The following is a 56,827-nucleotide window of genomic DNA, read 5'->3' on the forward strand; positions in this document are numbered from 1 at the left end:
CCGGCGATGGGCTGCAAGGCAGCCCCATGACCCGACCGACGGGGTCAGAAGTCGTCTTCGACCTGCCCGTCCTTGACCTTGAACTCACGGTTCTGCAGGTAGGCGTTACGCAGGAAGATGTACTTGTCGCCCTGCACCAGTTTCTCCGCCGACAGCAGGCTGGCGCGGGTGTCGATCACGTCCAGGGCGAAGATCGAGTTGCGCGTCGGCACGTGGTCGATGTAGCGGTAGGGTTCGGTGTAGGTGTCCGGGTACTTGGCCAGGCCGTCACGCACGGTGCTGGGGCCCAGGAGCGGGATGACCACGTACGGCCCGCTGGGCACCCCCCAGTAGCCGAGGGTCTGGCCGAAATCTTCGTCATTGCGCTGCAGGCCCATCTTGGTGCCGACATCGAAGAAGCCGCCCAGGCCGAAGGTGGTGTTGACGATCAACCGCGCGGTGTCGACGCCCGCCGCGTGCGGTTTGAGCTGCAGCACATTGTTGGCCAGGTTGGTGACATCGCCGAGGTTGCGGAAGATGTTGTGGATGCCGTCCTCGAGAAACTGCGGGGTGATCGCCTGGTAACCCTGGGCCAGCGGCTTGAGGGCATAGGTGTCGAGGGTATCGTTGAACTTGAAGATCGGTCGATTGACCGACTCCCAGGGGTCTTCCTCGCTGGCCGCCTGGGTGGCCGCCACGGGCGCCAGCAACAAGCTGGCGCAGACACAGGCCTGGGTGACTCGCTCGAGCACTCCGGCACCGAACCTACGCATAGATGTTTCTCCATCGGATTTCACGGTGCAACGGCCGTTGGCGCGTTGCTGAATTGGGCGCAAGTATAATGGCTTACTGGCTGGAGCGTAGTTTTACATATCTAGGTCAAGATTATGTGAACAAGTGTTGCGGTCATCTGCCGGTAACAATCGCCGGCTAGCGTGGAAGCTATTTCAGGGACGCTGCCATGCAAGAAGCACCCGCCTTCACCGCCGTGCTGTTCGGCCTGCGCGGCTGCCTGGTCCAGGCCGCGAACGGCACGGCCCTGCCCACACCGGGCGCCCTCGACTTACTGGCGCGCCTGCGCACCCGGCAAATTCCGTGCATCTGGCTCGACGACCTGAATGCCGCCCAGGGCAAGCGTTTGACCCGTGTGCTGCCCGATTGGCTGCCGGGGCATCCGCTCAATGGCAGCAAAGGGCCTGCGCCCGATGCCTGCTGGCAGGCGCTGATGAGCCTGCAAAGCCAGCGCCTGGATGGCTGCGTGCTGGTTAGCGGCGAACCCCTGCTGCTGCAATCGGCCTTGAACGCCGGCTTGTGGACCGTGGGCCTGGCGGCCTGCGAGCAGGCTTCGCCGCACTGGCAGGCACTGAACCAACAGGAACGGGAGCGAGCCCGCGGCAAGGCGACCTTGGCGTTGTTCGGGCTGGGCGTGCACTCGGTGATCGATCACCTCGAAGCTCTCGACGCCTGCCTGGCGGACATCGCCCAGCGCCGGTACAAGGGCGAGAAACCCTGATACATCCAGCTTGATGCGGATCATGCAAAGCGCCGACAGGTGGATTACGCTTGAAGGCAGGCCAGAACCTTTGCCGTTTCGCTGAGGTCCATGGTTTGCCAAGCCATTGATGGAGTACGAACAATGCCTGCCCGCGAACTGCAAGAGCGCCTGAATAGCCTGCGCGAGCAACTGGATCGCAATGTGCCGCTGTCGGAAGAGGAGCTGGCCAGCCTGCATGAAGAAGCCCGGCAGATCGAAGCCCAGCTCAAGCTCGAGGAAGCCACCCCGGACAACAACCTGGTCGATGGCGTGAACCTGGCCATCGAACGCTTCGAGGCCGAGCACCCCGACCTCACCGCCACCCTGCGCAGCATCGCCAACTCGCTGCACAGCATGGGGATCTGAACCCGACGGGGCTGTGTTGCAGCCCCGTTACATTACTGCCGCACCAACCGCAGGTTCTGCGGGCTGATCGCCCCGGTGCTGCGATACGGGTTGATATCCAACCCACCCCGGCGCACATACCGTGCATACACCGTCAGGTGCTCAGGCTTAAGCAGGTTCTTCAGGTCCAGGTAGATCCGCTCCACGCATTGCTCGTGGAAGTCGGCATGCTGGCGGAAGCTGATCAGATAGGTCAGCAGGCTGGCAGGGTCCAGCGCCGGCCCCTTGTAGGCAACCACCACGCTACCCCAGTCTGGCTGGCCGGTGACCGGGCAGTTGGATTTGAGCAGGTGGCTATGCAGCGTCTCTTCTACCACGCGCTCCGAGGAGCAACGCAGCAGCTCCGGTTGCGGCTGCTCGTAGTTGCTGATGGTCACATCCAGCGCGTCGATGCACTGGCCCGGCAAGGCGGTCACGCCTTGGCCTTCGACCTCGGCCAGGGTGCTGACCTTGACCGCGACTGCCTTACCCGCGGCGGCGGACAGGTCTTTTACCAGGCACGCCTGCAACTCGGCCAGCGAGGCGAACACGGTCTGGTTCAGCGAGTTGAGGTACAGCTTGAAGGACTTGGACTCGATGATGTTCGGCGAGTCGCAAGGGATGGCGAACTCGCCGATGGCCACCACCGGCTTGCCTGAAGGCAGCAGCCACGACAGCTCGAAGCAGTTCCAGAAATCCACGCCCTGCCACGGCAGCGCCTCGCCACTGACGCCCAGCTCGGCCCACTTGGCCAGGCGTGGGATGGGGAACAACAGCGCGGGGGTGTAGGTGGCAATGTATTCGCTGGACTTGCCCAGCGGGGAGTGTTCGGCGGCGGGATGCATGGAAACTGACCTGAAGGTTCGAAATTGCCCCTAGTCTACCGGTTTTGCACCCCGCCTTGGAGCCGATGTCACTCGATGGTCAACGGCCCGACCATGCCGGCCTGGTAATGGCCCGGCACGTTGCAGGCGAACTCGATGGGTGCTGACTTGCGGAAGGTCCAGGTCAGCTCCGCGCGCTGGCCAGGCTGCACCAGCACGGTGTTGCCGGTATCGTGGCCATGGCCGCCGTCCATCATCTGGCTGTGGTCCATCTGGCCATGGTCCATGCCTTCGTGATTCATGCCGGCGGTGAAGATCTTGCCTTGCATGGCGACCATTTCCTTTTGATGCTCGGCGTGCATGGCTTTGTCGCCCAGGTTGAACTCGTGGGGTAGATTGCCTTCATTGACCAGCACGAAACGTACGGTTTCGCCGGCCTTGACCTTGATGCTCTTGGGTTCGAAGGCAATGTCCTTGAGCACCACCTCGACGGTGCGGGTGGCCTTGGCTGCCGGCGCCGGTTCGCCAAAAGCGAAGGGTTTGGCTTCGCCAGCGAAGGCGGGCAGGCTGGTCAGGGCAAGCGCGGCGGTGAGGAACAGGTGTTTCATGGGTGACTCCAGATCAATACAGCGAAGATGGCGCCATTGTCGAAAAGGCAGGCTGGCAGCTGGCTGACGGGAAGATTACAACTTTGTCAGCTTGGGCAGGCCGCCAGATCGTCACGTATCATTTCCTCGACGTATGGGGGCAGGCTTTGGGAGAGCGGGCTTGCCCCGCGATTGCACTCGCCCAGGCGACCCTCTCGCGGGGCATGCCCGCTCCCACGAAAACCGTTCCACAGCGCACGCCACAAGCCACATCACTACAAGGACTGTCATGAAACTGCTGATCGTCGAAGACCAGGCCAAGACCGGCCAGTACCTGAGCCAGGGCCTGAGCGAGGCCGGCTTCGCCACCGAGCTGGCCAGCGACGGCGACAGCGGCCAGCACCTGGCGCTGACCGGCGACCACGACCTGCTGATCCTCGACGTGATGCTGCCCGGGCGCAACGGCTGGCAGATCCTCCAGGCGGTGCGCCAGGCCGGGCTGGACACACCGGTGCTGTTCCTCACCGCCCGCGACGCCGTCGAGGACCGCGTGCACGGCCTGGAGTTGGGCGCCGACGACTACCTGGTCAAGCCCTTCGCCTTCTCCGAGCTGCTGGCCCGAGTGCGCAGCCTGCTGCGCCGGGGTGCCAGCGCCAGCCAGGACACCAGCCTGGGCTTGGCCGACCTGCGCCTGGACCTGATCCGTCGCCGCGCCGAACGCGGCGGGGCACGCATCGACCTGACCGCCAAGGAGTTCGCCCTGCTCGAACTGCTGCTGCGCCGCCAGGGCGAGGTGTTGCCCAAGTCGCTGATCGCCTCGCAGGTGTGGGACATGAACTTCGACAGCGACACCAACGTCATCGAGGTGGCGATCCGCCGCCTGCGCCTGAAGATCGACGACAGCCACCCGGCCAAGCTGATCCATACCGTGCGCGGCATGGGTTACGTGCTTGAAGAGCGCCAGGACTGATGCGCCGTCTGTCCCTTGGCAGTCGCCTGGCCCTGCTGTTCGCCGCCTGCACCGCCGCCGTGTCGCTGGGCGCCGGCTTGCTGTTCAGCCGCGCCAGCGAGCAGCATTTCGTCGAGCTCGACCAGCAACTGCTCAGCGGTCGGCTGTCGCTGATGCGCAGCCTGCTCGACGGCGTAGACAGCCAGGCGCAGCTGGCCACGCGCCTGCCGGCGCTGCTCAACGAATTGAGCCACCAGTCCGACCTGGCCTTGCGCGTGCGCGGCGCCGACGGCACGCCCTGGTTCGCCAGCCGTGGCGAGTTGCCGCAGACATCAGGACACGGCGCACTGGCCACGTTGCATAGCCAGGGCGTGGATTACCGCAGCCTGAGCACCCCGCTGGCCGACAATCAACCCACCTCGCCACAGCTGACGCTGTTTCTCGATATCACCCACCACCAGCACTTTCTGCAAGGCATGCAGCGCCTGATCTGGTTCACCGTCGGGTTGTCGGCGCTGGTCACCGCGCTGCTTGGCGCCTGGGCCGCGCGCCGCGGCCTGCAACCGTTGCGACAGATGGGCAAGATCGCCGCCAGCGTCAACGCCCGTTCGCTGACCACCCGTCTACCGGCCGCCGAAATGCCCGAGGAGCTAGCCGAGCTGGCCGCCACGGTCAACGCCATGCTGCAACGCTTGGACGATGCCTTCCAGCGTCTGTCGGCATTCTCCGCCGATATCGCCCACGAATTGCGCACGCCGTTGTCCAACCTGCTCACCCACACCCAGGTCACCCTCACCCGCCCGCGCAGCCTGGAGGAGTACCGCGAAGCCCTGCACGGCAATCTCGAAGAGCTGCAATGGATGGCCCAGCTGGTCAACGACATGCTCTACCTGGCCAAGGCCGATCACGGCCTGCTGATGCCCAGCCGCCAGTCGCTGGACCTGGCCACGGAGGCCGATGCGTTGCTGGAGTACTACGCGCCGCTGGCCGAGGACGCCGAGGTGCGCTTGCTGCGTGAGGGCCAGGCCCATACCGAAGGCGACCGACACATGCTGCGCCGGGCGCTATCCAACTTGCTGGACAACGCCCTGCGCTTCACCCCCGCCGGGGGTGAGATTAGGATAAGCCTGGAGCCTGGGCTGCGCATCGTGGTGGCCAACACCGGGCCGGCGATTGCGCCGCAACTGCTTGAGCGATTGTTCGACCGCTTCTACCGGGCGGATCCGGCGCGCCAGGAAGGCAGCAGCGAGCATGCGGGGCTGGGGCTGGCGATCACCCGCTCGATCGTGCAGGCACACGGTGGGAAAATTCGGGCGGAGCGTGAAGATGGCTGGACGCGGTTCGTGATCGAGTTGCCCGCGTAGGGGCGCAAAGCGCCCCCCCGGTGTTGCAATGTCTTACTCGTAACGCAAGGCCATCGCCGGTTCGATCTGCGAAGCGCGGTAGGCCGGGTAGATCGTCGCCAGGAAGCTCATCACCAGCCCCGCCACACAGATGATCGCCACGTCGCCCCACTGCAGCTCCGACGGCAGGCTGCTGATGAAGTAGATGTCGGAGGTGAAGATGTGCTGCCCGCTGACCCGCTCGAGCCAGCCGACCACCGCGCTCACGTTCAGCGCCAGAACCACACCCAGCACACCGCCAAGCAAGGTGCCGACGATGCCGATCAGGCTGCCCTGGACCATGAACGTGCCCATGATCTGCGCCGGCGTGGCGCCGATGGTGCGCAGGATGGCGATGTCGGCGCCCTTGTCGTTCACCACCATCACCAGGGTGGCGATGATGTTGAAGGCCGCTACCGCGATGATCATCATCAGCAGCAGGCCGATCATGGTCTTTTCCATCTTCATGGCGCTGAACAGGCTGCCCTGGGTGTGCGACCAGTCATCGGCGCGGTAGCCCTGGCCAAGGCCCGCGGCGATCGCCTTGGATACCTGCGGCGCGGCGTACAGGTCGTGCAGCTTCAGGCGCACGCCCTGTACCTGGCCTGGCGCCCAGCGCTGCATCTGGCCAGCGTCGGCGACATGGATATAGGCCTGTGAGCCATCCAGCTCGGCACCGACCTTGAAGATACCGACCACCGTCAGGCGCTGCATGCGCGGGGTAATGCCCCCCGGCTCCTTGCTGATTTCCGGCACGATCAGGGTCAGCTTGTCGCCGGTGTTCAGGCGAAAACGCCGGGCCGTCAGCTCGCCGATGACCACGCCGAACTCGCCCGGCACCAGTGCTTGCAGACTGCCCTGAACGATGTGCTGGGTAACGATGGAGACCTTGCCCTCCTCGACCGGATCGATGCCGGCGACCTGGATCGGCTGCATCGCCCCCTTGTACGAGAGCATGCCTTCCATTTCGGTGAGCGGCGCGGCGGCGATCACCGCCGGGTTGCCCTCGGCGGCGCTGGCGACCTGGCGCCAGTCGCCCAGCGGCTGCTCGCCGAGGATCGCGGCATGCGGCACCAGGCCGAGCACGCGCGAGCTCATCTCGCGCTGGAAGCCGTTCATCACCGACAACACCGTGATCATCGCCAGCACGCCCAGCGACAGGCCGATCATCGAGGTCATGGAGATGAACGAGATGAAGTGATTGCGGCGCTTGGCACGGGTGTAGCGAGCACCGATGAACAAGGGCAAGGGTCTGAACATGTACAGGTACACCCAACAGAGAAGTGAACCGGGGCGCCCTCACGGCGCCCCGCGCAGGCGATTCAGATCGCCACCAGATGCCCGTCTTCCAGGCGCAGCACACGGTCCATCTGCCGCGCCAGGTTGAGGTCGTGGGTCACCACCAGGAACGCCGTCTGCGAGTGGCTGGACAGCTCCTGCATCAGCTCCTGGATACCCTGGGCAGTGTGGTGGTCGAGGTTGCCGGTGGGCTCGTCGAGCATCACCAGGCCCGGGCGGTTGACCAGGGCGCGGGCAATCGCCACGCGCTGGCGCTCACCACCGGACAGCTCGGCCGGCTTGTGATTGAGGCGATGGCCCAGGCCGACGCGCTTGAGCAGCGCCTCGGCGCGCTCGCGGGCTTCGCTGATCGGCGTCTTGCCGATCAGCAGCGGCATGCAGGCGTTCTCCAGGGCGGTGAACTCCGCCAGCAGGTGGTGGAACTGGTAGACGAAGCCCAGCGCGCGGTTGCGCAGCAGGCCGCGAGCCCGCTCGCCCAGCGCCGACAACTCTTCGCCGGCCAGCCAGACGCTGCCCTCGGTGGGCGTGTCCAGGCCGCCGAGCAGGTTGAGCAAGGTACTCTTGCCCGAGCCGGAACTGCCGACGATGGCCACCCGCTCGCCTGGCTGCAGTTCGAGGTTCAACCCCGCCAGCACCTGCACCGACTCCGGGCCTTCCTCGTAGCTCTTGCCCAGGTTGCGGCAACTCAACACGGCTTTATCACTCATGCGCGACTCACTCATAACGTAGCGCCTCTGCCGGCTGGGTGCGCGAGGCGCGCCAGGCCGGGTACAGGGTGGCGAAGAAACTCAGGACCAGCGCCGCGCCACAGACCATGTAGACGTCCTGGGCCTGCAGCTGCGAGGGCAGATAATCGATGAAATACACGTCGGCATTGAGGAACTTGTGCCCGATCAGGGTCTCGATGCCGGCGATCGCCGCGCTCACGTTGAGCGCGCCGAGAATACCCAGCGCGGCGCCGATCAGGGTGCCGACCACGCCGATCACCGTGCCCTGGACCATGAAGATGGCCATGATCTGCGCCGGCGTGGCGCCCAGGGTACGGAGGATGGCAATGTCGCCGCGCTTGTCGTTGACCACCATCACCAAGGTGGAAATGATGTTGAACGCCGCCACCGCCACGATCAGCAGCAGCAGCAGGCCGATCATGGATTTCTCCATGCGGATGGCCTGGTACAGGTTGCCGTGGGTGCGGGTCCAGTCTCGTGGATAGAACTCCTGCTCGCCCAGCTGCTGGGCGATGTCCCAGGCGGCGCGCGGGGCCTGGAACAGGTCGTCGAACTTGAGACGGATGCCTTGTACCTGGTCGGCCTTCCAGCGGTGCAGGCGCGACAGATCGGCGATGTTGGTGATGCCCAGGTAGCCGTCGATCTCGCCAGCGCCAACGTGGAAGGTGCCGACCACGGTGAAGCGCTTCATGCGCGGGAACATGCCTGCCGGGGTGACGCTCACCTCGGGGGCGACGAAGGTCAGCTTGTCGCCGATAGCGACGCCGAGCTTGGTCGCCGCCTTGTCGCCGATCATGATGCCCCACTCGCCCGGCGCCAGCTTGTCGAGGCTGCCCTGCTGGACGAAGTGGTCGATGATCGACACCTCGCGCTCGCGCGCCGGGTCGACGCCGTTGAGCAGCACCTTCTGCACCTTGCCATCGTGGGTCAGCAAGCCCTGCATCTGGGTGAAAGGCGCAACCGCCAGTACCTGCGGATTCTGCTTTACTTTAGAGGCAAGGGCCTGCCAGTCGTCGATCGGCTGGCCGGTCTCGAGCGTGGCGTGGGGGATCATCCCCAGCACACGGGTGCGCATCTCGTGGTCGAAACCGTTCATCACCGAGAGCACCACGATCATCACCACCACGCCCAGGGCGAGGCCGATCATCGAGGTGAGCGAAATGAACGATACGAAGTGATTGCGACGCTTGGCACGGGTGTAACGCGTACCAATGAATACGAATAGAGGTCTGAACATGTCGGGGCTTGTTCGGATGAAAGGGAACGTCCTTGTGGCGAGGCGCCTACGGCGGCTTTACACTCGGACCACCGCCGTAACCTTGGGTTCGCCATGACGACATTAGACGAAGAAGATCGCCGCGAATACTACCGCATCGAAGATCGGATCGCACTCCAAATCAGCCCCCTCAGCGCGGCCGAAGCCCTTGAAACAGAACTGTTGCAGGATGATTCCGAGCTGTTCAACCTGCTCAGCGAACTGCACCTGTCCGACTTCGAGTCACAACACCTGTTGCGCCAGCTGAGCGAGAAAGACCGCACCCTCGCCGCCTTTTTACGCGCACAGAACAAACGCCTCGACCTGCTCAGCGCGGTGGTCGCGCAGACGCTGATCGGCGAGATCGGCCAGCCGCAACCGGTAATCATCTCCGAAGGCGGCATCGAGTTCGCCCAGCACCAGCAGATCGCCCCGGGCACCCGGGTGAAAGTGAAGATGGTGCTGATGCCTCGCGCCCACGGCCTGCTGCTGCGCGGCCGGGTCACCCACTGCGATCCGCGCCCCGACGGCAGCTTCGAGGTGGGCACCGAGTTCACCGAGATGACCGACGCCCAGCGCCAGCTGCTGGCGCGCTATATCCTGCAGCGCCAGCAACAGCAGCGGCGCCAGGCACTGGAACAGAACGACCCCGCGCCTTGAGCCCTTTTCACCTGAATCTGAAGGAACGAATGTGACCCTTATCTACGGCCACCGCGGCGCCAAGGGCGAAGCGCCCGAGAATACCCTGCAGAGCTTCCGCCAGTGCCTGGCGCACGGCGTCAACCGCTGCGAACTCGACCTGCACCTGTCGGCCGACAACGAGCTGATGGTGATCCACGACCCGACCCTCAAGCGCACCACCGGCCGACGTGGCAAGGTGGTCGAGCACAGCGCCGCCGACCTGGTCACCTACGACGCGCGCAAGGGCGGCCCAGGCCATGTGCAGCCCTGCCCCATCCCGCGGCTGGAGGAACTGTTCCAGAAGTGCCCGTTCGAGCATTGGCAACTGGAGGTCAAGAGCGCCTCGCGCACCCGCGCCGCCAGCACCGTGCTGGCGATCCGCGAACTGGCCCAGCAATACGCCCTGCTGGACAAGGTGACCATCACCTCGAGCTCACGGGAAGTGCTCGGCGCCGCCCAGGAGCTGGTGCCGGACGTCAAGCGCGGACTGGTAGCCGAATACGCCTGGCTCGACCCACTGAAGGTCGCGCAGAACTACGGCTGCGAAATGCTGGCGTTGAACTGGACGCTGTGCACCCCCGAGCGCCTGATCAAGGCGCAGCGCCAGGGCTTGCACGTGTCGGTGTGGACGGTCAACGAACCGGCGCTGATGCGCCGGCTCGCCGACTTTGGCGTGGACAGCCTGATTACAGACTTTCCCGGTTTGGCCAAGACCACCCTCGGGTAGGGCTGAAATCGGTCTCCCCGACCGGCTCAGGCCACCGGCCGGAGCCGCTCAAAAAAGCCGGTTCAGGCCGTCGTAGGCAGCTACCCGATAGGCTTCGGCCATGGTCGGGTAGTTGAAGGTGGTGTTGACGAAGTACTTGAGGTTGTTCTGCTCGCCCGGCTGGTTCATCACCGCCTGGCCGATATGCACGATCTCCGAGGCCTGGTAGCCGAAGCAGTGCACGCCGAGGACCTCGAGGGTCTCGCGGTGGAACAGGATCTTCAGCATGCCTTGCGGCTCGCCGGCGATCTGCGCGCGAGCCATGCTCTTGAAGAACGCCTTGCCCACTTCGTACGGCACCTTGGCCTGGGTCAGCTCCTGCTCGTTCTTGCCGATCGAGCTGATCTCCGGGATGGTGTAGATGCCGGTCGGCACGTCGTTGACGAAGCGCCAGCTGCCGTTGTCGACGATGCTGCCGGCCGCCGAACGGCCCTGGTCGTGGGCGGCACTGGCCAGGCTCGGCCAGCCGATCACGTCACCGGCGCCATAGATGTTCGCCACACTGGTGCGGTAGGTCTCGTCGACCTCGATCTGGCCACGGCTGTTGACCTTGATGCCAATGTTCTCCAGACCCAGCTTGTCGGTGTTGCCGGTACGACCGTTGCACCACAGCAAGGCGTCGGCCTTGATCTTCTTGCCCGATTTCAGGTGCAGGATCACCCCGTTGTCCAGGCCTTCGACGCGGTCGTAGTCCTCGTTGTGGCGCACGGTGATGTTGTTGTTGCTGAAGTGATAGCTCAGCGCCTGGGAGATTTCCGAATCCAGGAAGCTCAACAGTTGGCCACGGTTGTCGACCAGCTCCACCAGCACGCCCAGGCCGCTGAAGATCGAGGCATATTCGCAACCGATCACTCCGGCACCGTAGACGATCAGCTTGCGCGGGGTGTGGCTGAGGCTGAGGATGGTGTCGCTGTCGTAGACGCGCGGGTGGTTGAAGTCGATGTCGGCCGGGCGGTACGGGCGCGAGCCGGTGGCGATGATGATGTGCTTGGCGTTGAGCTTCTCGACCACGCCATTGGGGCAGACCACTTCGATGGTCTGCTCGTCGGCGAAGCTGCCGGTGCCGACGAACACGTCGACGCGGTTGCGCGCGTAGTAGCCGGTACGCGAGGCGACTTGCTTGCTGATGACCTTTTCGGCGCTCTTGAGCACGTCGGGGAAGGAGAACCAGCGCGGCTCGCCGATGGCGCGGAACATCGGGTTGGTATTGAACTGCATGATCTGCCGCACGGAGTGACGCAGCGCCTTGGACGGGATGGTGCCCAGGTGGGTGCAGTTGCCTCCGACCTGACGACGGCTGTCGACCATCGCCACCTTGCGCCCTGCTTTGGCGGCGTTCATTGCCGCGCCCTCACCGGCCGGGCCGGAACCCAGCACCACTACGTCGTAGTTGTAGACAGCCATGCGTACTCCTTCAGAACTGGCCCGCCGGCCGGGTGGCCGCGGGGCGCGATCATGCCGCCTGAGCGCCATGAGAAAATTCGGGTGCAGTCTAATCAAGCGGGAACGCCGCGCACATTAACCCTTGGTCGCGTCGTAGGCCACTGTTGCTTGCACTACATGTGGTTCCACCGGGTCCCTGGCGGCGATCATCCGTGGCTTGCCTTTCACTCGCCTTTCAGCGCCCGCTCGAACGCAGGCGTGCCACGGGAGACGAATCCACCCCCACTGCGGGTCACCAGCACGGCGGCAATCCCATGGGCCATGGCGAAGTCCCAGCCCTGTTGCGGCCCGAGGATCAACAACAGGGTCGAATAACCATCGGCCCGCAGCGCGCTGGCGTCGAGCACCGTCACTGCCGCCAGGTCATGCGCGACCGGGCGCCCGAGGCGGGCATCGAAGGTGTGCGAATAGCGCCGGCCATTGTCCTCGAAATAATGCCGATAGTCACCCGAGGTCGACACGGCCAGGTCCTGCACGTCGATGACCTGGCGGGCGATCTGGCGATCCTCGCGCGGCAGTTCCAGCGCTACCCGCCAGGCACTGCCGTCGGGCTTGCGGCCCACGGCCTTGAGCTCACCGGTGGCCTCGGCAAGGAAGTTGTCGATACCCAGGGCCTGCAGGCGCGCGGCGATCAGGTCGACGGCATGGCCGGCGGCGATGCTGTTGAAGTCCAGCTCGATGGCCGCGTCCTTGCACAGGGTGTCGCCCTCCAGGCGCAGGTGGCGGTAGCCGACACGCTGACGCACCCGGGCCAGGGCCTGCGGTTCAGGCACGTGCAGTTCGCGGGCCTGTGGACCGAAGCCCCAGAGGTCGAGCAGCGGCTCGACGGTAAGGTCGAAAGCGCCCTGGCTCTGTTCGGCCAACAGCTGACCGAAACTGACCAGCGCGCGCATGTCGCTGTCGATGGCCAGGCACTGGTTGGCTGGCAACTGGTTGAATCGGCTGACGGTGGAGTCGCCGCGGTAGGTGGAATACTGGACATCGACGACCTGGAGGATAGCCTCGACCTCGGCTTGCACCTGCTCCCGCGCCGGGCCACCGGGTTGGTGCACGTACTGGATGCTGTAGCTGCTGCCCATGGTCGGGCCGCCGAAGCGTTCGAGGGTCGAGGTTGGCTCGCAGGCTGAGAGCAACAGCAGGCAAAGCAGAAGAACTGTGCGCACCATGGATTTCTCGGTTGGCCGCTCCCACATCGATAGCAGTGAAGCAGGAAGCAAAAAAAACGGGAACCCGAAGGTTCCCGTTTTTTCAACGCATTACAACTGGATCAGCGTGGAAACGCTGGCGGGTTCACACCGGCCATGTCTTCCATCACGCGCACCACCTGGCAGCTGTAACCGAACTCGTTGTCGTACCAGACGTACAGGACAACGCGATTGTCGTTGCAGATGGTCGCCTCGGCGTCGACCACACCGGCGTGGCGCGAACCGACGAAGTCGGTCGATACCACTTCCTGGGAGCTGACGTAGTCGATCTGCTTGTGCAGCTCGGAGTGCATGGCGGTCTGGCGCAGGTACTCGTTCAGCTCTTCGCGGTTGGTGGCCTTCTCGAGGTTCAGGTTGAGAATGGCCATCGACACGTTCGGCGTCGGAACACGGATCGCGTTACCGGTCAGCTTGCCCTTGAGCACTGGCAGCGCCTTGGCGGCGGCAGTGGCGGCACCGGTCTCGGTGATGACCATGTTCAGCGGCGCGGCGCGACCACGGCGGCTGCCCTTGTGGAAGTTGTCGATCAGGTTCTGGTCGTTGGTGAACGAGTGAACGGTTTCGACGTGACCGTTGACGATGCCGTACTGGTCGTTGATGGCCTTGAGCACCGGCACGATGGCGTTGGTGGTGCAGGACGCCGCCGAGATGATCTTGTCGTCGGCGCTGATGTCGCCGTGGTTGATGCCGTGCACGATGTTCTTCAGCGCGCCCTTGCCCGGCGCGGTGAGGATCACGCGGGCGGCGCCTGGGCAGGCCAGGTGCTGGCCGAGGCCGTCGGCGTCACGCCAGACACCGGTGTTGTCGACGATCAGCGCATCGTTGATGCCGTACTGGGTGTAGTCGACTTCGCTCGGGCTCTTGGCGTAGATCACCTGGATCAGGTTGCCGTTGGCGGTGATGGTGTTGTTGGCTTCATCGATGACGATGGTGCCGTCGAACGGACCGTGCACCGAGTCGCGACGCAGCAGGCTGGCGCGCTTGACCAGGTCGTTCTCGGCGCCCTTGCGCACGACGATGGCGCGCAGGCGCAGGCCGTCGCCGCCACCGGTCTTCTCGATGAGGATGCGCGCCAGCAGGCGGCCGATGCGGCCGAAACCGTACAGGACGACATCAGTGCCCTTGCGTGCGTTGGCGTTCTGCTGCCCCACCACGTCAGCCAGCTCGTCACGGACGAACTGCTCGGCGCTGCGGCCGTTGCCTTCGGCCTTGAACTTGTTGGCCAGCTTGCCCAGGTCGACCGAAGCGGCGCCCAGTTTCAGCTCGCTCATGGCCTTGAGCAGCGGGAATGTCTCGTGGACCGACAGCTCGGTCTCGTCGGTTTGACGGTGACGGGCAAAGCGGTGGGCTTTGAGGATCGAGATAACCGAACGGTTGATCAGGCTACGGCCATAGATCGAGCTCACCACGTTGTTGTTGCGGTAGAGCTGACCGATAAGCGGGATCATCGCTTCAGCCAGGGCTTCACGATCGATCCACTCACCAAGACACTGGTCGGGCTTCTGAGTCACGGTAACCTTCCACATGTAGGGGAACAAAAAAGGGGCTACATTATGACGCCCCGCAGCGTATCGGGCAATGAGCGCCTGTCGCCGGCGCCAGAGGCGACCGCCACGCCCTTCACAAGCCTGACAGCGCGCCCGCTCACCGGTACAATCGATCTCTTTGCCGCAACGCTTGGAGTCCGATCTCCCGTGTCAGTTCTGCGCCTACCGAAACTGTCGGCCACGGCCGGCAAACAAACCTGGGGCAACCTGCCCGGCGCGGCCTTGAGCCTGGCCGTCGCCGAGGCGGCCAGTACCGCTGGTCGCTTCACCCTGTTGCTGACCGCCGACAGCCAGGCCGCCGACCGCCTGGAGCAGGAGCTGCGCTTCTTCGCGCCCGAGCTGCCGGTGCTGCCGTTTCCCGACTGGGAAACCCTGCCCTACGACCTGTTCTCGCCGCACCAGGACATCATCTCGCAGCGCATCGCCAGCCTCTACCGGCTGCCGGAGCTGGACCACGGCATTCTCGTGGTGCCGATCACCACCGCCCTGCACCGCCTGGCGCCGACGCGCTTCTTGCTGGGCAGCAGCCTGGTGCTGGACGTCGGCCAGAAGATCGACGTCGAGCAGATGCGCGGCCGCCTGGAAGCCAGCGGCTATCGCTGCGTCGACACGGTGTACGAGCATGGCGAATTCGCCGTGCGCGGCGCGCTGATCGACCTGTTCCCCATGGGCAGCAAGCAGCCGTACCGTATAGACCTGTTCGACGACGAGATCGAAACCCTGCGCACCTTCGACCCAGAGAGCCAGCGTTCGATCGACAAGGTCGACTCGGTGCGCCTGCTGCCGGCCCGCGAGTTCCCCATGCAGAAGGACGAGGTGACCCGCTTCAAGGCGCGGTTCCGCGAACGCTTCGACGTCGACTTCCGACGCAGCGCGATCTTCCAGGACCTCACCAGCGGCATCATCCCGGCCGGTATCGAGTATTACCTGCCGCTGTTTTTCGAAGAAACCGCGACCCTGTTCGACTACTTGCCGGCAGACACCCAGGTGTTCTCACTGCCTGGCGTGGAACAAGCCGCCGAACATTTCTGGAACGATGTGCGCGGGCGCTATGAAGAGCGCCGCGGCGACCTGACCCGCCCCCTGCTGCCGCCGGCCGAGCTGTTCATGCCGGTGGAGGACTGCTTCGCCCGCCTCAAGCAGTGGCCGCGAGTGGTGGTCAGCAGCGAGGAACTGGAGGCCGGCGCCGGCCGCGAGCGCTTCCCGGCCCGCGCGCTGCCCGACCTGGCGATCGAGGCCAAGGCCAACCAGCCGCTGGCGGCGCTGGCGAACTTCCTCGACCAGTTCGCTGGCCGGGTGCTGTTCACCGCCGAGTCGGCCGGTCGGCGCGAAGTGCTGCTGGAGCTGCTCGAACGCCTCAAGGTACGCCCGCAGACGGTCGAGAACTGGGCCGATTTCGTCACCGGCAAGGCACGCCTGGCGATCACCATCGCGCCGTTGGACGACGGCCTGCTGCTGGACGACCCGGCCATCGCCCTGGTCGCCGAAAGCCCACTGTTCGGCCAGCGCGTGATGCAGCGCCGGCGCCGCGAGAAACGCGGCGAGGCGGCCAACGACGCGGTGATCAAGAACCTCACCGAGCTGCGCGAAGGCGCGCCGGTGGTGCACATCGACCACGGTGTCGGCCGCTACCTGGGCCTGGCCACGCTGGAGATCGACGGCCAGGCCGCCGAATTCCTCACCCTCGAATACGCAGAGAACGCCAAGCTCTATGTGCCGGTGGCCAACCTGCACCTGATCGCCCGCTACACCGGCAGCGACGACGCCCTGGCGCCGCTGCACCGGCTCGGTTCGGAAGCCTGGCAAAAAGCCAAGCGCAAGGCCGCCGAGCAAGTGCGCGACGTCGCCGCCGAGCTGCTCGACATCTACGCTCGCCGCGCCGCGCGCAAGGGCTACGCCTTCGCCGACCCGGCCGCCGACTATGCCACCTTCAGCGCCGGCTTCCCGTTCGAGGAAACCCCGGACCAGCAGGCCGCCATCGAAGCCGTGCGCGCCGACATGCTCGCCGGCCAGCCGATGGACCGCCTGGTCTGCGGCGACGTCGGCTTCGGCAAGACCGAGGTGGCCATGCGCGCCGCCTTCATCGCCGTGCACAGCGGCCGCCAGGTGGCGGTGCTGGTGCCCACCACCCTGCTCGCCCAGCAGCACTACAACAGCTTCCGCGACCGCTTCGCCGACTGGCCGGTGAAGGTCGAGGTGATGAGCCGCTTCAAGTCGGCCAAGGAAGTCGCCAGCGCCGCGGCGGAGCTGGCCGAAGGCAAGATCGACATCCTCATCGGCACCCACAAGCTGCTGCAGGACGATGTGCGCTTCAAGGACCTGGGCCTGGCCATCATCGACGAGGAACACCGCTTCGGCGTGCGCCAGAAGGAGCAGCTCAAGGCCCTGCGTAGCGAGGTGGACATCCTCACCCTGACCGCCACGCCGATTCCGCGCACGCTGAACATGGCGGTGGCGGGCATGCGCGACCTGTCGATCATCGCCACCCCGCCGGCACGGCGTCTGTCGGTGCGCACCTTCGTCATGGAGCAGAACAAGAGCACGGTCAAGGAGGCGCTGCTGCGCGAGCTGCTGCGCGGCGGCCAGGTGTATTACCTGCACAACGATGTCAAGACCATCGAGAAGTGCGCCGCGGACCTTGCCGAGCTGGTACCCGAGGCGCGCATCGGCATCGGCCACGGGCAGATGCGCGAACGCGAACTCGAACAGGTGATGAGCGACTTCTACCACAAGCGCTTCAACGTGCTGATCGCCTCGACCATCATCGAGACCGGCATCGACGTGCCCAGCGCCAACACCATCGTCATCGAGCGCGCCGACAAGTTCGGCCTGGCCCAACTGCACCAACTGCGCGGCCGGGTCGGACGCAGCCACCACCAGGCCTACGCCTACTTGCTGACGCCACCGCGCCAGCAGATCAGCAGCGATGCCGAAAAACGCCTGGAGGCCATCGCCAACACCCAGGACCTGGGCGCAGGCTTCGTGCTGGCCACCAACGACCTGGAGATCCGCGGTGCCGGCGAACTGCTCGGCGAGGGCCAGAGCGGGCAGATCCAGGCCGTCGGTTTCACCCTGTACATGGAAATGCTCGAGCGCGCGGTCAAGGCCATTCGCAAGGGCGCCCAGCCGAACCTCGAGCAGCCGCTGGGCGGCGGCCCGGAGATCAACCTGCGTCTGCCGGCGCTGATCCCCGAGGACTACCTGCCCGACGTGCACGCGCGGCTGATCCTGTACAAGCGCATCGCCTCGGCGGCCGACGAAGAGGGCCTCAAGGACCTGCAGGTCGAGATGATCGACCGCTTCGGCCTGCTGCCGGAGCCGACCAAGAACCTGATGCGCCTGACCCTGCTCAAGCTGCAGGCGGAAAAGCTCGGCATCAAGAAGGTCGACGCCGGCCCCAACGGCGGCAAGCTGGAGTTCGAGGCCGAAACGCCGGTCGACCCGCTGACCCTGATCAAGCTTATCCAGGGCCAGCCCAAACGCTACAAGTTCGAAGGCGCGACCCAGTTCCGCTTCCTGGTGCCGATGGAACGCCCCGAAGAACGCTTCAACACCCTGGAGGCGCTGTTCGAGCGTCTCGCCCCACAACCGAACTAAGGAAGCTCCATGCGTGCCATCCGTTGCCTGCCCCTGCTGCTGGCGTTGCTCACCCCGGCAGCCTTCGCCGCAGGCCCTTATCAGGTGGAAATGCTCCTGGTGCGGCAGAACGCCGTGCCGGCCATCACCAGCCCGTTCGCCCCGGAAAACTGGAGCGCCGGCGCGCCGCGCCTGGAACAGGGCGCCGAGCGCCCGACCGCCCTTGGCGACGAGGCCACCCGCCTGCAGGCCACCGCGGACTACACCGTGCTGTTGCACAAGGCCTGGCAACAGGACGGCGACAGCGTCGCGCTGAGCGCCGGTGAAGAGCAGTTCGGCCATTTTCCCATCGAAGGCAACCTGACCATCAAGGAAAACCGCTTCATCGCCGTCGACGCCAACCTCTGGGTCAATCAGCTCGACAGCAACGGCAGCGTGCTGCGCAGCGAGCAATTCAAGCAGAGCAACAGCAACATGAAGGCCGGCCAGCTGACCTTCCTCGACGGCGGGCACCTGGCCGTGCTGCTCAAGGTGTCGCCGGCCGGCGCGCGCAAGATACCGCTGCCGGACCCGGAAATGATGGAGCCGTGACGCCGTGAACGCCGACGTGCAGAAACTGGCCGCCGAGAATCCAAGCTGGAAGCGCGACTTTTCCGCTGCCACCCTGCAACGGGGCGAGCGCTACGCCGAGCAGGGGCTGGTGAAGATCCAGTCCCACGGCGACTCGCGCATCGTGGCCAGTTGCCTGGGCAGCGACGGCAATGTCTACAGCCAACGGATCATCATGACCGCCGGCCCTTCTGGACAGTGCCATGTGCGCGGCAGCTGCTCCTGCCCGGTCGGCCACAACTGCAAGCATTGCGCCGCCGCGCTCTTCACCGTGGCCAACAGCTACCAGGGCGCCCCACCGGCCAGCGATCAACTGCCCCATCATCTGCAACAGTGGCTGCAGGGCCTGGAGCGTCCAGAGCCGGCACAGCAAGCCGCGCAAGACAAGCGCGGGCGCATGGTCTGCTATCAACTGCAGCTCGACGAGGACCACAACAGTTGCGTGCTGCGCGTGCGCAAGGGCACCCGCGAAGAACACGGCATCCGCTACAGCCGGGTGCAGTCGCTCTACGAACTGCTCTACGAGCCGCCGAAGTTCGTCAAGGAAGAAGATCTGCGCATCCTGCGCCAACTGTCTGCGCAGAACGCCCCCTACGGCCAGGAGCGTGGCTACACCCTCAAGGGACATGAAGGGGGCGAGCTGTTGCAACGGGTGCTGGATACCGGGCGCCTGATGTTCGTCGACGAACTGCCACTGCTGCGCCAGGGCCCTGAGCGCCAGGCGCAGTTCCGCTGGGTGCGCCTGGACAGCGGTGACTACCGGGGCAGGTGGTACAGCGCCGAGCAGCCGCTGGAGTGCATACTGGCGCTGATACCGCTGTTCTATTTCGATATCGAGACCCAACAGATCGGCACCGTCAGCCATGACCTGGACCCGCACACTGCCCTGCAGCTGTCCCTCGCACCCGTTGTACCGGAACACCTCATCGTGCCCCTCAGCCACAAGCTCAACGCCCTGAATCACCAGTTGCCAACACCCACCAGCGTGCAGCAGGAACAGCTCGAGGGCATCGAGCCAGTGCCCCACCTGGCGCTGGGCAGCCTCGAATTCAGCGCCTACACGCCCAAGACCGGGCGCATGCAACGGCAGATGCAACACCGCGCGGCGCTGTCGTTCGACTACGACGGCCTGCGCGCCAGCGGCGCCGACGACAAGGCGCTGAGCCGCCTGGTCGGCACCACCAGCCAACGCATCCGCCGCCAGCCCCAAGCCGAACAGGCGCTGCGCAAGGCGTTGCGCGAGCATGGCTTCAAGCCGGCCACCCGCCAGAGCAAGGCCTTGCCCGACAGCGCCGGCGAGATGTACCAACTGCCCGACGACGAGGCCTGGCTGCGCTTCGCCCGCGAGGGTCTGCCACGCCTGCGCGAGGCCGGCTGGATAATCGACACGCACCGCGACTTCGCCTTCAACCTGCACGAGGTCGACGACTGGTACGCCACCATCGAAGAGGCGCCGGGGCATGAGTGGTTCGACCTGGAGCTGGGCATCGTCGTCGACGGCCAGCGCCACAGCCTGCTGCCGATCGTGCTGCAACTGCTGCGCGCCAGCCCCGAGCTGCTGCGCCCCAGCGAGCTGGCGCGGCGCAGTGACGGCGAGCACCTGCTGATCGACCTCAACCGCGCCCGCCACGACAGCCCGGCGCTGCGCGTGGCCCTGCCCTATGGGCGGATCAAGGCCCTGATGGGCACCCTCGGCGAACTGTACCTGCAAGAAGACGCGGTCGGCCCCAGCGTGCGCCTGGAGCGCGCCGATGCCGCGCGCCTGAATGATATAGACCAACTGCCCCTGCACTGGGAAGGCGGTAGCCATGTACGAGACCTGGGCCGCCGCCTGCGTGACGCCCGCGACCTGCAGGTGGCGCCACCCAAAGGGCTCAACGCCACCCTACGCCCCTACCAGCAGCAGGGTTTGAACTGGCTGCAGGCACTGCGCGAGATGGGCACCGGCGGCATCCTCGGCGACGACATGGGCCTGGGCAAGACCCTGCAGACCCTGGCCCACCTGCTACTGGAAAAGCAAGCCGGGCGCCTGACCCAGCCAGCGCTGGCGGTGATGCCCACCAGCCTGGTGCCCAACTGGCTCGATGAAGCCCAGCGCTTCGCCCCTGACCTGCGCGTGCTGGCCCTGCACGGCCCCGGCCGGGCCAAGCACTTCGCCAAGCTGGCCGACTACGACCTGGTGCTGACCACCTATGCCCTCGCCCCACGCGACCTCGAGCACCTCAAGGCGCAAGCCTGGCACCTGCTGGTGCTGGACGAGGCGCAGAACATCAAGAGCAGCACCAGCAAGGCCGCCCAGGCCGTGCGCGAGTTGCAGGCCAACCAGCGCCTGTGCCTGACCGGCACGCCGATGGAAAACAACCTCGGCGAACTCTGGTCGATCTTCCACTTCCTGTTGCCCGGCTGGCTCGGCGACAGCAAGCGCTTCAGCCACGACTACCGCACGCCGATCGAGCGCCACGGCGACACCGAGCGCATGGCCCACCTGGCCAGCCGTATCCGTCCGTTCCTGCTGCGCCGAACCAAGGAACAGGTGGCCACCGAACTGCCACCCAAGACCGAGATGGTCCACTGGGTCGAGCTCAGCGACGCCCAGCGCGACACCTACGAGGCGGTGCGAGTGGCGATGGACAAGAAGGTCCGTGACGAGATCACCCGCAATGGCGCCGCGCGCAGCCAGATCATCATCCTCGACGCCCTGCTCAAACTGCGCCAGGTGTGCTGCGACCTGCGCCTGGTCAAGGGCAGCGCCGAGGCCAAGGGCAGCTTCGCCGACAAGGGCAAGCTGGGCAGCCTGTTGGAGATGCTCGAGGAGCTGCTCAGCGAAGGGCGCAAGGTCCTGCTGTTCTCACAGTTCACCTCGATGCTCGCGCTGATCGAGCTGGAGCTGGAAAAACGCGGCATCCGCTACAGCCTGCTGACCGGTGACACCCGCGACCGACGCACCCCGGTGCAGCAGTTCCAGAACGGTGACAGCGACGTGTTCCTGATCAGCCTCAAGGCCGGTGGCACCGGGCTGAACCTGACCGCCGCCGATACCGTGATCCACTACGACCCCTGGTGGAACCCTGCGAGCGAGAACCAGGCCACCGACCGTGCCTACCGTATTGGCCAGGACAAGCCGGTGTTCGTCTTCAAGCTGATCACCCGCGGCACCGTGGAGGAGAAGATCCAGTTATTGCAACAGGAAAAGGCCGCGTTGGCCGCGGGCCTGCTCGATGGCGGGGAGGCCGGGCAATGGCGGTTGGGCGACGAGGAAATCGAGGCGCTGTTCGCGCCGTTGCCAAGCAAGCGAAGCAGCAAATAACAGCCCGCCCCCACGAGCCCCAGGACTTCGTGGGAGCGGGCTCGCGATGAAGGCGGCCAGGTCAATCGACCAGTTGCGCTTCCTGCAACGCCCCCAGCGCCTCCAGCCAACGTGGCTGCTGGCGGTAGTCGGTGCGGGCAAAGCCTTGTCCACGCATCCGCGCGATCCGCGGCGACGGCTTGACCTTCAGGCGCTGCGCCGCGCTCAATGCCAGCTCGGCCGCCGCCCGGTCGTTGCACACCAGGCCCATGTCGCAGCCCGCGCTCAGCGCCGCCTCTATACGGCTGGCAGCATCTCCCACCACATGCGCGCCAGCCATCGACAGGTCGTCGCTGAAGATCACCCCGTCGAAACCCAGCTCGCCGCGCAGGATGTCCTGCAGCCAGCGCCGCGAGAAGCCCGCGGGCTGGTTGTCCACCTGCGGGTAGATGACATGCGCCGGCATCACCGCCGCCAACTGCCCGCTGAGGCGGCTGAACGGCACCAGGTCCACGGCGCGCAGCTGCTCCAGGCTGCGCTCGTCCACCGGGATCGCCACGTGCGAGTCGGCCTCGGCCCAGCCATGCCCTGGGAAATGCTTGCCACAAGCGGCCATGCCGGCGGCATTCATGCCGCGAATGAACGCGCCGGCCAGCGCGGTGGCACGCTGCGGATCACCCTCGAAGGCGCGGCTGCCGACCACGGCGCTACGCTGGTGATCGAGGTCCAGCACCGGGGCGAAGCTCAGGTCCAGGCCCACCGCCAGCACTTCGGTCGCCATCAGCCAGCCGCACTGCTCGGCCAGGTACTCGGCGTTGGCGTTGTCGGCGAGCGCGCGCATGGCTGGCAGGCGCACGAAACCCTGGCGCAGGCGCTGGACCCGCCCACCCTCCTGGTCGACCGCCAGGATCAGCTCGGGACGGATGGCGCGGATCGACGCGCACAGCTCGCGCACCTGGCGCGGGCTGTCGATGTTGCGGGCAAAGATGATCAAGCCGGCCACTTCGGGCTGGCGCAGCAGATGGCGATCTTCGGCGGTCAGCCATTTACCGGCGATATCCACCATCAGGGAGCCTTGCAGGCTGGCAGTCATAGGGAGTCCTTCATTGGAAATCCAGGGCGCACACTACCATCGGACCGCTTCGGGCCCGATGGTTCAGTGTGGCGGGAAGCGCGCCGGCAGGTCGCGCGGCGCGAGGCGTTTCAGGCATGGACGCTAGCTTAGCCGAAGCGCCCTGCCCCGCCCAGTGCTCAGACCTTGGCGGGGGCGCTGGACTTGCTGCGCGGGCGCAGCTGCGCCGAGGCCATGGCCTCGTCGGTGACGCCGCTATCGGCGCGCATGCCAGCGGCGAGGAACGGCACCATCAGGCGCATCACCTGCTCGATCGAGGTGTTGATGCCAAAATCGGTCTCGGCGATGGCGCGCAGGGCCTTGATGCCGGACATGCTGAACGCCGCCGCGCCGAGCATGAAATGCACACGCCAGAACAGCTCCAGTGGCGGGATACGCGGGGCGGCCTCGTTGACCAGCAGCATGTAGCGGCGGAACACCTTGCCGTACATGTCTTCGAGGTAACGCCGCAGGTGGCCCTGGCTCTGGCTGAAGGCCAAGCCCAGCAGGCGCATGAAGATCGACAGGTCGTTGTTGCTGCGTGGCTGCACGGCAAGCGCCTGCTCGACCAGCATTTCCAGCAGCTCTTCCAGGCTGGCTTTTTGCTCCGGACGCGCCTGGCGGCGCTCCAGCTCACGCTCCAGGCTGGCGCAGAACGGGCCGAGGAAACGCGAGAAGACCGCCTGGATCAGGGCCTTCTTGGAGCCGAAGTGGTAGTTCACCGCCGCCAGGTTGACCCCGGCCTTGCTGGTGATCAGGCGCAACGAGGTTTCCGCGAACCCGCGCTCCGCGAACAGCTGCTCCGCCGCATCGAGGATGCGCTCTACGGTTTCCGATTGGGCCATGACTACTCCGCCTGACAAACAGTTGTTTGAAACATACGTTTCAGGGCTGCCCCTGTCAAGGCGGGATGACCGGCCGGTCGCCATTTAAAAGCGCCAAGCTACAAGCTGCAAGCGACAAGATGCGCCCTGTGCAGACTATTTCTTGCAGTTGGTGGCTTGCAGCGAGCACGGCACTGTATATAATCCCAGTCACTGTATAAAAAGACAGAGCCCTCGCCCATGCTGAAACTGACGCCACGCCAAGCCGAGATTCTGGCTTTCATCAAACGCTGCCTCGAAGCCAACGGTTTCCCGCCAACCCGCGCCGAGATCGCCCAGGAGCTGGGCTTCAAATCGCCCAATGCCGCCGAGGAGCACCTCAAGGCCCTGGCCCGCAAGGGCGCCATCGAGATGACCCCTGGCGCTTCGCGTGGTATCCGCATCCCCGGCCTGGAAACGAAAGACGAAGACAGCGGCCTGCCGATCATCGGCCGGGTCGCCGCCGGTGCGCCGATCCTCGCCGAACAGCACATCGAGGAGTCCTGCAACATCAACCCGGCCTTCTTCCATCCGCGCGCCGACTACCTGTTGCGCGTACACGGCATGAGCATGAAGGACATCGGCATCTTCGACGGCGACCTGCTCGCCGTGCACACCACCCGCGAAGCCCGCAACGGCCAGGTAGTGGTGGCCCGTATCGGCGATGAAGTGACCGTCAAGCGTTTCAAGCGCGAAGGCAACAAGGTCTGGCTGATCGCCGAAAACCCCGAATTCGCCCCCATCGAAGTCGACCTGAAGGAACAGGAGCTGGTGATCGAGGGCTTGAGCGTCGGCGTTCTGCGCCGCTGATCCAGGAGGCGTCATGCAGCCGTTCACCCATGCACCCCAGCAAGCCCAGTTGCCGCTGTTCGAGGCCTTCCTTGCCCAGCCGGTGCTGCCAGGCCTCAAGCCCAGCGAGGCGCCGCGCAAGAGCAGCCAGCCAGAGCTGTTCAGCGAGCTGGCCCTGCGCGGCGCGCCAGGGCATTGCCAGAGCCTGCTGGCGCCGATCCTGCGCGAACTCAGCGAAGAAGACGACAGCCGTTGGCTGACGCTCATCGCCCCACCTGGCAGCCTCACCCAGGCCTGGTTGCGTGATGCCGGCCTGAACCGCGAACGCATCCTGTTGCTGCAACCCGGCGGCAGGCAGACGGCCCTGCAACTGGCCTGCGAGGCGCTGCGCCTCGGGCACAGCCATACCGTGGTCAGCTGGCTGGGCACCATCAACAGCAACGCCCGACAACAGCTGCAACGCGCAGCGGCCAGCGGAAACGCACAAAGCCTGAACATCCGCCTCGGCTGATGTTCAGGCTTTGCCTGTCAAACGCTTGAAACCCTGGGCCGCTACCCTGGCTCAGTGAAGGACGCGCGGCCCCTCTTCACGCTCGAAGTCGCCCTCAACCAGGCGGCCGGCCATTTGTACGCCAACGCTAAGCATGGCCTTGGCCACTTCCACATGCTGTCCTTGCAGGAATGCCTTGGCATCCTCGGAGAAATCCAGGGTTACCAGGGAGCCTTCATCTTCGGCACGGCGCAGCTCGATCCGGCCATCAGGCAACTCGACAATTTCTAGAAAGGACGTTGACATATAGGGCCTGCTTTTCACGAAAGGCCAGCATTGTACCAGCCATGGAAGCTATCAGCACTCACTGAGCGCGTCGCGGAATCGCCTTACCAAGCCCTTGAGGTCCTGCCGCCAGGCCTGCAACGCTTCCCGGGAAAGCGCGATCGGCTCGGGCTCGTCCAAGCTGACGGCCTGGATCAGCGGCTGGGTGACGTCGGTTTTGACGGTTTTCTTCACGACCGGTGGTCGGAACAAATCGGCATAAGCCGCCAACAGTTGCGTCAGCCAGGTTTCCCGGTGGCTCACCAGTTCGAGCATTTCACCTACCTCGGGAATGGCGATGTTATTGAGCGCTTCCTCGGCAAGCGCCTGCTCGACAGTGGCCGCCACTGGCAAACGGTAGAAACCCGCGATCTCATGGCACAGGCCCAACAGCGCGCCGTACAGGTGGAACAGCGCCGACTCGCGCTCGGCCTGGATCAGGCCCTGGGCATTCAGCGCCTGGCTCTGTTCGGCCCTGGCCATGGCTTCCAGGGCCAGGCCGGCAAAAAACAGTTTCTGGTTGGTGCGGGTGTAGCGTTCCTGGGCCATGTTCGATGACCTCCCATGAGCAGCAAGGCGATATCGCAGTGTCAGGGATTGGCCCGCCCTGCCGCAAGCACAAACGCTCGCGGGGCAAGTCGCATCGGTGCGTCGATGCGACTTGCCCCGCGATAAGCCAGAAGCTCGGATCAGCGCTTGTCTTCGACCTTCCACGCCTTGCCGTCGTAGAACGCCTTCCAGCCGGTAGGCTTGCCGTCAACCTCGGACTGCACGTACTGCTCCTTGGTCTTGCGGCTGTAGCGGATCACCGCCGGGCGCCCTTCCGGGTCCTTCTGTGGCGCTTCGCAGAGGAAGTGATACTTCGGATCGATCTCGTGCTTGTGTGGGACGATCTCCAGCACCAGCGGCGCACGGGTTTCGCGGTTTTTCGGGAACTGGCTTGCAGCCAGGAACAAGCCCGAAGCACCGTCACGCAGCACGTAGGTATCGTCGACCTTCTCGCACTTGAGCTCGGGCATGTCCACCTTGTCCATCTTCGGTGGCGCCGCCTCGCCGCTCTTGAGCAGCTTGCGGGTGTTCTTGCAGCTTGGGTTGGTACAGCCGAAGAACTTGCCGAAACGGCCGGTCTTGAGCTGCATCTCGCTGCCGCACTTGTCGCATTCCAGGCTCGGACCTTCGTAGCCCTTGATGCGGTAGTTGCCTTCCTCGATCTCGTAGCCGACGCAGTCCGGGTTGTTACCGCAGATGTGCAGCTTGCGCTTCTCGTCGAGCAGGTAGGCGTCCATCGCCGTGGCGCAGATCGGGCAACGGTGCTTGCCACGCAATACCAGCGACTCCGACTCACCTTCGTCGTCAGCAGCGATTTCGTCGCCCGGCACCAGGTTGACGGTGGCCTTGCAACGCTCCTTCGGCGGCAGGCTGTAGCCCGAGCAGCCAAGGAACACACCGGTGGAAGCGGTGCGGATCATCATCGGCCGCCCGCATTCCTTGCACGCAATGTTGGTCAGGGTCGGCTGGTTGGCACGCATGCCGTGCTCGCTGGACTCGGCTGTCAGCAGTTTCTTGCTGAAATCGCCGTAGAACTCGTCGAGGACGTTCTTCCAGTCACGCTCGCCCTGGGCCACATCGTCGAGGTTCTCTTCCATGCCGGCGGTGAAGCCGTAGTCCATCAGGTTGGCGAAGCTCTCCGACAAGCGCTCGGTGACGATATCGCCCATCTTCTCGGAGTAGAAACGACGGTTGTGCAGCGTTACGTAGCCGCGGTCCTGGATGGTCGAGATGATCGCCGCGTAGGTCGACGGGCGCCCGATACCGCGCTTTTCCATCTCCTTGACCAGGCTGGCTTCGGTGAAGCGCGCCGGCGGCTTGGTGAAGTGCTGGCTCGGGTCGAGTTGAATCAGCTTGAGCACCTCGCCCTGGGCCATTTCCGGCAGCACGTCGTCCTCGCCCGGCTTGCTCTGCTGCGGCAGTACACGGGTATAACCGTCAAACTTGAGGATACGGCCCTTGGCGCGCAGCTCGAAGTCGCCGGCCACCACGGTGACGCTGGTCGACAGGTATTGCGCAGGCGGCATCTGGCAGGCCAGGAACTGGCGCCAGATCAGCTCGTACAGGCGCTCGGCATCACGCTCCATGCCGCTGAGCTTGGTCGGGTGGGTGTTGACGTCGGACGGGCGAATCGCCTCGTGCGCCTCCTGTGCCCCTTCCTTGCTACCGTAGACGATCGGCGCGGCCGGCAGGTACTGCTTGCCGAATTCGTTCTCGATGTAGCTGCGGGCCATCTCCACCGCGTCGATCGACAGGTTGGTCGAGTCGGTACGCATATAGGTGATGTAGCCGGCTTCGTACAGACGCTGGGCCATCATCATGGTCTTCTTCACCCCGAAGCCCAGGCGATTGCTGGCGGCCTGCTGCAGGGTGGAGGTGATGAACGGCGCTGAAGGCTTGCTGCTGGTCGGCCGGTCTTCACGCTTGCTGACGCTGTAGCTGGAGGACTTGAGTTTCTCCAGCGCGGCCATGGCCTGGGCTTCGTTCAGCGGCTTGAAGGCTTCGCCTTTCTCGCGCGCCACTTCGAAACGCACCTTGGCGCTCTTCGCGGTACCCAGGTCGGCGTGAACTTCCCAGTACTCTTCCGGATTGAACGCACGGATCTCGCGCTCACGCTCGACCACCAGCTTAACCGCCACGGATTGCACACGGCCAGCCGACAGCCCGCGGGCGATCTTGGCCCACAGCAGCGGCGAGACCATATAGCCCACCACGCGGTCAAGGAAGCGCCGTGCTTGCTGGGCATTGACCCGATCGATATCGAGTTCGCCCGGCTGGGAAAACGCTTCCTGGATGGCTTTCTTGGTGATCTCGTTGAACACCACGCGCTTGTAGCGGCTGTCGTCACCACCAATGGCTTCGCGCAGGTGCCAGGCAATGGCTTCCCCCTCGCGATCCAAGTCGGTTGCGAGATAGATGGTGTCGGCATCCTTGGCCAGGCGGCGCAGTTCCTCGATGACCTTCTCCTTGCCGGGAAGGATCTCGTACTTGGCCTTCCAGCCCGACTCGGGGTCGACGCCCATGCGTGCGACCAGGGTGCGGCGCGCCTTCTCCTTCGGCGACAAGGCCGGAGCCTCGGCCGCGGCCTTGCCGCGCTTGGCCGCCGGTTCCTTGCTCGCACTGGCGGAACCGCTGGTGGGAAGGTCTCGGATATGGCCGATACTCGACTTCACCACGTACTGGCTGCCCAGGTACTTGTTGATGGTCTTGGCCTTGGCCGGGGATTCCACAATGACCAGCGATTTGCCCATGGATCGGAGTATTCCTGAATCTGAAGATGAAAAACGCGTCAGGTGCCAGACGCGGCACCGCTATATATAGTGGCAAAAGAGTGAGGTCAAGCGCGGTCTATCACTCACGCGCCTTGCCATGCAGCTCAGGCAAGCCTTCTTCGGCCTTGACCAAAGCAAAGCGTGGCACCTGCTCGCCGTCAACCTCGACGGACTCCTGGAACATCGAAAGCGGCCTGACCCAGAAGCTGTAGTCACCATACAGGCACTGGTAGAACACCATCCACTCTTCGCTCTCGGAATGGCGTGCCACGCTGAACACGCGATATTCAGGGCCTTTGTAATGCCGGTACACACCAGGTTGTATCTGCATGTCGCTCGCCCTCTTGAACAAATCCTGTAAAAAACAAAAGCCGGGGCACGAGGCCCCGGCTGCTGTCCCGCAACGCGATCAGACGCGTTCGAAGACAGTGGTGATGCCTTGACCCAGGCCGACACACATGGTCGCAACGCCCAGGGTACCGCCATTTTGCTTCATGACGTTGAGCAGGGTGCCGGAAATCCGCGCACCAGAGCAACCGAACGGGTGGCCCAGGGCGATGGCGCCGCCGTGCAGGTTAACCTTCTCATCCAGCTTGTCGAGCACTTTCAAGTCCTTGAGCACCGGCAGGGCCTGTGCGGCAAAGGCTTCGTTGAGCTCGAAGAAGTCGATGTCAGCGATGCTCAAGCCCGCGCGCTTGAGGGCTTTCTGCGTTGCCGGCACCGGGCCGTAGCCCATGATCGCCGGGTCGACACCCGCCACGGCCATCGAACGGATCACCGCCAACGGCTGAATCCCCAGGTCCATGGCGCGCTGGCCGGACATGACGATCATGCACGAAGCACCGTCGGTGATCTGCGACGAAGTACCGGCAGTGACGGTACCGCCTTTGGGGTTGAACGCCGGTTTCAGCGACGCCAGGCCCTCGAGGGTGGTTTCCGGGCGAATGGTCTCGTCGTAGTCGAAGACCTTCAGGAAGCCGTTCTCATCGTAGCCCTGGATCGGGATGATCTCGTCCTTGAACTTGCCTTCGACCGTCGCCTTGTGGGCGAGCTGGTGCGAACGCAGGCCGAACAGATCCTGTTGTTCACGGGTGATGCCGTGCATCTTGCCGAGCATCTCGGCGGTGAGCCCCATCATCCCGGAAGCCTTGGCGGCGTGCAAGGACAGGTGCGGGTTGGGGTCGACGCCATGCATCATGCTGACGTGGCCCATGTGCTCCACGCCGCCAACCACGAACACGTCGCCGTTGCCAGTCATGATCGCCTGGGCGGCGGTGTGCAGCGCGCTCATCGACGAGCCGCACAGGCGGCTGACGGTCTGCGCCGCGGCGGTGTGCGGGATCTGGGTCATCAGCGAGGCCATGCGCGCGACGTTCCAGCCCTGCTCCAGGGTCTGGTTGACGCAGCCCCAGATCACGTCCTCGACTTCTTTCGGATCGACCTTGTCGTTGCGTTCCAGCAGCTTGCTGATCAGGTGCGCGGACAGGTCCTCGGCACGGGTGTTGCGGTGCATGCCACCCTTGGAGCGGCCCATCGGCGTGCGACCGAAGTCGACAATCACCACGTCTCTTGGATTCAGGCTCATATCAGTATTCTCGCTCTAGCTCGTTGGGCGCTCAGTTGAAGAAGCGCTGGCCGTTCTTGGCCATTTCGCGCAGCTTCGCAGTGGGGTGGTACAGCGGCCCCAGATCGGCGTACTTGTCGGCCAGCGCGACGAACTCGGCGACCCCGATCGCATCGATGTAGCGCAGCGCGCCACCGCGGAAGGGAGGGAAGCCAATGCCGTAGACCAGGCCCATGTCGGCTTCGGCGGCGGTGGCGACGATGCCGTCTTCCAGGCAGCGCACGGTCTCCAGGCACAGCGGGATCATCATCCAGTTGATGATGTCTTCGTCGCTGACTTCGCGCTGTTCGAAGACGATCGGCTTGAGCACGTCGAGCACCGTGGCGTCGGCGACCTTCTTCGGCTTGCCGCGCTTGTCGGTCTCGTAGGCATAGAAGCCCTTGCCGTTCTTCTGGCCCAGGCGATTGGCCTCGTACAGGGCGTCGACGGCCGAGCGGCGCTCGTCCTTCATGCGGTCCGGGAAGCCTTCAGCCATCACGTCGCGGCCATGGTGGCCGGTGTCGATGCCGACCACGTCCATCAGGTAGGCCGGGCCCATTGGCCAGCCGAACTTCTCCATGACCTTGTCGATGCGCACGAAGTCGACACCGGCGCTGACCAGCTTGGCGAAGCCGCCGAAGTACGGGAACAGCACACGGTTGACCAAAAAGCCCGGGCAGTCGTTGACCACGATCGGGTTCTTGCCCATCTTCTTGGCATAGGCCACGGTGGTGGCGACCGCCACGTCACTGGACTTCTCGCCACGAATCACTTCCACCAGCGGCATCATGTGCACCGGGTTGAAGAAGTGCATGCCGACGAAGTTTTCCGGGCGCTTGAGCGCCTTGGCCAGCAGGTTGATGGAGATGGTCGAGGTGTTGGACGCGAGGATGGCGTCTTCCTTCACCTGCCCTTCCACCTCGGCCAGCACAGCCTGCTTGACCTTCGGGTTCTCGACCACGGCTTCGACGACGATGTCGACATTGGCGAAGTCGCCGTAGGACAGGGTCGGACGGATGGCATTGAGCGCCTCGGCCATCTTCGCCGGGGTCAGGCGACCCTTCTCGACGCGCTTGCCGAGCAGCTTGGAGGCTTCGTTCAGGCCCAGCTGGATGGCATCCTCGCGGATGTCCTTCATCAGGATCGGGGTGCCCTTGACCGCCGACTGGTAGGCGATGCCGCCACCCATGATGCCGGCGCCGAGCACGGCGGCCTGCTTCACTTCGTGGGCGATCTCGTCATGGGCCTTGGCCTTGCGCTTGAGTTCCTGGTCATTGAGGAACAGGCCGATCAGGCTTTCGGCGACCGAGGTCTTGGCCAGCTTGGCGAAGCCGGCGGCCTCGACTTCCAGGGCCTTGTCGCGACCGAAATTGGCGGCTTTCTGGATGCTCTTGATGGCTTCGACCGGGGCCGGGTAGTTCGGGCCGGCCTGGCCGGCGACGAAGCCCTTGGCGGTCTCGAAGGCCATCATCTGTTCGATGGCGTTGAGCTTGAGTTTTTCCAGTTTCGGCTGGCGCTTGGCCTTGTAGTCCAGCTCGCCGCTGATGGCGCGCTTGACCAGGTCCAGGGCGCCGGCCTGCAACAGTTCAGGGGTCACCACGGCATCGACGGCGCCGACCTTCAGGGCGTCTTCGGCGCGGTTTTCCTTGCCCGAGGCGATCCACTCGATGGCGTTGTCCGAGCCGATCAGGCGCGGCAGGCGCACGGTGCCGCCAAAGCCTGGGTAGATGCCCAGCTTGACTTCCGGCAGGCCGATCTTGGCGGTGCTGGACATGACCCGGTAGTCGGCGGCCAGGCACATCTCCAGGCCGCCACCCAGGGCGATACCGTTGATGGCGACGACGGTCGGCACCTGCAGGTCTTCGAAGTCACTGAAAATGCGGTTGGCTTCCAGGTTGCCGGCGACCAGTTCGGCCTCGGGCAGCTTGAAGTTGTCGACGAACTCGGTGATGTCGGCGCCGACGATGAACACGTCCTTGCCACTGCTGACGATCACGCCCTTGACCGACGCATCGGCCTTGATCGCGTCCACTGCCTGGCGCAGCTCGTTCAGAGTGAGGCGGTTGAACTTGTTGACGGACTCACCCTTGAGGTCGAACTGCAGTTCGACGATGCCGCTTTCAAGAGCCTTAACCGTGATGGCTTTACCTTCGTAAATCATCAACTGATCTCCACGATATGGAAGCTGAACTGTACACGCCGATCACTGGCGAAAGGGCCGGTGGATCCGATCCCCTCCCCCAGGCACACCCGCCGGCGCGCTAATCGGGATTCGTAAGAGCCGTCTGACATACAAACGCTCAATTCATACGCCCGTTTGATTTGGGTGTGCACACATTCTCCGAAAAGATCGACGTTGTCAAATGCTCCCGCGCACCTTGAAAACGCGACTTTCCAGTCATCTTCTACCCGCCGGGCAGGAAACATGATGACAGTGATTGCCGATCATTCATGTCAGCGATAGACCATCAGCGAACGACGGCAGCCGCAATTATTCAAACGCGCAGAGCGGCACTGACTACACTGCCTGTGATTGCAAGTGTTTCCGGCCTGCCTGGCCTTTTTCTGCGCAGCAGAACGCACCGCGCCGCGCCAAGGCTGTTCAGCTCTGGCGCGGCGCGGTGCGTTTAAGGGCGGGGTCAGGCGAGGCTGTCGAAGAACCGGGCAATATCCTGCAAAACAGATTTATCGCCCCGCTCGCTCCAGTACAGGACGATCATGCGGCTGTCGGCCTCGACCTTGTACACCGTGGCGGGCAAGCGCGCGAAGACCTCGGCCAGGCGCGCGTCCTCGCACGGTTCACGCCACTGGTTCCACCACATACCCGGGGTGATCTGCCAGTAGCACCAGCTGTCCGCGTGCCCGCGGCGGCGCGCCCGGTGGTACTGCGGGCAGGGGCTTGGCGGCTGGTTTTCCAGCCAGTGCGGCCACTGCTGCGGCGCCAGTTGCATGGCCAGGCCCATGCGCCGAGCCTCAAGGCGCAGGCTCATCTGCTCGCCCTGCTTGCGCGACTGGCGCAGCCAGGCAAGCGGGCTGAGCATCACCGCAAGGATTGACACCACCAGCCATACCGTCATATCTGTAGACCTTATAAAGCGTTGCAAATGAGCGGGTTATCCAGGTTTCACCAACGCCCCGCACGAAAGCGACCATACTTCTACTATCGCGATTGTCAGGAGTACTCACATGTCCTACGAACATCTTCTGGTCGCTGTCGACCTGACCGAAGAATGCGACCCGGTGATCAAGCGTGCCATGAAGCTCGCCGAACCCACCGGCGCCAAGGTTTCCCTGGTGCATATCGTCGAGCCCATGGCCATGGCCTTCGGCGGCGACGTGCCGATGGACCTGTCGCAGTTGCAGCAGCAACAGTTCGACCAGGCCAAGGAACGCATGGAGCGCCTGTATAACAAGTACCCGGATATCAATCGCGGCGACTCGCACCTGGTCTACGGCCAGCCGCGCCAGGAAATCCATCAGCTGGCCAAGGATCAGAAGTGCGACCTGATCGTGGTCGGCAGCCATGGCCGCCACGGCCTGGCGCTGCTGCTGGGCTCCACCGCCAACGACGTGCTGCACGGCGCACCTTGCGATGTGCTGGCAGTACGCCTACTGAAGAAAGAATAAGCTGCGCCGGCAAGCCGGCTCCCACGAGGTTTGTGTAGGAGCCGGCTTGCCGGCGAACGGGCCGAAAGCATTACTCAACCTTCGAGCTCAGCCCAGCGCTCCACCAGCGTGTCCAGCTCACCCTGCAGTTTTTCGAGCTTGGCCAGTACCGCCGAAGTTTCGGCAATCGGTCGCTGATAGAAATCGGCAGCGCTCACTTCTTCCTGCACCTCGGCCATGCGCTGCTCCACCTCGTCGATCTGCCCCGGCAGCATTTCCAGCTCACGCTGCAACTTGTAGCTGAGCTTCTTCTTCGACGCGTCGGGCGCCGCGGCGACCGCAGCCGGCGCAACCGGCTCGGCCACCTTCTCGACCACCGCGCTGTTGAGCTCGGACTTGCCGCCCTTGCTCTCGGTCACGCCCAGCAGCTTGGGCGAACCACCTTGGCGGATCCAGTCCTCGTAGCCACCGACATACTCACGCACCCGCCCTTCGCCTTCGAACACCAGGGTGCTGGTGACCACGTTGTCGAGGAAGGCCCGGTCGTGGCTGACCATCAGCACGGTGCCCTTGTAGTTGGACAACACCTCTTCGAGCAGCTCGAGGGTCTCGACATCCAGGTCATTGGTCGGTTCGTCCAGCACCAGCAGGTTGGCCGGCTTGCTGAACAGCTTGGCCAGCAGCAGACGCGCGCGCTCGCCACCGGACAGCGCCTTGACCGGGGTACGGGCACGCTGCGGGCTGAACAGGAAATCGCCGAGATAGCTGAGCACGTGGCGGTTCTGCCCATCGATCTCGATGAAGTCACGCCCTTCGGCAAGGTTGTCGATGACGGTCTTTTCCAGGTCGAGCTGGTGGCGCATCTGATCGAAATACGCCACTTCCAGCTTGGTGCCGCGCTCGACCTTGCCGCTGGTCGGTTCCAGATCGCCGAGCATCAGCTTGAGCAAGGTGGTCTTGCCAGTGCCGTTGGCGCCGAGCAGGCCAATGCGGTCCTGGCGCTGCAGCACCATGGAGAAGTCCTTGACCAGTTTCGGCCCGCCGGCATGGGCAAAGCTGACATCCTCGAGCAGCATCACCTGCTTGCCGGACTTGTCCGCCACCTCGATCTGGATGTTGGCCTTGCCCTGGCGCTCACGGCGCTCGCCACGCTCGACGCGCAACGCCTTGAGCGCACGCACGCGGCCTTCGTTGCGGGTACGCCGGGCCTTGATGCCCTGGCGGATCCACACCTCTTCCTGGGCCAGGCGCTTATCGAACAGCGCATTGGCGGTGGCCTCGGCGGCCAGCTCGGCTTCCTTGTGCACCAGGAAGCTGGCGTAGTCGCCGTTCCAGTCGATCAGCCCGCCACGGTCCAGTTCGAGGATGCGCGTGGCCAGGTTCTGCAGGAAGGAACGGTCGTGGGTGATGAACAGCACGGCGCCGTTGAAACCGCTCAGGGCCTCTTCGAGCCAGGCGATGGCACCGATGTCCAGGTGGTTGGTCGGCTCGTCGAGCAGCAGCAGATCGGGCTCGGACACCAGCGCCTGGGCCAGCAGCACACGGCGGCGCCAGCCACCGGACAGCTCGGCAAGGGTCTTGTCGGCTGGCAGTTGCAGGCGGCTCAGGGTGCTCTCGACCACCTGCTGCAAACGCCAGCCGTCACGGGCTTCCAGTTCGTGCTGGACATGCATGAGCTTGTCCAGGTCTTCATCGCCGTGGATGTTCTGGCTCAGGTGGTGGTATTGCGCCAGCAGCTCGCCGACGCCGTCCAACCCCGCCGCCACCACGTCGAACACGGAGCGCTCGTCGGCTACCGGCAGTTCCTGCGGCAACTCGCCGATCTTCAGCCCTGGGGCACGCCAGATATCGCCATCGTCAGGCTTCTGCTCGCCCTTGACCAGGCGCAGCATGCTCGACTTGCCCGTGCCGTTGCGGCCGATGATGCACACCCGCTCGCCTCGGGCGATCTGCCAGGAAACCTTGTCCAGCAGCGGCATGGCGCCGAATGCGAGGGACACATCGCTTAATTTGAGCAGGGTCATGATCTTCTCCAAAAACCGGGCGCGCATTCTACCTGACTTGCCCCGCCACGGCATCAGCGACACGTTTCCCGCTGCCCGGCGTCGGATAACAACTCGATACAAGCACAGTGCTTTCACCGCTCCCCGGCAACCGGCTAAGCTAGGCAGTAATACCCAACAGTGCTGGCTCCGCCGTCACTCTCACTGGTTCAACTGCCCGGACGTATCATGCGCAGCCGCCTGCTACAACTTGCTTCCGCCCTGCTGCTCACCGCCACCGCCGCGAGTGCCGCACAGGCCGCCGACCTCAGCCAACAACGCCAGTACTACGACGAAGCCAAGCGCGCCCTGGCCAAGGGCGACAAGGGCCCGTACCTGCGCTACTCCCAGGCGCTGCGCGACTATCCACTGACGCCGTACCTGACCTACGACGAACTGACCGCGCGCCTGAAAAGCGCCAGCAACCAGGAGATCGAAGGCTTCCTCGCCGCCCATGGCGACCTGCCCCAGGCCAACTGGATGAAGCTGCGCTGGCTGCGCTGGCTGGCCGAGCGCGGCGAATGGACCACCTTCACCAAGTACTATGACGCCAAGCTTAACTTCACCGAACTGGACTGCCTCAATGGCCAGTACCAGCTCAGCCATGGCCTGCGCGCCGAAGGCTTCGCCACGGCGGAAAAACTGTGGAACGTCGGCAAGTCGCAGCCTGCTGCCTGCGACACCCTGTTCGCCCTGTGGGCCGCCGAAGGCCAGCTAACCGAGGCCAAGCGCTGGCAGCGCGCCAAGCTGGCGGCCCAGGCGCGCAATTACGGCCTGGCCAACAACCTGGTGAAAACCCTCACCACCCTCGGCCCGCAAGGCAAGCTGCTGCTCGACGTGGCGCAAAAACCAGAGTTGCTCAACCAGCCCTCGCGCTTCACCCCGGTCAACGAGGCCATGTCGGACGTGGTCAGCCTCGGCTTGCGCCGCCTGGCCCGGCAAAACCCTGAACAGGCCATGGCGCTGCTCGACGACTACGCCCAGCGCATGCACTTCTCCCGCGACGAGAAAGTCGCCATCGCCCGCGAGATCGGCCTGACCCTGGCCCGCCGCTACGACCCGCGCGCCCTCGAGCTGATGACCCGTTACGACCCCGAGTTGCGCGACAACACCGTCAGCGAATGGCGCATGCGCCTGCTGCTGCGCCTGGGCCGTTGGGAGGACGCCTACGAGCTGACCAAGCGCCTGCCCCAGGACCTGGCCAGCAGCAACCGCTGGAAATACTGGCAGGCGCGCAGCCTGGAGCTGGCGCAACCGAACAACCCGCAAATTCCGCTGTTGTACAAGACCGTGGCCCGCGAGCGCGACTTCTACGGCTTCCTCGCCGCCGACCGGGCGCAAACCCCTTACCAGCTGAACAACAAGCCGCTGGTGCTGAGCCAGGCGGTGATCAACAAGGTGCGCAATACCCCCGGCGTGCGCCGCGCCCTGGAGTTCCATGCCCGCGGCCAGATCGTCGAGGGCCGCCGCGAGTGGTACCACGTCAGCCGCCACTTCAACCGTGACGAGATGGTCGCCCAGGCACGCCTGGCCTATGACATGCGCTGGTACTTCCCGGCCATTCGCACCATCAGCCAGGCGCAGTACTGGGACGACCTGGATATCCGCTTCCCCATGGCCCACCGCGACACCCTGGTGCGCGAGGCCAAGGTTCGCGGCCTGCATTCGAGCTGGGTATTCGCCATCACCCGCCAGGAGAGCGCCTTCATGGAAGATGCCCGCTCCAGCGTCGGCGCCAGTGGCCTGATGCAACTGATGCCAGGCACCGCCAAGGAGACCGCGCGCAAGTTCAGTATTCCTCTGGCCTCGCCGGCCCAGGTGCTCAATCCGGACAAGAACATCCAACTCGGCGCCGCCTACCTGAGCCAGGTGCACAGCCAGTTCAACGGCAACCGGGTACTGGCCTCGGCGGCCTACAATGCCGGCCCCGGCCGCGTGCGCCAGTGGCTCAAGGGCGCCAAGCACCTGAGCTTCGATGTGTGGGTGGAGTCGATTCCGTTCGACGAGACCCGCCAATACGTGCAGAACGTGCTGTCGTACTCGGTCATCTATGGGCAGAAGCTCAATTCACCGCAACCGCTGGTGGATTGGCATGAGCGGTATTTCGACGATATGTGATCGTCCGCCGAAGGCGCTCCAGCGCCTATGCGATCGAGCGCCGCCCGCGCGGGCGGCGTTCGATTTCAGCAGCGCGGCAAGACTATCGCCCAACGCCTCACCGCGCCTTACTCGACAACCTCAACCGCCATTCCCACCTTCAGTTTACCCTCGCCATCCACCGCCAGGTTCTGGCCAAATAGCACATCCCCTTCCCGCTCGCGGAATGTCTTGAGGGTAGTCAAGGGTTCCCGGTCGGCGCTGCGTTCGCCAGTGGCGGGGTCGAGGGTGGTGAGAATGCAGCGTACACTGGGCTTTAGCACACGGAAGGTCATGTCGCCGATGCGGATGCGTTTCCAACCGTCTTCGGCAAATGGCTCGGCGCCCTGGACCACCAGGTTCGGGCGAAAACGCAACATCTCCATGGAGCGCCCGACCCGGCGACTCAGCTCATCCAGCGAGGCCTGGCCGATCAGCAACAGCGGAAAACCGTCAGGGAAGGCTGCCCGATCACTGTTCAAGCCATAGCCGCTGGGCAGGTACCGGGCCCGCTGCTCAGGGCAATGCACCAGCCTTACCGATTTACCCAGCAGCTCACTGAGCCAGGCCGCAGCGGCATCGCCGGCATCGGGGACGCGCAAGGTGTCACGCCAGATGGTGACGCCCCGCAGCTCATCATCGGCGGCCGGCACCGGCACTTCCAGCGCTGGCCGCCCCGGCGCGGCCAGCAGCAACTGGCCCTGGGCGCCATAATCGGCACTGATCTGCCCGAGCCGCGGCCAGGCCCGCTGCGTGAGAAAACGGCCATTCTCCGCCTCCACCACCAACCAGCGCCGGTCCCCCTGCAATCCCAGGTTGCCCACAGGCGACACCGATAGACTCTGGGCCTGCGCCGACTTCACCGGATAACGATACAACGCACTCAGAAACATCCTTGCCCGCCTTGCGCCAGTTGAAACGCCAAGCTTATACGTAGGCGGGCGATGATTACACTGCGGCGTGATCCAGGCTCAAGCGCTGGCGCACCACCTCCACCAGACGATCCGGCTGGAATTTGGAGAGGAAGTTGTCGCAACCGACTTTCTTCACCATCGATTCGTTGAAGCTGCCCGACAGCGAGGTGTGCAGCACCACGTACAGGCCACGCAGGCGCGGATCGTTGCGGATCTCGGTGGTCAGCCGGTAGCCGTCCATCTCGGGCATTTCGGCATCGGTGAAGACCATCAGCAGTTTTTCGCAGACATCCTCCCCGGCATCGGCCCAACCCTTGAGCAGGCGCAGCGCCTTGAGACCATCGCTGGCCGTATGCAGCTTCACGCCCAATTGCGACAGGGTTTCACGCAACTGCGCCAGGGCCACGCTGGAGTCGTCCACCAGCAACACTTCGCGGCCGCGAGCGCGGGCCAGCAGCGGGTCCTCGAGCTTGTCGCGCGAGACCTTGGCACTGTAAGGCACGATCTCGGCCAGCACCTTTTCCACGTCGATGATTTCCACCAGCTTCTCGTCGACCTTGGTGATCGCCGTAAGGTAGTGTTGGCGGCCGGCGCTGGTTGGCGGCGGCATGATGGCTTCCCAGTTCATGTTGACGATGCGGTCGACGCCACCGACCAGGAAGGCCTGCACCGAGCGATTGTACTCGGTGACGATGATGGTGCTGTCCGGCCCCGGCTGCAGCGGGCGCATGCCGATCGCCTGGGACAGGTCGATCACCGGCAGGGTCTGGCCACGCAGGTTGACCACCCCGCAGACGAAGGCGTGACGCTGTGGCATCAGGGTCAGCTTGGGCAGCTGCAGCACCTCCTGGACCTTGAAGACGTTGATGGCGAACAACTGGCGGCCGGCCAGGCGGAACATGAGAATTTCCAGGCGGTTCTCACCCACCAGTTGCGTACGTTGGTCTACCGTGTCGAGAATGCCTGCCATTGCACAGCCCCCAGGCTTGAGTCGGAAAAAGTGGTTGCATCAGCCCTGTATCGGCGGATGCCGCCCCAGCTTGACCCCTGATGGAAAAAGCCATGCAGGGTGATTGATATCACTTTACCATCATGCTTTACTGCTGCCACGCCACCCCTTCGTGCCTCCCCCGACGAACAGCCCCCCTGAATCTGCATCAGGGAAACCCTTAGTAGCAATCGGGTGCAACCTGATGTTCGCGATATCCATTAGCCATTAATGTGACGCCATTCTCAATGCATGAACGGAGTCAGGCTTTTGCTAGCGATCATCTTGGTGTGGCCAATCCCTGACACCGGGGAGCCATGATGGATAGCACGCCACTGCACAACGGCGCCGTGCCGGACTTCCTGCAAGATGCGCAGGTCCTGCTGGCCAGGGCCCAGGAGTGCCTGCAGCACCTGGAACTGATCGACAACGACGCCGACGCCTGCCACTGCCTCACCGAAACCCTCGACACCCTGGCCTTGCGCGCCGACGCACTTGGCCTGGTCGAAATCGCCCACTACACCCGCACCCTGCAGCAAGTGCTGGCCCCTGCCTGTGCCCAGCAGCATCTGCACGGTCCAGCCCTGCCGGCGCTGACGGCCTGCCTGACCCTGCTGGCCTGGCAACTGGAACTGGTCGACCCGCACTGCGGTCGCCTCGACCTGGATACCGAGGAACAGCAACAGCTGCTCGGCGAGCTGGCCAGCCTGCTTGGGCAACCAAGTGGACAACTGTGCGCGCCGTGCCATGCAGCGGGTAGCCTTTGCACCCACCCGCATCCCGGCGACCGACAGACCACACACGGCCTGGTCATACCTGAGCGTGCGCACTAAACGGGTGGGCGGCGACAAGTAAGTCGCCACAACTTGCCAAGTTGATCAAGTTTTACCAAATATTTTCCCGCAGATGATTCTTAGTTGATTCAGACGCTTTGGAAACATCATTTAATAATGGCACTCTGCTAGCTGCGCGCCCACCGGCTCGATCCGCCACAGCCCGGAAACTCCGAGGTTTCAAGCGGTTATCCCCGCGCGACCAAATTCAATCAAAGTGCTAACATGCGCACTTTCGAACATGCGCACCGTTGAACAGCGGGCGATTGGCCGCAGCCCCAGTGCTTGATGCAAAACGGGACGCCGATAACCCGGGTTGGGCATGTGCAATGCTTTCATCAGCAATAACTCAGTGGCTTCCCTATCTATGCTCCCACGCTTGAAGTTTCTCCAGCGTTGCCGCTCCAGAGTTGCCCTGCTGCGCTGGACGACGGTGTTGCTGTGCGTCGCCTCGCTGGCAGCGAACCTGGTGTGCTACCTGCAAACCCAGCCGCTCTCGGCCAGCCTGTTGCTGCTGCAGTTGGCGGCCATGATCGGCGCGGGCTGGCACCTGCGGCACTGGGCACGCTCGATCAGCCTGCGCCCGGCGGAACTGGCAACCCGCATGCTCCAGGTTCAGGAGAGTGAACGCCAGCGCCTGAGCCGCGAACTGCACGACGACATCGGCCAGTTGCTTACCGCCGCCAAGCTTCAGCTCGACTGGCTGCAACGCCGGGTACCGACAGAGCTGCAAGCGCATTGCGGCACCTTGCGCAGCACCCTGGAGCAGACCCTGGGCAACGTCCGTGACGTCTCGGCCATCCTCAACCCACGCCAGCTGGCCAGCCTCGGCCTGGAAGCGAGCCTGCGCGCGCACCTGCTGCGCACCCTGGAAAACACCGAGGTGCACTGGAGCCTGGAGTGCCAGCAACGCCTGGGCGGGATCAACGACGACGTGGCCATGGCCGCGTTCCGCATCACCCAGGAAGCGGTCACCAACATGCTGCGCCACGCCAGCGCGCGCAACCTGGTGGTCCGCCTGCAGCGCACACCGGCAGGCCTGGCCCTGTCGATCCAGGATGATGGCGACGGTTTCGTGCCCGAGCCGGCCCCGGCCGATGCCGGCCAGCGCGGCATGGCCGGCATGCAGGAACGGGTGACCGCCCTGCAAGGCAGCCTGAGCATCACCAGCCAGCCCGGCCAAGGCACCCGAATCGATGCACTTTTCCCCTGGCCGCCACGCAGCCAGGAACGCGCCAGGACCCCTGCCCCCGATGACCTGTAGATTACTGCTGGTGGACGACCACTCCCTGATCCGCGCAGGCGTACGAGCATTGGTCTCGGACATCCCCGGCTACACCGTGATTGGCGAGGCCGATGATGGTGGCCAGTTGCTCGAGCATGTTCTGCGCCTGGACCCGGACATCGTCCTGCTGGATATTTCCATGCGCACCACCAGCGGCCTGGACGCCCTCACGCAACTGCGCGCAAACGGTTGCCTGTGCAAGGTGCTGATCCTGTCGATGCACACCGACCCGGACCTGATCATGCGCGCCCTGGAAAGCGGCGCCCACGGCTACCTGCTCAAGGACACCACCGCCACCGAGCTGGAGCAGGCTCTGGCGGCATTGCGCAGCGACGAGCGCTACCTGAGCCCGGCCATCGCCCACACCGTGATCAACCAGGCGCTGCTGCGCGCGCACAGCGGCAAGCAGCCCAGCGACGACCGCCACAACCTGACGGCGCGCCAGCTGGAGATCCTGCGCCTGATCGTGCGCGGCAAATCCACCCGCGAGATCGCCAGTGGCCTGGGGCTGTCGATCAAGACCGTGGAAACCCATCGCTCGCAGATCATGAAGCGCCTGCAGATCTACGACGTGGCGGGCTTGGTGCTGTTCGCCGTGCGTGAACGGATCATCAGCCTCGACGACTGAGCAGCGGCGAATCCGCCGGCAAGTGCACGCGCAAGGCGCGAGGCACCGCCTCGAAGCGCAGACTGTCGGCCTGCAAGGGCTCGCCATCGAGGTTGATATCCAGGCCCTGGGCGCTCTTGATCTCCACCCAAGGCAGCCGGGCCCGCACGAACAGGCCATCGCCGGCCAGCAGGTCGCGCAGCGCGCCGGCCATCTCTTGCGGCGCCGGCAGGATGCCGATATCCAGCAAGCCATCATCGGCCTTGGCCTCCGGGCACAGCACATGACCGCCTCCGGCCTGACGGCCGTTACCGATACCCAACGCCAGCAACTCCCCCTGCCAGTGGAAATCCGGCCCTTGCAGCTCCACCGCGGCGGCCTGCAGTTCGCTGAAGCGTGACAAACCGGTGAACAGATAGGCCGCCGCGCCCAGGACCTTCTTCAGGTCTTCCGAGGTATTGGCGGTCACCTGGCTGCCGAAACCGCCGGTAGCCATGTTCAGGAACAACTGGTCCCCCACCCGCCCCAGGTCAATGGCCTGCGCCGGCTGCTCCAGCAAGTCCAGCGCCGCCTGTGGTGTCAGCGGCACGCCAGCGGCCTTGGCGAAGTCATTGGCCGTGCCCAGCGGCAACAACGCCAGGCTGGCCTGGGTCGCCGCCTGCCCCATGGCTTCGGCGACATCACGCAAGGTACCGTCGCCACCACCCGCAACCAGGTGAGCGTAACCGGCGGCCAGGGCCTCCTCGACCAGGCGCTGGGCATCACCGGCCTCCCAGGTCAGGCGCACATCCAGGGTCCAGCCTCGCTCGCGCAACTGGCCCACCGCCAGGCGTACTTCGTCGTTGCCGGCCTGTTTGCCATGCAGGATCAGCAGTGCCTTGGAATGCTGCATCGTCGTGCTCCCTGTTGATTGAAAAGCCCTACCGCAATCTCGACAACTCAAGCGTGCAGATTGCTCCACAGCCCACACCCAACAGGACGAATTCCTACAGCCACCATTGAAAGGTAGCGGCTACAGGTGCATCATTCGACAAATATTTGGCCTTCATGGACGATGCCGCTCGTAAAAGTCAGTTTATTGACTTTCTGTCATCGAATACCTGGCAGGTCGTGATTCCCTTGTTTTCGCGCTGTGCGACAGCGCCCTGATTCGAGGCTGTGACTATGAGCGTTCTGATCCCCTGCATCATCGCTGGCGGCGCCGGCACCCGATTGTGGCCGGTGTCCCGCGAGGCCATGCCCAAGCCGTTCATGCGCCTGCCCGACGGCATGAGCCTGCTGCAGAAAACCTTCAGCCGGGCCCGCGCCCTGCCTGGCGTGGAACGCGTGCTCACGGTGACCAACCGCGAGGTCTACTTCCGCACCCAGGACGAATATCGCCAGCTTGGCACCCAGGGCCTGGCGCTGGACTTCATCCTCGAACCCTTCGGCCGCAACACCGCCCCCGCCATCGCCGCGGCAGCCCTGCACTGTGCCCGGCTGTATGGCGAGGACAGCCTGCTGTTGGTACTGCCCGCCGATCACCTGGTGCAGGACCAGGACGCCTTCCAGCAGGCCGTCGAGCATGCCCGCCAACTGGCCTCCCAGGGCTGGCTGACCACCTTTGGCCTGCTGCCGACCCGCGCCGAGACCGGCTTTGGCTACATAGAACAGGGCCAGCCGCTCGACGAGCAGGCCTATCGGGTTGCCCGCTTCGTCGAAAAACCCGACGCAGACACGGCACTGGGTTATCTGAAGGACGGCCGATACCTGTGGAATGCCGGCATGTTCTGCCTGCGCGTCGACACCCTGCTGGCCGAACTGCAGGCCCACGCCCCCGAAGTCTTGCTCAACATGGGCCAATGCCTGGAGGCCAGCCAGGTCAAGGCAGGCGCTGGCGACCTGCAGGTGGAGCTGGACGGCGAGCACTTCGCCCAGGCCCCCGACCTGTCCATCGACTACGCGCTGATGGAGCGCTCCAGCCAAGTGGCCGTGGTGCCCTGCGACATCGGCTGGCGCGATATCGGCAGCTGGGAAGCGGTGCGCGAGCTGCGCCCGGCTGACGACCAAGGCAACCATTGCAACGGCGAAACCGTGCTGCACGATGTCAGCAACTGCTACATCGACGCGCCCCGGCGCCTGGTCGGCGCCGTGGGGCTGGACAACCTGATCGTCATCGACACCCCCGACGCGCTGCTGATCGCCGACGCCGCGCGCAGCCAGGAGGTCAAGCTGATCGCCCAGCGGCTCAAGCGCCAGGGCCATGATGCCTATCGCCTGCACCGTACCGTGACCCGTCCCTGGGGCCTGTTCACCGTGCTCGAGGAAGGGCCTCGGTTCAAGATCAAGCGCATCATGGTGCGCCCCGGTGAATCCTTGTCGCTGCAGATGCATCACCACCGCAGCGAGCACTGGATCGTGGTCAGCGGCATGGCCTGCGTGACCAACGGCGAGGAGGAGTTCTTGCTCGACACCAACGAGTCCACCTTCATCAAGCCCGGCCGCAGCCATCGCCTGACCAACCCCGGGGTGATCGACCTGGTGATGATCGAAGTACAGAGCGGCGAGTACCTGGGCGAAGACGACATCGTACGCTTTACTGATATCTATGGACGCGCCCCGGCCGCCGCCCTCGGGTGACGGCCAGTGGGCGCGTCTTGCCATCCTGGGCCGACAACCGGCCAACCGCGAGGAATCCGGCTCATGCGCATACTCTGGACCCTGCCCTACCTGCCCTGGCCAACCACCAGCGGCAGCAAGACCCGGCAATACCACCTGCTGCGCGCCCTGGCCCAGCACGGCCACCGGATCACCTTGCTGGTGCAGTCCAAAGTACCCTTGGGCGAGGCTGCGCGCGAGGCCCTGGTGCCATTCGTCGAACGCTTGATCGTGCTGCCCCGGCGGGCACTGCACAGCCCGCTCAACCTGCTGGCCTCGCCGATCATCGATTACCCGATGCGCGCCATCATCAACGGCCTGGCGCCCTGCCTGCGGCACCGCTTCGAACAACTGCTGGACGAACCCTGGGACGTGATCCAGATCGAGCACAGCTACAGCTTCCAGCCGTTCGAGAAGGCCTTGCAGGCCCGCGGCTTGCCCTACATGCTCAGCGAGCACTACCTGGAATCGGTGATGGGCGCCGCCTGCCACGACCGCCTACCCCTGTGGCTGCGGCCGCTGAACGCCTTCGACCGCTGGCGCTACCGGCGCTGGGAGCAACGAGTGCTACGCCAGCCCACCGAGGTAGTGGCGGTCAGCGCCCACGACGCCGAGCTGATCGGCCAGATCAGCGGGCGCCCGGTGAACGTGGTGGTCAATGGCGTAGACTGCGACCACTACCAGGATGTGCGCCCCACCCCGCATAGCCAACGCCTGCTGTTCGTCGGCAACTTCGAGTACGGCGCCAACCTGGAGGCCATCGAATGGGCACTGGAGGAGATCCTGCCCCAGGTATGGATGAGCAACCCAGCGGTGCGCCTGGCCATTGCCGGGCACGCCCTGCCGGCCAGTTGGAAGCTGCACTGGAACGACCCGCGCATCGAGTGGGTTGGCTATCGACCCGACCTGCGCGAGCTGCAACGCCGCTCGGCGCTATTCTTCGCGCCATTGCGCCATGCTGGCGGCTCCAAGGTGAAAATCCTCGAGGCCATGGCCGCGGGATTGCCAGTGATCACCACCAGCAAGGGGGTTTCGGGGCTGACCGTGAACACAGGCGAGCACTACCTGGGCAGCGACGATGGCGGCCAACTGGCGCTGCTTATCACGCAACTGCTCAATCAGCCCGCGCGCATGAGCCAGCTCGGCGAGGCCGGCCGGGCATTCGTGCGCCAACGCCATGACTGGAGCGTCGCCGCCCAGCAACTGGAGAACGTGCACATGCGCCTGACCCAGCTGGCCCCCGCAGGCAACAGCCCCCTGGGCGGCGTGCTAGCCAAGTAGCTCGCTGAACGGAATGAACGTCACCAGCTCGCCTTGGCGCGGCGTTGTGCCTTCACGCACCTCCACCACCCCGTCGGCCCAGGCCGCGCTGCGCAGCACCCCGGAACTCTGGTTCTTGTAGATGCGCGCCTGGCCGTCCTCGATGCGCGCGCGCAGGTATTCGCGACGATTGCCCGGCCTGGGCCAGTCGAACCCGGCTGGCACGCTGAAGCACAGCGGCGCGACCTTGCTCACGCCTTGCCGGCGCAGCAGGTAGGGACGAGCCAGCAAACCAAAGGTCACCAGGGTCGAGGCCGGGTTGCCCGGCAGGCCGATCACCGGCACTCCCTGGTAGTGACCAAAGGTCAACGGCTTGCCCGGCTTGATCGCCAGCTTCCACAGCGCCAGCTCGCCAGCTTCGCGCAGGGCCAGGCCAAGGTAGTCGGCTTCGCCCACCGAGACGCCACCGGTGGAGAGGATCAGGTCGACATCACCCAGGCCACCCAGGCAGCGCCGGGTACGCTCGAGGTCGTCCGGCAGGATGCCGGCGTCCAGTACCTCGCAGCCCAGACGCTGCAACCAGCTGACCAGCAGGCGGCGGTTGCTGTTGTAGATCTGCCCCGGGCCAAGCGACAGGCCGGGCTCGACCAGTTCGTCACCGGTCGACAGCACCGCCACCCGCGGCCGGCGTACCACCTCCAGCTCCGCGAACCCCAAGGTCGCTGCCAACCCGAGCTGGATCGGGCCCAGGCGCGTGCCAGCAGCGATCACCAACTCGCCGACACGGGTTTCCTGCCCCTTGGGGCGCACGTTCTGGCCCAGGGCCAATGGCTCGACAAAGCGCACCCGGCCGTCCTCGAGTACCTCGGCGTTTTCTTGCATCTCGACGCAATCGGCGCCCTCAGGCAACGGCGCCCCGGTGAAGATCCGCGCGCAGGTGCCTGGCTGCAGCGGCTCTGGCGCATGACCGGCGAAGATGCGCTGGGTCACTGCCAGCGGCTCGCCCTGCCAGTCCGCCAGGCGCAGGGCGTAGCCGTCCATGGCGCTGTTGGGCCAGGGCGGCAAATCGAGCCCGGCAAGCAGATCGCAGGCCAGCACCCGACCTTCGGCAGCGCCCAGGGCCACGCGCTCGGTCGTCGTGATAGGTGCGGCCTCGGCCAGCGCCAACAAGCGTTCGAGAGCCTCTTCCAGCGGCATCAATGGCCGCGCCGGGGCCACCTCAACCACGGCTGTCACAGGCCGCTGCCTGCTTCAGGTGCGGGACGAAGTTGCACGGCCGGTGACGGGCGTCCAACTGCTCGGCGAGGATGCCATCCCAGCCGGTACGCACGGCGTTGGTCGAGCCCGGCAGGCAGCAGACCAGCGTCCCGTTGGCCAGGCCGGCCAGGGCGCGGGACTGCACAGTGGAGGTGCCAATGTCGGCCACCGAGATCTGCCGGAACAATTCGCCGAAGCCTTCGACCTGCTTGTCCAGCAGGCAGGCCACGGCTTCCGGGGTGCTGTCGCGCCCGGTGAAACCGGTGCCGCCGGTGATCAGCACCACTTGCACCTGCTCGTCGGCGATCCAGGTGGCGACCTGGGCGCGGATCTTGTACAGGTCGTCCTTGAGCAGCACCCGCGCCGCCAGGCGATGGCCCGCGGCACTCAGGCGGTCGACGAACAGTTGGCCGGAGGTGTCGGTGTCGAAGGTACGGGTATCGCTGACCGTGAGCACGGCGATGTTCAGCGGCACGAAGGGGGTATCAGCCTTGGCTTTCATGGGGGTCCGTCACGCGGGAGGGGAATGTGCGCTGTTATATCACAGGCCACCGACAACGAACGCCGCCTTGTTCTTGGTCAATGCCCCGACGATGGCGCTATGCTGCACTTTGCAAGGAACTTGCGTGGACGCCCTGCGTCTTAATGTCATCTAGCACCATTGCACTGGAGAAACACGATGATCCAACGGACCCTTCCCGCCTTCCTGCTTGCCCTGGGCCTGGGCGCCCTCGCCGGCTGCGCCTCGCCTACCGTCATCACCCTGAACGACGGTCGCGAAATCCAGGCGGTGGACACGCCGAAGTACGATGACGACTCCGGTTTCTACGAGTTCGAGCAGCTCGACGGCAAGCGCGCGCGCATCAACAAGGACCAGATCCGTACCGTCAAGGAGCTGTGATCCAGCCCCTGTTTTTCAGCGCAACTCCTTTTTGCAACAAGGGGTTGCGTTGAAAAAATCGATGCAGTAGCATTTCGGACATCGGAGTGTAGCGCAGCCAGGTAGCGCGTCTCGTTCGGGACGAGAAGGCCGCAGGTTCGAATCCTGTCTCTCCGACCATATCCGACAAAAAGCCCGCCGCGCGCGGGCTTTTTGTTGCCTGCGCTAAACCCCAGGAGCCGGCAGCACCGGCACGTGCAGCAGCTGCAGCCGCGCGCTGCTCCATTCGCGGGTTTTGTTGATCAGTTCAAGGTCGTTATTCAGCTTCTGGCCGTAGCTTGGCAGGATCTCCTTGAGCTTGGTCTGCCATGCAGGGGTATCGATACGCTCCTTGAAGGCCTTCTCCAGCACACCGAGCATGATCGGCGCGGCAGTCGAGGCACCAGGGGACGCGCCCAGCAGCGCGACGATGCTGCCATCCTGCGCGGCCACCACTTCGGTACCGAACTGCAGCACACCGCCGTGCATGGGGTCTCTCCTGACCACCTGCACCCGCTGGCCGGCCTGCAACAGTTTCCAGTCCTCGCCCTTGGCGTTGGGGAAGTACTCGCGCAGCATCGCCATGCGCTCATCGAAGCCAAGCATCGACTGGCCCATCAGGTAGGTGCCGAGCTCAGTATTGTCGAGGCCGGCATGCAGCAGCGGGCTGATGTTGTCGGTGGTCAGCACGGCGAACCAGTCCAGCAGCGAACCATGCTTGAGGTACTGGATGGAGAAGCTCGCGAAAGGGCCGAACAACAGCACTTGCCTGCCATCGATCATCCGCGTGTCGAGATGCGGCACCGACATCGGCGGCGCACTCACCGACGCCTTGCCGTACAGCTTGGCCTGATGCCGGGCCACCAGGTCCGGGTTGTCGCTCATCAGGAACTGGCCGCCGACCGGGAAGCCGGCATAACCTTCGGCTTCAGGGATGCCGGACTTCTGCAGCAGCTTGAGGGCCCCGCCACCGGCGCCGATGAAAACGAAACGCGCCTTCACTGCCGCTTCGCGCCCTGAATTGGCCAGATCCGCCACCACCACGTTCCAACTGCCATCGTCGTTGCGCTTGATATCACGCACTTCTTGACCCAGGTGCAGCTTGACGTTGGGATTGCGGGTCATCGAGGCAAACAGCTGGCGGGTGATCTCACCAAAATTGACATCGGTGCCTATGGCCATCCGCGTAGCCGCGACCCGCTGCCCTGGATCACGGCCTTCGATCAGCAGCGCTGCCCACTTGCGGATCTGCTCGTGGTCCTCGGTGATTTCCATGCCGCGAAACAGCGCACTGTGCTGTAGCGCCGCGACGCGCTTGTGCAGGAAGGCGATGTTCTCATCGCCCCAGACAAAGCTCATGTGCGGCACATTGTTGATGAACGAAGGCGGGTTGCTCAGCACACCCTGCTCGACCTGGTAGGCCCAGAACTGCTTGGACAGCTCGAACTGTTCATTGACCTCGACAGCCTTGCCGATATCGATGCTGCCGTCCTCGGCGAGCCTGGTGTAGTTCAGCTCGCAGAAGGCTGAATGACCGGTGCCGGCGTTGTTCCAGGCGTTGGAGCTTTCCTCGGCGACCTGATCCAGGCGCTCGTAGACGGCGATTTTCCACGCAGGTTCCAGCTCGGCGAGGTAGGTGCCGAGGCTGGCGCTCATGATACCGCCGCCGATCAGCAGGACATCAACGGTCTTTTCTGGGACGGCGGGCTTGGAGCAACCGATGACGCCCAGGCACAGGAGCGTCAGCAGGAACTTCTTCATTGGATCTTTCCGGTTGTAGGTGTTCACGCGGGGGCGATAGCGAAGAACGTGCCAACCGGTTTGCGCCCCTGTTGCGGGGGCCGAAGCGCTGGGGACATGGCGACAAACCGCCATGCAAGAGCTGGATGCCAGCGCCTGGCTGGCGGGTTTCCCCCGTTTCTTGCGCGAGCTTGAGTATCGCGCACCTAGCCGCAGGAAGGGGTACTCGAACGAGTATCAAGGCTTTTCGTACAGAGCTTGGGACTTGCCGGGGCTGCGCTGCAGCCCCGGTAATCTCGCATTCAAGTGGCCCTTGATCGCACACGCCTGGCAACGCTGCGCGCGGGTGCCAGGACTCAGCGCGCCGGCGCGAGCTTGCCCTTGTCGTCGGAGAAAACGATCTCGACCCGCCGGTTCTGCGCCCTGCCCCGCTCCGAAGCATTGGCCTCCACCGGGTACTGGTCGCCATAACCCTCGACCTGGATACGCTTTTCATCGACCCCCAGGTCGACCAGCATATCGGCTACCGACTGGGCGCGATCGCGCGACAGCTTGAGGTTGTCCTCGGATGCACCGGTGCTATCGGTGTAGCCCTCGATCCGCACCACGCGCCGCGGATTGAGCTGAAGGAACTGCACCAGCTTGAGGACCGTGCGGCTTGCCGAGCTCTTCAGCTCCGCCTGGCCTGTATCGAACAGCACATCGCCCAAGGTCATCACCAGGCCACGATCGGTCTGCTCGGACGCCAGCGCGGCGATCTGCGCCTCGACGAACTTGCCCTGCTGCTGCACGCTGGCCAACTTGGCCTCGCGCAGCGCCAGTTGCAGACGCTGGCGCTCCAGGTCGAGCTTGCTCAGGCGCTCCTGGCTTAGCGCCAGGTTGGCGTGCTCGCGGGCGATCTCGCTGTAGCGCTGGCTCAGGTAGGCGTAGTGGCGCACGTCGCTGCCAGTCCCCACATAGCCGGCCAGGCGTTCGGCACGCCCCAGGGACTCGCCCGCACGGATCACGTCGCGCGGCGCGCTGCGCAACACATCGGAATCGTCCTTGACCTTCTGGAACGCCGCGCTGGCATCTTCCAACGACGACTCGCTGCGCTGGCTGGCGCAACCCTGCAGGCCGACCAGGCCCAACAGCACCAGCGCGACGGGCATGAGGCGGCTCATGGCTGCACCTCCAATTGCTTGCGCAGGCGCTTGATACGCGACTGCATGACCTGCAACTGCTCCTCGCTTTTCTGATTCAGCACCCGCGCCTCGGCCAGGCGTGCATCCAGCTCAGCCTGCTCGGCACGCATGCGCGCATCACGATAGCGCTCACTGATCATGTTGCTCTTGGCGCGGGCCAGCTTGTCTTCGGCCAGCTTGAATTCCGCCACCTGCTCGGTGGCACCGACAGCCTTGGCCTGTTCCAGGGCCTGCTCGGACAGGCGCAACTGTTCATTAGGTGCCGGATCGTTGGCACAACCGGCCAGGCCAAGCATGGCCAGGGCAAGCATCAGGGGTTGGGTTCTCACGCACTCTTCCTACTGTTTAGGGGCGCCCTGCGACGCCTGCATCTGCGCTTTCCAGCGCTCCACATTGCGCTGCAGCACAGCCTCGCTCGCCCCGGAGATCGGTAATTCTGTCAGCTTTTTCGCCAGTTGTCCGCGCAACCAGCTGTCGTTGCATGCCGAGTTATGCGACACCGCCAGGTACAGACCTGGCCGGTCCACCGGCAAGCCCCTGGCGATCAGGTCGTCGCTCACACCCAGGCTCTGGGCCATGGCCATGCCGGAGTAACGGCCGGCAAGCACATAGTCGACCTGGCCCAGCACCAGTTTCTGGAACGCCTGGGTAAGGTTCTGCGCCGGCGCAAGCTTCAGCTGGGCCTTGGCGAAAGCCTCGAAGGCGGGTGTCAGCCGCGCCTTCTCTGACAAGCCGCCGCGGTATTGGGCCAGGTCTGCCGGGCCGTTGAACTCGAGTACCGCGTCGTGGCGAGTCCAGACCAGGTACTCGTTGAGTTGCAAGGCCGGATGGATATAGTCCAGGGCGGTCAACTGAGTGACCTGCATCGGCGTATCGAGCAGCAGGTCGATGCGCCCGCTACGCACCTCGTCGAGCGCCTGCTCGCGCTTGCCGGCGTGCAGCACCTCGATCTTCAGGCCCAACTCGTCGGCCACCTGGCGCAGCAAGTCGACATTGGCCCCGACCAGGTGCTTCGGGTCTTGCGGGTCCTGCCATGAATACGGCGGCGCATCCGGGCTGCCGGTGGCCACCAGGCGTTCGCATTTACCTAGCGCCCATACCGGGCTCGACAGCAGCGCCAAGGCGCAGGCCAGCATCCCCTTGCTCGAACGAAACACCATGCAACCACTCCCCACCTGCGCAACGACAGCCATGAAAAAACCCGGACCGCCAAGGGCGGGCCGGGTTCTTTATAAGTGAAGCAGGCGGATCAGACCAGCTTTTCCAGCTCCGGTACTGCTTCGAACAGGTCGGCGACCAGGCCGTAGTCGGCTACCTGGAAGATCGGCGCCTCTTCGTCCTTGTTGATCGCGACGATCACTTTCGAGTCCTTCATGCCGGCCAGATGCTGGATCGCGCCGGAGATACCGACGGCAATGTACAGCTGCGGCGCGACGATCTTGCCGGTCTGGCCGACCTGCATGTCGTTCGGCACGAAGCCTGCATCGACCGCGGCGCGCGAGGCACCGACCGCGGCGCCGAGCTTGTCGGCCAGGGCATAGAGGTGCTTGAAGTTGTCACCGTTGCCCATGCCGCGACCGCCAGAAACGACGATCTTGGCGGAGGTCAGTTCCGGACGGTCGGACTTGGCCAGTTCTTCGCCGACGAAGGCCGACTTGCCGGCATCGTGAGCGGCAGCGACAGCTTCGACAGCGGCCGAGCCACCTTCGGCGGCCACGGCGTCAAAGCCGGTGGTGCGCACGGTGATGACCTTGACGGCGGCGTTCGACTGCACGGTAGCGATGGCGTTACCGGCGTAGATCGGACGCTTGAAGGTATCGGCCGATTCCACCGAAATGATCTCGGAGATCTGGTCGACATCCAGCAGCGCGGCAACCCGCGGCAAGATGTTCTTGCCGTTGGTGGTGGCCGGGGCCAGCACGTGGCTGTAACCCTTGGCCAGCTCGACCAGCAGCGGCGCGACGTTTTCCGGCAGGGCATGGGCGTAGGCCGCGTTGTCGGCGACCAGCACCTTGGCAACGCCTGCGATCTTGGCGGCGGACTCGGCGACGCCACCGACGTTCTGGCCTGCGACCAGCACGTGGATATCACCACCGATCTTGGCGGCAGCAGCGACAGTGTTCAGGGTGGCCGGGGCTACGGCACCGTTCTCGTGTTCAGCGACAACCAGGATAGTCATTTAGATTACCTTCGCTTCGTTCTTCAGCTTCTCGACCAGTTCGGCCACCGACTTGACCTTGATACCAGCGCTGCGTGCAGCCGGCGCCTCGACTTTCAGGGTCTTGTTGGTGGAGGCGAGGGATACGCCCAGCGCGTCCGGAGTCAGGGTCTCCAGCGGCTTCTTCTTGGCCTTCATGATGTTCGGCAGCGACGCGTAGCGCGGCTCGTTCAGACGCAGGTCGGTGGTGACGATCGCCGGCAGGTTCAGCGCTACGGTCTGCAGGCCGCCGTCGATTTCACGGGTGACGTTGACCTTGTCGCCAGCGACTTCCACCTTGGAGGCGAAGGTGCCCTGGGCGAAGCCGGTCAGCGCGGCCAGCATCTGGCCGGTCTGGTTGTTGTCGCTGTCGATGGCCTGCTTGCCGAGGATCACCAGCTGCGGCTGTTCCTTGTCGACAACGGCTTTCAACGCCTTGGCCACGGCCAGCGAGTTCAACTCGTCGGCGGCTTCGACCAGGATGGCACGGTCGGCGCCCAGGGCCAGGGCGGTACGCAGTTGCTCCTGCGCCGCGGTCGGGCCGATGCTGACGACGACGATCTCGCTCGCCACGCCCTTCTCTTTAAGGCGCACGGCTTCTTCCACGGCGATTTCGCAGAAGGGGTTCATGGACATCTTGACGTTTGCAAGGTCGACGCCGGAGTTGTCCGCCTTGACGCGAACCTTGACGTTGTAGTCGACCACTCGTTTGACAGCTACAAGAACCTTCATGGATTCCTCGTTACTCTCCGGTGAAAAGAAGATCGCCTGGGGACTGCCCGGCGAATGCGCGTGGGTACAAGGGCACCTCTAAAAACGTGTCGACACCGGCAATGTTCAACTGACCGATCAGTCCTTTTTCGACCCTTGCCGGGCAAAACCCGCGGGTCATTTCCTGTGGTGCCGTGTAAACTCCACTACAACACCTGATTCGGCCCGTAAACCCTGCGCCACGCTGGTCTTTAGGGGTGCACCTGCGCCCGACGGTCAGCCTACGGCGAACGCGAAAGCGCTCGTATCTTGACCGTAACACCCAATCCGGTCAATACGGCAAATTGGCCAGCCTCCAGCCGCCTACCTGTGATTCTACGGGCCTCCGGCAAATTCAAACAAACGTTTGTATTGGACCCGCCAAGTGGTGTAGATATAATGCGCGGCCAAGACAAAACGGTGTAGTCCGTCACCTGCGAAGCTACAGCACCTGCAATGCCGCGCGTGACCGTGAGCACCCATAAAAGACAAGCAACAGCGATGAGCCTTGAGTAGGAGAGAACCTGTGGAACGCGAATACATGGAATTCGACGTGGTCATCGTCGGCGCAGGCCCGGCGGGCCTGTCCGCCGCCTGCCGCCTGAAGCAGAAGGCCGCCGAAGCCGGTAGCGAGATCAGCGTCTGCGTGGTCGAGAAAGGCTCCGAAGTCGGCGCTCATATTCTCTCCGGCGCGGTGTTCGAACCGCGCGCCCTGAACGAACTGTTCCCCGACTGGAAAGAACTGGGCGCGCCGCTGAACACCGAAGTGAAGCGCGACGACATCTATGTGCTCAAGGATGCCGGCAGCTCGACAAAAGTGCCTGACCTGTTCGTGCCCAAGACCATGCACAACCAGGGCAACTACATCATCTCGCTGGGCAATCTGTGCCGCTGGCTGGCCCAGCAGGCCGAGAACCTCGGCGTCGAGATCTACCCGGGCTTCGCCGCCCAGGAAGCGCTGTTCGACGAAAACGGCGTGGTCCGGGGCATCGTTACCGGCGACCTCGGTGTCGACCGCGAAGGCAACCCGAAGGACGGCCTGTACACCCCGGGCATGGAACTGCGCGCCAAGTACACCCTGTTCGCCGAAGGCTGCCGCGGCCACATCGGCAAGCAACTGATCAAGCGCTTCGACCTGGACAACGAATCCGACGTCCAGCACTACGGCATCGGCCTCAAGGAAATCTGGGAAATCGACCCGGCCAAGCACGAGCAGGGCCTGGTGGTGCACACCGCCGGCTGGCCGCTGGACGTGATGAGCAAGGACAACACCGGCGGCTCGTTCCTCTATCACCTGGAGAACAACCAGGTGGTAGTTGGCCTGATCGTCGACCTGTCCTACTCCAACCCATACTTGTCGCCGTTCGACGAGTTCCAGCGCCTCAAGCACCACCCGGTGATGAGCCAGTACCTCGAAGGCGGCAAGCGCATCAGCTACGGTGCCCGCGCCATCTGCAAAGGCGGCTTCAACTCGCTGCCGAAAATGGTCTTCAATGGCGGCGCGCTGATCGGCTGTGACCTGGGCACCCTGAACTTCGCCAAGATCAAGGGCAGCCACACCGCGATGAAATCCGGCATGCTCGCCGCCGACGCGGTGGCCGATGCCCTGATCGCCGGCAGCGAGGGTGGCGACCAGCTCAATGGTTATGTCAGCGCATTCAAGGCCAGTTGGCTGTACGAAGAACTGTTCGCCAGCCGCAACTTCGGCCCGGCGATGCACAAGTTCGGCCCACTGCTGGGTGCTGCCTTCAACTACGTCGACCAGAACTGGTTCGGCGGCAAGCTGCCGTTCACCCTGCACGACACCAAGCCAGACTACGCCTGCCTGAAGCTCGCCGCCGACTCGCAGAAAATCGAGTACCCGAAACCGGATGGCAAGCTCAGCTTCGACAAGCTCAGCTCGGTGTTCCTCTCCAGCACCAACCATGAAGAGGAACA

50 protein-coding genes and 1 tRNA gene (1 of these 51 cut by a window edge) are annotated in these 56,827 nt (G+C 64.5%); 21 read left to right on the forward strand and 30 right to left on the reverse strand.

From position 1 onward, the window contains the following. Positions 1-44: 44 nt before the first annotated feature. Positions 45-752 (reverse strand): MlaA family lipoprotein, encoded by a 708-nt coding sequence (locus tag ACODS5_RS17070; protein ID WP_134691728.1) that lies wholly within the window; start codon positions 750-752, stop codon positions 45-47. Between the two features lie 188 nt (positions 753-940). On the opposite strand from ACODS5_RS17070, the gene pcrP reads away from it, so the two are divergent. Next, complete coding sequence (pcrP, locus tag ACODS5_RS17075; RefSeq protein ID WP_134691729.1) at positions 941-1,492, forward strand: HAD superfamily inactivated hydrolase PcrP; 552 nt, start codon at positions 941-943, stop codon at positions 1,490-1,492. Positions 1,493-1,615: 123 nt separating this feature from the next. Next, the gene (locus ACODS5_RS17080) at positions 1,616-1,879 is read left to right on the forward strand and encodes a DUF4404 family protein (protein ID WP_031315272.1); all 264 of its coding nucleotides are present in this window, start codon (positions 1,616-1,618) and stop codon (positions 1,877-1,879) included. Between the two features lie 32 nt (positions 1,880-1,911). Here the strand turns inward: ACODS5_RS17080 and queF are convergent, their stop codons facing one another. Together queF and ACODS5_RS17090 are read right to left on the reverse strand one after the other, a co-directional pair. Further along, a complete protein-coding gene (queF, locus tag ACODS5_RS17085) occupies positions 1,912-2,742 on the reverse strand; it encodes an NADPH-dependent 7-cyano-7-deazaguanine reductase QueF (protein WP_134691730.1) in 831 nt (276 codons plus the stop codon). A 68-nt stretch (positions 2,743-2,810) separates the two neighbouring features. Next, positions 2,811-3,329, reverse strand: coding sequence for a cupredoxin domain-containing protein (locus ACODS5_RS17090; RefSeq protein ID WP_489109232.1), 519 nt, complete (start codon positions 3,327-3,329; stop codon positions 2,811-2,813). A 268-nt stretch (positions 3,330-3,597) separates the two neighbouring features. On the opposite strand from ACODS5_RS17090, the gene ACODS5_RS17095 reads away from it, so the two are divergent. Together ACODS5_RS17095 and ACODS5_RS17100 are read left to right on the forward strand one after the other, a co-directional pair. Then, positions 3,598-4,278 carry a heavy metal response regulator transcription factor gene (locus ACODS5_RS17095; RefSeq protein ID WP_134691732.1) on the forward strand — a complete coding sequence of 227 codons (681 nt, stop codon included), beginning with the start codon at positions 3,598-3,600 and terminating at the stop codon, positions 4,276-4,278. After that, complete coding sequence (locus tag ACODS5_RS17100; RefSeq protein ID WP_489109254.1) at positions 4,275-5,621, forward strand: heavy metal sensor histidine kinase; 1,347 nt, start codon at positions 4,275-4,277, stop codon at positions 5,619-5,621. Before ACODS5_RS17095 ends, ACODS5_RS17100 begins: the two co-directional genes overlap by 4 nt. A 33-nt stretch (positions 5,622-5,654) precedes the next feature. On the opposite strand, the gene ACODS5_RS17105 is transcribed toward ACODS5_RS17100, so the two are convergent. The 3 genes from ACODS5_RS17105 to ACODS5_RS17115 all read right to left on the reverse strand — a co-directional run bounded on the left by ACODS5_RS17105 (position 5,655) and on the right by ACODS5_RS17115 (position 8,903). Further along, entirely contained in the window at positions 5,655-6,899 is a 1,245-nt protein-coding gene (locus ACODS5_RS17105) for a lipoprotein-releasing ABC transporter permease subunit (RefSeq protein ID WP_489109233.1), read from the reverse strand. 62 nt (positions 6,900-6,961) lie between these two features. Beyond that, a complete protein-coding gene (lolD, locus tag ACODS5_RS17110) occupies positions 6,962-7,645 on the reverse strand; it encodes a lipoprotein-releasing ABC transporter ATP-binding protein LolD (RefSeq protein ID WP_217853749.1) in 684 nt (227 codons plus the stop codon). Positions 7,646-7,652: 7 nt separating this feature from the next. Beyond that, the gene (locus ACODS5_RS17115; RefSeq protein WP_134691736.1) at positions 7,653-8,903 is read right to left on the reverse strand and encodes a lipoprotein-releasing ABC transporter permease subunit; all 1,251 of its coding nucleotides are present in this window, start codon (positions 8,901-8,903) and stop codon (positions 7,653-7,655) included. A gap of 93 nt (positions 8,904-8,996) precedes the next feature. Here ACODS5_RS17115 and ACODS5_RS17120 point away from each other — a divergent pair, with 93 nt between their 5' ends. Both ACODS5_RS17120 and ACODS5_RS17125 read left to right on the forward strand, forming a co-directional pair. Next, entirely contained in the window at positions 8,997-9,581 is a 585-nt protein-coding gene (locus ACODS5_RS17120) for a PilZ domain-containing protein (RefSeq protein WP_134691737.1), read from the forward strand. Positions 9,582-9,612: 31 nt separating this feature from the next. After that, positions 9,613-10,329 (forward strand): glycerophosphodiester phosphodiesterase, encoded by a 717-nt coding sequence (locus tag ACODS5_RS17125; RefSeq protein ID WP_134691738.1) that lies wholly within the window; start codon positions 9,613-9,615, stop codon positions 10,327-10,329. Between the two features lie 48 nt (positions 10,330-10,377). Here the strand turns inward: ACODS5_RS17125 and sthA are convergent, their stop codons facing one another. From sthA to ACODS5_RS17140, 3 genes are all read right to left on the reverse strand, one after another. Next, entirely contained in the window at positions 10,378-11,772 is a 1,395-nt protein-coding gene (gene sthA, locus ACODS5_RS17130; RefSeq protein WP_134691739.1) for a Si-specific NAD(P)(+) transhydrogenase, read from the reverse strand. Between the two features lie 203 nt (positions 11,773-11,975). Then, entirely contained in the window at positions 11,976-12,974 is a 999-nt protein-coding gene (locus tag ACODS5_RS17135) for an FAD:protein FMN transferase (protein ID WP_489109234.1), read from the reverse strand. Positions 12,975-13,078: 104 nt separating this feature from the next. Next, positions 13,079-14,542, reverse strand: a complete 1,464-nt coding sequence (locus ACODS5_RS17140) for a glyceraldehyde-3-phosphate dehydrogenase (protein WP_134691740.1) — start codon at positions 14,540-14,542, stop codon at positions 13,079-13,081. Positions 14,543-14,710: 168 nt separating this feature from the next. On the opposite strand from ACODS5_RS17140, the gene mfd reads away from it, so the two are divergent. Genes mfd through ACODS5_RS17155 form a run of 3 tightly spaced genes read left to right on the forward strand, consistent with a single transcriptional unit; the run spans position 14,711 to position 22,055 of the window. Continuing rightward, positions 14,711-18,160: a transcription-repair coupling factor gene (gene mfd / locus ACODS5_RS17145; protein ID WP_134691741.1), complete on the forward strand. Its 3,450-nt coding sequence runs from the start codon at positions 14,711-14,713 to the stop codon at positions 18,158-18,160. A gap of 9 nt (positions 18,161-18,169) precedes the next feature. Continuing rightward, complete coding sequence (locus ACODS5_RS17150; protein ID WP_134691742.1) at positions 18,170-18,730, forward strand: CsiV family protein; 561 nt, start codon at positions 18,170-18,172, stop codon at positions 18,728-18,730. A 4-nt stretch (positions 18,731-18,734) separates the two neighbouring features. Then, positions 18,735-22,055: a DEAD/DEAH box helicase gene (locus tag ACODS5_RS17155; RefSeq protein WP_489109235.1), complete on the forward strand. Its 3,321-nt coding sequence runs from the start codon at positions 18,735-18,737 to the stop codon at positions 22,053-22,055. Between the two features lie 61 nt (positions 22,056-22,116). Here ACODS5_RS17155 and nagZ read toward each other — a convergent pair whose 3' ends face one another. Next, positions 22,117-23,115 (reverse strand): beta-N-acetylhexosaminidase, encoded by a 999-nt coding sequence (gene nagZ / locus ACODS5_RS17160; RefSeq protein WP_177414228.1) that lies wholly within the window; start codon positions 23,113-23,115, stop codon positions 22,117-22,119. A gap of 170 nt (positions 23,116-23,285) precedes the next feature. Beyond that, on the reverse strand, positions 23,286-23,990 hold the full coding sequence (locus ACODS5_RS17165; RefSeq protein ID WP_489109236.1) for a TetR/AcrR family transcriptional regulator: 705 nt from the start codon (positions 23,988-23,990) through the stop codon (positions 23,286-23,288). A 219-nt stretch (positions 23,991-24,209) separates the two neighbouring features. Here ACODS5_RS17165 and lexA point away from each other — a divergent pair, with 219 nt between their 5' ends. After that, positions 24,210-24,818 (forward strand): transcriptional repressor LexA, encoded by a 609-nt coding sequence (gene lexA / locus ACODS5_RS17170; protein ID WP_134691746.1) that lies wholly within the window; start codon positions 24,210-24,212, stop codon positions 24,816-24,818. 13 nt (positions 24,819-24,831) lie between these two features. After that, complete coding sequence (gene sulA, locus ACODS5_RS17175) at positions 24,832-25,308, forward strand: SOS-induced cell division inhibitor SulA (RefSeq protein WP_038705746.1); 477 nt, start codon at positions 24,832-24,834, stop codon at positions 25,306-25,308. Between the two features lie 51 nt (positions 25,309-25,359). On the opposite strand, the gene ACODS5_RS17180 is transcribed toward sulA, so the two are convergent. The 7 genes from ACODS5_RS17180 to ACODS5_RS17210 all read right to left on the reverse strand — a co-directional run bounded on the left by ACODS5_RS17180 (position 25,360) and on the right by ACODS5_RS17210 (position 33,611). Continuing rightward, positions 25,360-25,593 (reverse strand): hypothetical protein, encoded by a 234-nt coding sequence (locus ACODS5_RS17180; RefSeq protein ID WP_023630868.1) that lies wholly within the window; start codon positions 25,591-25,593, stop codon positions 25,360-25,362. 51 nt (positions 25,594-25,644) lie between these two features. Next, entirely contained in the window at positions 25,645-26,160 is a 516-nt protein-coding gene (locus ACODS5_RS17185; protein WP_489109237.1) for a DUF6586 family protein, read from the reverse strand. Positions 26,161-26,300: 140 nt separating this feature from the next. Beyond that, positions 26,301-28,910 (reverse strand): type I DNA topoisomerase, encoded by a 2,610-nt coding sequence (gene topA / locus ACODS5_RS17190; protein ID WP_489109238.1) that lies wholly within the window; start codon positions 28,908-28,910, stop codon positions 26,301-26,303. Between the two features lie 100 nt (positions 28,911-29,010). After that, entirely contained in the window at positions 29,011-29,262 is a 252-nt protein-coding gene (locus ACODS5_RS17195; protein ID WP_134691749.1) for a DUF1653 domain-containing protein, read from the reverse strand. 78 nt (positions 29,263-29,340) lie between these two features. Continuing rightward, the gene (gene fadA / locus ACODS5_RS17200; RefSeq protein ID WP_134691750.1) at positions 29,341-30,516 is read right to left on the reverse strand and encodes an acetyl-CoA C-acyltransferase FadA; all 1,176 of its coding nucleotides are present in this window, start codon (positions 30,514-30,516) and stop codon (positions 29,341-29,343) included. A 31-nt stretch (positions 30,517-30,547) separates the two neighbouring features. Further along, positions 30,548-32,695 (reverse strand): fatty acid oxidation complex subunit alpha FadB, encoded by a 2,148-nt coding sequence (gene fadB / locus ACODS5_RS17205; protein ID WP_134691751.1) that lies wholly within the window; start codon positions 32,693-32,695, stop codon positions 30,548-30,550. 478 nt (positions 32,696-33,173) lie between these two features. Next, positions 33,174-33,611 carry a hypothetical protein gene (locus ACODS5_RS17210; protein WP_489109239.1) on the reverse strand — a complete coding sequence of 146 codons (438 nt, stop codon included), beginning with the start codon at positions 33,609-33,611 and terminating at the stop codon, positions 33,174-33,176. Positions 33,612-33,720: 109 nt separating this feature from the next. On the opposite strand from ACODS5_RS17210, the gene ACODS5_RS17215 reads away from it, so the two are divergent. Continuing rightward, a complete protein-coding gene (locus tag ACODS5_RS17215) occupies positions 33,721-34,161 on the forward strand; it encodes a universal stress protein (protein ID WP_134691753.1) in 441 nt (146 codons plus the stop codon). A gap of 74 nt (positions 34,162-34,235) precedes the next feature. Here ACODS5_RS17215 and ACODS5_RS17220 read toward each other — a convergent pair whose 3' ends face one another. Next, positions 34,236-36,164: an ATP-binding cassette domain-containing protein gene (locus tag ACODS5_RS17220; RefSeq protein ID WP_134691754.1), complete on the reverse strand. Its 1,929-nt coding sequence runs from the start codon at positions 36,162-36,164 to the stop codon at positions 34,236-34,238. A gap of 207 nt (positions 36,165-36,371) precedes the next feature. On the opposite strand from ACODS5_RS17220, the gene ACODS5_RS17225 reads away from it, so the two are divergent. Beyond that, on the forward strand, positions 36,372-38,300 hold the full coding sequence (locus tag ACODS5_RS17225) for a transglycosylase SLT domain-containing protein (RefSeq protein ID WP_489109240.1): 1,929 nt from the start codon (positions 36,372-36,374) through the stop codon (positions 38,298-38,300). Between the two features lie 107 nt (positions 38,301-38,407). Here ACODS5_RS17225 and ACODS5_RS17230 read toward each other — a convergent pair whose 3' ends face one another. Both ACODS5_RS17230 and ACODS5_RS17235 read right to left on the reverse strand, forming a co-directional pair. Then, the gene (locus tag ACODS5_RS17230) at positions 38,408-39,211 is read right to left on the reverse strand and encodes an MOSC domain-containing protein (protein ID WP_489109241.1); all 804 of its coding nucleotides are present in this window, start codon (positions 39,209-39,211) and stop codon (positions 38,408-38,410) included. A gap of 55 nt (positions 39,212-39,266) precedes the next feature. Continuing rightward, complete coding sequence (locus tag ACODS5_RS17235; protein WP_134691757.1) at positions 39,267-40,202, reverse strand: chemotaxis protein CheV; 936 nt, start codon at positions 40,200-40,202, stop codon at positions 39,267-39,269. A 338-nt stretch (positions 40,203-40,540) separates the two neighbouring features. On the opposite strand from ACODS5_RS17235, the gene ACODS5_RS17240 reads away from it, so the two are divergent. The 3 genes from ACODS5_RS17240 to ACODS5_RS17250 all read left to right on the forward strand — a co-directional run bounded on the left by ACODS5_RS17240 (position 40,541) and on the right by ACODS5_RS17250 (position 42,966). Then, positions 40,541-41,053: a histidine kinase gene (locus ACODS5_RS17240; RefSeq protein ID WP_134691758.1), complete on the forward strand. Its 513-nt coding sequence runs from the start codon at positions 40,541-40,543 to the stop codon at positions 41,051-41,053. Between the two features lie 367 nt (positions 41,054-41,420). Further along, positions 41,421-42,317 (forward strand): sensor histidine kinase, encoded by an 897-nt coding sequence (locus ACODS5_RS17245; protein ID WP_134691759.1) that lies wholly within the window; start codon positions 41,421-41,423, stop codon positions 42,315-42,317. Continuing rightward, positions 42,307-42,966 (forward strand): response regulator, encoded by a 660-nt coding sequence (locus ACODS5_RS17250; RefSeq protein WP_134691760.1) that lies wholly within the window; start codon positions 42,307-42,309, stop codon positions 42,964-42,966. The genes ACODS5_RS17245 and ACODS5_RS17250 overlap by 11 nt, the downstream gene beginning before the upstream one ends. Here the strand turns inward: ACODS5_RS17250 and yegS are convergent. Beyond that, positions 42,950-43,837, reverse strand: coding sequence for a lipid kinase YegS (gene yegS, locus ACODS5_RS17255; protein ID WP_489109242.1), 888 nt, complete (start codon positions 43,835-43,837; stop codon positions 42,950-42,952). The genes ACODS5_RS17250 and yegS overlap by 17 nt on opposite strands. Before the next feature lie 272 nt (positions 43,838-44,109). Here yegS and ACODS5_RS17260 point away from each other — a divergent pair, with 272 nt between their 5' ends. Then, the gene (locus tag ACODS5_RS17260; protein ID WP_134691762.1) at positions 44,110-45,564 is read left to right on the forward strand and encodes a mannose-1-phosphate guanylyltransferase/mannose-6-phosphate isomerase; all 1,455 of its coding nucleotides are present in this window, start codon (positions 44,110-44,112) and stop codon (positions 45,562-45,564) included. A 63-nt stretch (positions 45,565-45,627) separates the two neighbouring features. Next, a complete protein-coding gene (locus tag ACODS5_RS17265; protein WP_134691763.1) occupies positions 45,628-46,863 on the forward strand; it encodes a glycosyltransferase family 4 protein in 1,236 nt (411 codons plus the stop codon). Here the strand turns inward: ACODS5_RS17265 and ACODS5_RS17270 are convergent. Both ACODS5_RS17270 and moaB read right to left on the reverse strand, forming a co-directional pair. Continuing rightward, positions 46,852-48,039 (reverse strand): molybdopterin molybdotransferase MoeA, encoded by a 1,188-nt coding sequence (locus tag ACODS5_RS17270; RefSeq protein ID WP_489109255.1) that lies wholly within the window; start codon positions 48,037-48,039, stop codon positions 46,852-46,854. The genes ACODS5_RS17265 and ACODS5_RS17270 overlap by 12 nt on opposite strands. Positions 48,040-48,061: 22 nt before the next feature. Then, positions 48,062-48,601 carry a molybdenum cofactor biosynthesis protein B gene (gene moaB / locus ACODS5_RS17275; protein WP_217853722.1) on the reverse strand — a complete coding sequence of 180 codons (540 nt, stop codon included), beginning with the start codon at positions 48,599-48,601 and terminating at the stop codon, positions 48,062-48,064. 177 nt (positions 48,602-48,778) lie between these two features. On the opposite strand from moaB, the gene ACODS5_RS17280 reads away from it, so the two are divergent. Beyond that, a complete protein-coding gene (locus tag ACODS5_RS17280) occupies positions 48,779-49,000 on the forward strand; it encodes a YgdI/YgdR family lipoprotein (RefSeq protein WP_134691765.1) in 222 nt (73 codons plus the stop codon). A gap of 82 nt (positions 49,001-49,082) precedes the next feature. Further along, positions 49,083-49,159 (forward strand) — tRNA-Pro (locus ACODS5_RS17285). Between the two features lie 45 nt (positions 49,160-49,204). Here the strand turns inward: ACODS5_RS17285 and mqo are convergent. The 6 genes from mqo to ACODS5_RS17315 all read right to left on the reverse strand — a co-directional run bounded on the left by mqo (position 49,205) and on the right by ACODS5_RS17315 (position 54,871). Beyond that, positions 49,205-50,779 (reverse strand): malate dehydrogenase (quinone), encoded by a 1,575-nt coding sequence (gene mqo, locus ACODS5_RS17290; protein ID WP_489109243.1) that lies wholly within the window; start codon positions 50,777-50,779, stop codon positions 49,205-49,207. Positions 50,780-51,114: 335 nt separating this feature from the next. Further along, on the reverse strand, positions 51,115-51,921 hold the full coding sequence (locus ACODS5_RS17295) for an OmpA family protein (protein ID WP_134691767.1): 807 nt from the start codon (positions 51,919-51,921) through the stop codon (positions 51,115-51,117). After that, positions 51,918-52,271, reverse strand: a complete 354-nt coding sequence (locus ACODS5_RS17300) for a DUF4398 domain-containing protein (protein ID WP_134691768.1) — start codon at positions 52,269-52,271, stop codon at positions 51,918-51,920. The genes ACODS5_RS17295 and ACODS5_RS17300 overlap by 4 nt, the downstream gene beginning before the upstream one ends. A gap of 9 nt (positions 52,272-52,280) precedes the next feature. Beyond that, positions 52,281-53,102, reverse strand: coding sequence for a substrate-binding periplasmic protein (locus ACODS5_RS17305; protein ID WP_489109244.1), 822 nt, complete (start codon positions 53,100-53,102; stop codon positions 52,281-52,283). A gap of 89 nt (positions 53,103-53,191) precedes the next feature. Continuing rightward, positions 53,192-54,121 carry an electron transfer flavoprotein subunit alpha/FixB family protein gene (locus ACODS5_RS17310; RefSeq protein WP_489109245.1) on the reverse strand — a complete coding sequence of 310 codons (930 nt, stop codon included), beginning with the start codon at positions 54,119-54,121 and terminating at the stop codon, positions 53,192-53,194. Further along, the gene (locus tag ACODS5_RS17315; RefSeq protein WP_134691771.1) at positions 54,122-54,871 is read right to left on the reverse strand and encodes an electron transfer flavoprotein subunit beta/FixA family protein; all 750 of its coding nucleotides are present in this window, start codon (positions 54,869-54,871) and stop codon (positions 54,122-54,124) included. A 544-nt stretch (positions 54,872-55,415) separates the two neighbouring features. Between ACODS5_RS17315 and ACODS5_RS17320 the strand changes: the two genes are divergently transcribed. Further along, positions 55,416-56,827, forward strand: partial view of an electron transfer flavoprotein-ubiquinone oxidoreductase gene (locus ACODS5_RS17320; protein ID WP_134691772.1) — the 5' portion only. Its footprint extends 253 nt past the window's final position; only the first 1,412 of its 1,665 coding nucleotides appear in the window; the start codon lies at positions 55,416-55,418; its stop codon lies beyond the right edge, outside the window.

The organism is Pseudomonas sp. FG47, from assembly GCF_057809115.1.

Excerpts from the sequence above, each read along its gene's own strand:
- ACODS5_RS17070 (WP_134691728.1), bottom strand. The coding sequence starts at position 752 with ATGCGTAGGTTCGGTGCCGGAGTGCTCGAGCGAGTCACCCAGGCCTGT.
- pcrP (WP_134691729.1), top strand. The coding sequence starts at position 941 with ATGCAAGAAGCACCCGCCTTCACCGCCGTGCTGTTCGGCCTGCGCGGC.
- ACODS5_RS17080 (WP_031315272.1), top strand. The coding sequence starts at position 1,616 with ATGCCTGCCCGCGAACTGCAAGAGCGCCTGAATAGCCTGCGCGAGCAA.
- queF (WP_134691730.1), bottom strand. The coding sequence starts at position 2,742 with ATGCATCCCGCCGCCGAACACTCCCCGCTGGGCAAGTCCAGCGAATAC.
- ACODS5_RS17090 (WP_489109232.1), bottom strand. The coding sequence starts at position 3,329 with ATGAAACACCTGTTCCTCACCGCCGCGCTTGCCCTGACCAGCCTGCCC.
- ACODS5_RS17095 (WP_134691732.1), top strand. The coding sequence starts at position 3,598 with ATGAAACTGCTGATCGTCGAAGACCAGGCCAAGACCGGCCAGTACCTG.
- ACODS5_RS17105 (WP_489109233.1), bottom strand. The coding sequence starts at position 6,899 with ATGTTCAGACCCTTGCCCTTGTTCATCGGTGCTCGCTACACCCGTGCC.
- lolD (WP_217853749.1), bottom strand. The coding sequence starts at position 7,645 with ATGAGTGATAAAGCCGTGTTGAGTTGCCGCAACCTGGGCAAGAGCTAC.
- ACODS5_RS17115 (WP_134691736.1), bottom strand. The coding sequence starts at position 8,903 with ATGTTCAGACCTCTATTCGTATTCATTGGTACGCGTTACACCCGTGCC.
- ACODS5_RS17120 (WP_134691737.1), top strand. The coding sequence starts at position 8,997 with ATGACGACATTAGACGAAGAAGATCGCCGCGAATACTACCGCATCGAA.
- sthA (WP_134691739.1), bottom strand. The coding sequence starts at position 11,772 with ATGGCTGTCTACAACTACGACGTAGTGGTGCTGGGTTCCGGCCCGGCC.
- ACODS5_RS17140 (WP_134691740.1), bottom strand. The coding sequence starts at position 14,542 with ATGTGGAAGGTTACCGTGACTCAGAAGCCCGACCAGTGTCTTGGTGAG.
- ACODS5_RS17150 (WP_134691742.1), top strand. The coding sequence starts at position 18,170 with ATGCGTGCCATCCGTTGCCTGCCCCTGCTGCTGGCGTTGCTCACCCCG.
- ACODS5_RS17165 (WP_489109236.1), bottom strand. The coding sequence starts at position 23,990 with ATGGCCCAATCGGAAACCGTAGAGCGCATCCTCGATGCGGCGGAGCAG.
- lexA (WP_134691746.1), top strand. The coding sequence starts at position 24,210 with ATGCTGAAACTGACGCCACGCCAAGCCGAGATTCTGGCTTTCATCAAA.
- sulA (WP_038705746.1), top strand. The coding sequence starts at position 24,832 with ATGCAGCCGTTCACCCATGCACCCCAGCAAGCCCAGTTGCCGCTGTTC.
- ACODS5_RS17180 (WP_023630868.1), bottom strand. The coding sequence starts at position 25,593 with ATGTCAACGTCCTTTCTAGAAATTGTCGAGTTGCCTGATGGCCGGATC.
- ACODS5_RS17185 (WP_489109237.1), bottom strand. The coding sequence starts at position 26,160 with ATGGCCCAGGAACGCTACACCCGCACCAACCAGAAACTGTTTTTTGCC.
- topA (WP_489109238.1), bottom strand. The coding sequence starts at position 28,910 with ATGGGCAAATCGCTGGTCATTGTGGAATCCCCGGCCAAGGCCAAGACC.
- ACODS5_RS17195 (WP_134691749.1), bottom strand. The coding sequence starts at position 29,262 with ATGCAGATACAACCTGGTGTGTACCGGCATTACAAAGGCCCTGAATAT.
- fadA (WP_134691750.1), bottom strand. The coding sequence starts at position 30,516 with ATGAGCCTGAATCCAAGAGACGTGGTGATTGTCGACTTCGGTCGCACG.
- fadB (WP_134691751.1), bottom strand. The coding sequence starts at position 32,695 with ATGATTTACGAAGGTAAAGCCATCACGGTTAAGGCTCTTGAAAGCGGC.
- ACODS5_RS17210 (WP_489109239.1), bottom strand. The coding sequence starts at position 33,611 with ATGACGGTATGGCTGGTGGTGTCAATCCTTGCGGTGATGCTCAGCCCG.
- ACODS5_RS17215 (WP_134691753.1), top strand. The coding sequence starts at position 33,721 with ATGTCCTACGAACATCTTCTGGTCGCTGTCGACCTGACCGAAGAATGC.
- ACODS5_RS17220 (WP_134691754.1), bottom strand. The coding sequence starts at position 36,164 with ATGACCCTGCTCAAATTAAGCGATGTGTCCCTCGCATTCGGCGCCATG.
- ACODS5_RS17225 (WP_489109240.1), top strand. The coding sequence starts at position 36,372 with ATGCGCAGCCGCCTGCTACAACTTGCTTCCGCCCTGCTGCTCACCGCC.
- ACODS5_RS17230 (WP_489109241.1), bottom strand. The coding sequence starts at position 39,211 with ATGTTTCTGAGTGCGTTGTATCGTTATCCGGTGAAGTCGGCGCAGGCC.
- ACODS5_RS17235 (WP_134691757.1), bottom strand. The coding sequence starts at position 40,202 with ATGGCAGGCATTCTCGACACGGTAGACCAACGTACGCAACTGGTGGGT.
- ACODS5_RS17240 (WP_134691758.1), top strand. The coding sequence starts at position 40,541 with ATGGATAGCACGCCACTGCACAACGGCGCCGTGCCGGACTTCCTGCAA.
- ACODS5_RS17245 (WP_134691759.1), top strand. The coding sequence starts at position 41,421 with ATGCTCCCACGCTTGAAGTTTCTCCAGCGTTGCCGCTCCAGAGTTGCC.
- ACODS5_RS17250 (WP_134691760.1), top strand. The coding sequence starts at position 42,307 with ATGACCTGTAGATTACTGCTGGTGGACGACCACTCCCTGATCCGCGCA.
- yegS (WP_489109242.1), bottom strand. The coding sequence starts at position 43,837 with ATGCAGCATTCCAAGGCACTGCTGATCCTGCATGGCAAACAGGCCGGC.
- ACODS5_RS17260 (WP_134691762.1), top strand. The coding sequence starts at position 44,110 with ATGAGCGTTCTGATCCCCTGCATCATCGCTGGCGGCGCCGGCACCCGA.
- ACODS5_RS17265 (WP_134691763.1), top strand. The coding sequence starts at position 45,628 with ATGCGCATACTCTGGACCCTGCCCTACCTGCCCTGGCCAACCACCAGC.
- ACODS5_RS17270 (WP_489109255.1), bottom strand. The coding sequence starts at position 48,039 with ATGCCGCTGGAAGAGGCTCTCGAACGCTTGTTGGCGCTGGCCGAGGCC.
- moaB (WP_217853722.1), bottom strand. The coding sequence starts at position 48,601 with ATGAAAGCCAAGGCTGATACCCCCTTCGTGCCGCTGAACATCGCCGTG.
- ACODS5_RS17280 (WP_134691765.1), top strand. The coding sequence starts at position 48,779 with ATGATCCAACGGACCCTTCCCGCCTTCCTGCTTGCCCTGGGCCTGGGC.
- mqo (WP_489109243.1), bottom strand. The coding sequence starts at position 50,779 with ATGAAGAAGTTCCTGCTGACGCTCCTGTGCCTGGGCGTCATCGGTTGC.
- ACODS5_RS17295 (WP_134691767.1), bottom strand. The coding sequence starts at position 51,921 with ATGAGCCGCCTCATGCCCGTCGCGCTGGTGCTGTTGGGCCTGGTCGGC.
- ACODS5_RS17305 (WP_489109244.1), bottom strand. The coding sequence starts at position 53,102 with ATGGTGTTTCGTTCGAGCAAGGGGATGCTGGCCTGCGCCTTGGCGCTG.
- ACODS5_RS17310 (WP_489109245.1), bottom strand. The coding sequence starts at position 54,121 with ATGACTATCCTGGTTGTCGCTGAACACGAGAACGGTGCCGTAGCCCCG.
- ACODS5_RS17315 (WP_134691771.1), bottom strand. The coding sequence starts at position 54,871 with ATGAAGGTTCTTGTAGCTGTCAAACGAGTGGTCGACTACAACGTCAAG.